The 56,870-nt window shown below is 54.9% G+C and carries 55 protein-coding genes (2 of these 55 cut by a window edge); 34 read left to right on the forward strand and 21 right to left on the reverse strand.

All coding sequences use genetic code 11. From position 1 onward, the window contains the following. Positions 1 to 783, reverse strand: the 5' portion of a protein-coding gene (locus H1D41_RS00565; RefSeq protein ID WP_228847082.1) for a GlxA family transcriptional regulator. Its footprint begins 219 nt before the window's first position; the window shows 783 of its 1,002 coding nt (coding positions 1–783); its start codon is at positions 781 to 783; its stop codon lies off the left edge, out of view. 182 nt (positions 784 to 965) lie between these two features. On the opposite strand from H1D41_RS00565, the gene H1D41_RS00570 reads away from it, so the two are divergent. Then, the gene (locus H1D41_RS00570; protein WP_228847083.1) at positions 966 to 2,336 is read left to right on the forward strand and encodes a class II 3-deoxy-7-phosphoheptulonate synthase; all 1,371 of its coding nucleotides are present in this window, start codon (positions 966 to 968) and stop codon (positions 2,334 to 2,336) included. 114 nt (positions 2,337 to 2,450) lie between these two features. Here H1D41_RS00570 and H1D41_RS00575 read toward each other — a convergent pair whose 3' ends face one another. Then, complete coding sequence (locus tag H1D41_RS00575) at positions 2,451 to 3,176, reverse strand: PAS domain-containing protein (protein ID WP_228847084.1); 726 nt, start codon at positions 3,174 to 3,176, stop codon at positions 2,451 to 2,453. 159 nt (positions 3,177 to 3,335) lie between these two features. Here H1D41_RS00575 and H1D41_RS00580 point away from each other — a divergent pair, with 159 nt between their 5' ends. From H1D41_RS00580 to H1D41_RS00590, 3 genes are read left to right on the forward strand one after another with little or no spacing between them, the layout of a single operon-like run. Further along, positions 3,336 to 4,214, forward strand: coding sequence for a YicC/YloC family endoribonuclease (locus H1D41_RS00580; protein ID WP_228847085.1), 879 nt, complete (start codon positions 3,336 to 3,338; stop codon positions 4,212 to 4,214). A 3-nt stretch (positions 4,215 to 4,217) separates the two neighbouring features. Next, positions 4,218 to 4,865, forward strand: a complete 648-nt coding sequence (gene gmk, locus H1D41_RS00585) for a guanylate kinase (RefSeq protein ID WP_228847086.1) — start codon at positions 4,218 to 4,220, stop codon at positions 4,863 to 4,865. Then, positions 4,862 to 5,389: a gamma carbonic anhydrase family protein gene (locus H1D41_RS00590; protein WP_228847087.1), complete on the forward strand. Its 528-nt coding sequence runs from the start codon at positions 4,862 to 4,864 to the stop codon at positions 5,387 to 5,389. The genes gmk and H1D41_RS00590 overlap by 4 nt, the downstream gene beginning before the upstream one ends. 53 nt (positions 5,390 to 5,442) lie before the next feature. Here the strand turns inward: H1D41_RS00590 and H1D41_RS00595 are convergent, their stop codons facing one another. Next, positions 5,443 to 5,793, reverse strand: a complete 351-nt coding sequence (locus tag H1D41_RS00595) for a hypothetical protein (protein ID WP_228847088.1) — start codon at positions 5,791 to 5,793, stop codon at positions 5,443 to 5,445. Positions 5,794 to 6,094: 301 nt separating this feature from the next. On the opposite strand from H1D41_RS00595, the gene H1D41_RS00600 reads away from it, so the two are divergent. The 7 genes from H1D41_RS00600 to phoB all read left to right on the forward strand — a co-directional run bounded on the left by H1D41_RS00600 (position 6,095) and on the right by phoB (position 13,626). After that, on the forward strand, positions 6,095 to 7,150 hold the full coding sequence (locus H1D41_RS00600) for an ATP-binding protein (RefSeq protein WP_228847089.1): 1,056 nt from the start codon (positions 6,095 to 6,097) through the stop codon (positions 7,148 to 7,150). 290 nt (positions 7,151 to 7,440) lie between these two features. Next, a complete protein-coding gene (locus H1D41_RS00605; protein ID WP_228847090.1) occupies positions 7,441 to 8,487 on the forward strand; it encodes a substrate-binding domain-containing protein in 1,047 nt (348 codons plus the stop codon). Positions 8,488 to 8,571: 84 nt separating this feature from the next. After that, on the forward strand, positions 8,572 to 10,053 hold the full coding sequence (gene pstC, locus H1D41_RS00610; RefSeq protein ID WP_228847091.1) for a phosphate ABC transporter permease subunit PstC: 1,482 nt from the start codon (positions 8,572 to 8,574) through the stop codon (positions 10,051 to 10,053). Further along, positions 10,050 to 11,372, forward strand: coding sequence for a phosphate ABC transporter permease PstA (pstA, locus tag H1D41_RS00615; RefSeq protein ID WP_228847092.1), 1,323 nt, complete (start codon positions 10,050 to 10,052; stop codon positions 11,370 to 11,372). The genes pstC and pstA overlap by 4 nt, the downstream gene beginning before the upstream one ends. Positions 11,373 to 11,391: 19 nt before the next feature. Further along, positions 11,392 to 12,189, forward strand: a complete 798-nt coding sequence (gene pstB / locus H1D41_RS00620; RefSeq protein ID WP_228847093.1) for a phosphate ABC transporter ATP-binding protein PstB — start codon at positions 11,392 to 11,394, stop codon at positions 12,187 to 12,189. A gap of 24 nt (positions 12,190 to 12,213) precedes the next feature. Beyond that, on the forward strand, positions 12,214 to 12,924 hold the full coding sequence (phoU, locus tag H1D41_RS00625) for a phosphate signaling complex protein PhoU (protein WP_228847094.1): 711 nt from the start codon (positions 12,214 to 12,216) through the stop codon (positions 12,922 to 12,924). 12 nt (positions 12,925 to 12,936) lie between these two features. Further along, positions 12,937 to 13,626 (forward strand): phosphate regulon transcriptional regulator PhoB, encoded by a 690-nt coding sequence (phoB, locus tag H1D41_RS00630; protein ID WP_228847095.1) that lies wholly within the window; start codon positions 12,937 to 12,939, stop codon positions 13,624 to 13,626. 77 nt (positions 13,627 to 13,703) lie between these two features. On the opposite strand, the gene H1D41_RS00635 is transcribed toward phoB, so the two are convergent. Continuing rightward, positions 13,704 to 14,375, reverse strand: coding sequence for a M50 family metallopeptidase (locus H1D41_RS00635; RefSeq protein ID WP_228847096.1), 672 nt, complete (start codon positions 14,373 to 14,375; stop codon positions 13,704 to 13,706). Between the two features lie 78 nt (positions 14,376 to 14,453). On the opposite strand from H1D41_RS00635, the gene H1D41_RS00640 reads away from it, so the two are divergent. From H1D41_RS00640 to H1D41_RS00655, 4 genes are all read left to right on the forward strand, one after another. Beyond that, on the forward strand, positions 14,454 to 15,242 hold the full coding sequence (locus H1D41_RS00640; RefSeq protein ID WP_228847097.1) for an HpcH/HpaI aldolase family protein: 789 nt from the start codon (positions 14,454 to 14,456) through the stop codon (positions 15,240 to 15,242). Positions 15,243 to 15,248: 6 nt separating this feature from the next. Beyond that, complete coding sequence (locus H1D41_RS00645) at positions 15,249 to 15,662, forward strand: hypothetical protein (RefSeq protein ID WP_228847098.1); 414 nt, start codon at positions 15,249 to 15,251, stop codon at positions 15,660 to 15,662. Between the two features lie 71 nt (positions 15,663 to 15,733). Further along, positions 15,734 to 17,188, forward strand: coding sequence for an IMP dehydrogenase (gene guaB, locus H1D41_RS00650; protein WP_228847099.1), 1,455 nt, complete (start codon positions 15,734 to 15,736; stop codon positions 17,186 to 17,188). A 156-nt stretch (positions 17,189 to 17,344) separates the two neighbouring features. Continuing rightward, positions 17,345 to 17,938 (forward strand): hypothetical protein, encoded by a 594-nt coding sequence (locus H1D41_RS00655; RefSeq protein WP_228847100.1) that lies wholly within the window; start codon positions 17,345 to 17,347, stop codon positions 17,936 to 17,938. An 8-nt stretch (positions 17,939 to 17,946) separates the two neighbouring features. Here H1D41_RS00655 and arsJ read toward each other — a convergent pair whose 3' ends face one another. From arsJ to guaA, 7 genes are all read right to left on the reverse strand, one after another. Next, complete coding sequence (gene arsJ, locus H1D41_RS00660; protein ID WP_394355370.1) at positions 17,947 to 19,167, reverse strand: organoarsenical effux MFS transporter ArsJ; 1,221 nt, start codon at positions 19,165 to 19,167, stop codon at positions 17,947 to 17,949. Between the two features lie 20 nt (positions 19,168 to 19,187). Further along, on the reverse strand, positions 19,188 to 20,189 hold the full coding sequence (locus H1D41_RS00665; RefSeq protein WP_228847102.1) for an ArsJ-associated glyceraldehyde-3-phosphate dehydrogenase: 1,002 nt from the start codon (positions 20,187 to 20,189) through the stop codon (positions 19,188 to 19,190). Positions 20,190 to 20,344: 155 nt separating this feature from the next. Further along, positions 20,345 to 21,415: a hypothetical protein gene (locus H1D41_RS00670; RefSeq protein ID WP_228847103.1), complete on the reverse strand. Its 1,071-nt coding sequence runs from the start codon at positions 21,413 to 21,415 to the stop codon at positions 20,345 to 20,347. Between the two features lie 122 nt (positions 21,416 to 21,537). Beyond that, entirely contained in the window at positions 21,538 to 22,419 is an 882-nt protein-coding gene (locus tag H1D41_RS00675) for a DMT family transporter (RefSeq protein WP_228847104.1), read from the reverse strand. 36 nt (positions 22,420 to 22,455) lie between these two features. Further along, positions 22,456 to 23,127, reverse strand: coding sequence for a YdcF family protein (locus tag H1D41_RS00680; RefSeq protein ID WP_228847105.1), 672 nt, complete (start codon positions 23,125 to 23,127; stop codon positions 22,456 to 22,458). Then, positions 23,124 to 23,405: a putative quinol monooxygenase gene (locus H1D41_RS00685; protein ID WP_228847106.1), complete on the reverse strand. Its 282-nt coding sequence runs from the start codon at positions 23,403 to 23,405 to the stop codon at positions 23,124 to 23,126. The genes H1D41_RS00680 and H1D41_RS00685 overlap by 4 nt, the downstream gene beginning before the upstream one ends. Positions 23,406 to 23,453: 48 nt before the next feature. Beyond that, complete coding sequence (gene guaA, locus H1D41_RS00690; RefSeq protein ID WP_228847107.1) at positions 23,454 to 25,010, reverse strand: glutamine-hydrolyzing GMP synthase; 1,557 nt, start codon at positions 25,008 to 25,010, stop codon at positions 23,454 to 23,456. Positions 25,011 to 25,222: 212 nt separating this feature from the next. On the opposite strand from guaA, the gene H1D41_RS00695 reads away from it, so the two are divergent. Together H1D41_RS00695 and H1D41_RS00700 are read left to right on the forward strand one after the other, a co-directional pair. Then, positions 25,223 to 26,224 carry a Hint domain-containing protein gene (locus tag H1D41_RS00695; protein ID WP_228847108.1) on the forward strand — a complete coding sequence of 334 codons (1,002 nt, stop codon included), beginning with the start codon at positions 25,223 to 25,225 and terminating at the stop codon, positions 26,222 to 26,224. Positions 26,225 to 26,348: 124 nt separating this feature from the next. Beyond that, positions 26,349 to 27,890 (forward strand): trimethylamine methyltransferase family protein, encoded by a 1,542-nt coding sequence (locus tag H1D41_RS00700; protein WP_228847109.1) that lies wholly within the window; start codon positions 26,349 to 26,351, stop codon positions 27,888 to 27,890. A gap of 5 nt (positions 27,891 to 27,895) precedes the next feature. On the opposite strand, the gene H1D41_RS00705 is transcribed toward H1D41_RS00700, so the two are convergent. Continuing rightward, positions 27,896 to 28,192 (reverse strand): DUF6477 family protein, encoded by a 297-nt coding sequence (locus H1D41_RS00705; RefSeq protein WP_228847110.1) that lies wholly within the window; start codon positions 28,190 to 28,192, stop codon positions 27,896 to 27,898. Positions 28,193 to 28,407: 215 nt separating this feature from the next. Here H1D41_RS00705 and H1D41_RS00710 point away from each other — a divergent pair, with 215 nt between their 5' ends. Then, the gene (locus H1D41_RS00710; protein WP_228847111.1) at positions 28,408 to 29,580 is read left to right on the forward strand and encodes a DUF6456 domain-containing protein; all 1,173 of its coding nucleotides are present in this window, start codon (positions 28,408 to 28,410) and stop codon (positions 29,578 to 29,580) included. 49 nt (positions 29,581 to 29,629) lie between these two features. On the opposite strand, the gene H1D41_RS00715 is transcribed toward H1D41_RS00710, so the two are convergent. Next, positions 29,630 to 30,163 (reverse strand): peroxiredoxin, encoded by a 534-nt coding sequence (locus H1D41_RS00715; protein WP_228847112.1) that lies wholly within the window; start codon positions 30,161 to 30,163, stop codon positions 29,630 to 29,632. 185 nt (positions 30,164 to 30,348) lie between these two features. Here H1D41_RS00715 and lipA point away from each other — a divergent pair, with 185 nt between their 5' ends. Both lipA and H1D41_RS00725 read left to right on the forward strand, forming a co-directional pair. Further along, positions 30,349 to 31,299, forward strand: a complete 951-nt coding sequence (lipA, locus tag H1D41_RS00720; RefSeq protein WP_228847113.1) for a lipoyl synthase — start codon at positions 30,349 to 30,351, stop codon at positions 31,297 to 31,299. 172 nt (positions 31,300 to 31,471) lie between these two features. Further along, the gene (locus H1D41_RS00725; RefSeq protein ID WP_228847114.1) at positions 31,472 to 32,401 is read left to right on the forward strand and encodes a hypothetical protein; all 930 of its coding nucleotides are present in this window, start codon (positions 31,472 to 31,474) and stop codon (positions 32,399 to 32,401) included. 71 nt (positions 32,402 to 32,472) lie between these two features. Here H1D41_RS00725 and hpt read toward each other — a convergent pair whose 3' ends face one another. Continuing rightward, on the reverse strand, positions 32,473 to 32,979 hold the full coding sequence (gene hpt, locus H1D41_RS00730) for a hypoxanthine phosphoribosyltransferase (protein ID WP_107496195.1): 507 nt from the start codon (positions 32,977 to 32,979) through the stop codon (positions 32,473 to 32,475). A gap of 206 nt (positions 32,980 to 33,185) precedes the next feature. Here hpt and H1D41_RS00735 point away from each other — a divergent pair, with 206 nt between their 5' ends. From H1D41_RS00735 to H1D41_RS00755, 5 genes are all read left to right on the forward strand, one after another. Beyond that, the gene (locus H1D41_RS00735; protein WP_228847115.1) at positions 33,186 to 33,635 is read left to right on the forward strand and encodes a type II toxin-antitoxin system RatA family toxin; all 450 of its coding nucleotides are present in this window, start codon (positions 33,186 to 33,188) and stop codon (positions 33,633 to 33,635) included. A 49-nt stretch (positions 33,636 to 33,684) separates the two neighbouring features. After that, a complete protein-coding gene (modA, locus tag H1D41_RS00740) occupies positions 33,685 to 34,428 on the forward strand; it encodes a molybdate ABC transporter substrate-binding protein (protein ID WP_228847116.1) in 744 nt (247 codons plus the stop codon). Next, a complete protein-coding gene (modB, locus tag H1D41_RS00745; protein WP_228847117.1) occupies positions 34,425 to 35,099 on the forward strand; it encodes a molybdate ABC transporter permease subunit in 675 nt (224 codons plus the stop codon). The genes modA and modB overlap by 4 nt, the downstream gene beginning before the upstream one ends. After that, the gene (locus H1D41_RS18440; protein ID WP_394355371.1) at positions 35,099 to 36,073 is read left to right on the forward strand and encodes an ATP-binding cassette domain-containing protein; all 975 of its coding nucleotides are present in this window, start codon (positions 35,099 to 35,101) and stop codon (positions 36,071 to 36,073) included. Before modB ends, H1D41_RS18440 begins: the two co-directional genes overlap by 1 nt. 672 nt (positions 36,074 to 36,745) lie before the next feature. Further along, positions 36,746 to 37,861 carry a Hint domain-containing protein gene (locus H1D41_RS00755; RefSeq protein ID WP_228847118.1) on the forward strand — a complete coding sequence of 372 codons (1,116 nt, stop codon included), beginning with the start codon at positions 36,746 to 36,748 and terminating at the stop codon, positions 37,859 to 37,861. 55 nt (positions 37,862 to 37,916) lie between these two features. Here H1D41_RS00755 and H1D41_RS00760 read toward each other — a convergent pair whose 3' ends face one another. After that, positions 37,917 to 40,331 carry a GcvT family protein gene (locus H1D41_RS00760; protein ID WP_228847119.1) on the reverse strand — a complete coding sequence of 805 codons (2,415 nt, stop codon included), beginning with the start codon at positions 40,329 to 40,331 and terminating at the stop codon, positions 37,917 to 37,919. Between the two features lie 81 nt (positions 40,332 to 40,412). On the opposite strand from H1D41_RS00760, the gene H1D41_RS18360 reads away from it, so the two are divergent. After that, on the forward strand, positions 40,413 to 41,102 hold the full coding sequence (locus tag H1D41_RS18360; protein WP_228847120.1) for a YceI family protein: 690 nt from the start codon (positions 40,413 to 40,415) through the stop codon (positions 41,100 to 41,102). An 80-nt stretch (positions 41,103 to 41,182) separates the two neighbouring features. On the opposite strand, the gene H1D41_RS00770 is transcribed toward H1D41_RS18360, so the two are convergent. Continuing rightward, positions 41,183 to 42,718, reverse strand: a complete 1,536-nt coding sequence (locus H1D41_RS00770; protein ID WP_228847121.1) for a trimethylamine methyltransferase family protein — start codon at positions 42,716 to 42,718, stop codon at positions 41,183 to 41,185. A 164-nt stretch (positions 42,719 to 42,882) separates the two neighbouring features. Between H1D41_RS00770 and H1D41_RS00775 the strand changes: the two genes are divergently transcribed. Continuing rightward, positions 42,883 to 43,113, forward strand: a complete 231-nt coding sequence (locus tag H1D41_RS00775; protein ID WP_228847122.1) for a hypothetical protein — start codon at positions 42,883 to 42,885, stop codon at positions 43,111 to 43,113. A gap of 240 nt (positions 43,114 to 43,353) precedes the next feature. Here the strand turns inward: H1D41_RS00775 and H1D41_RS00780 are convergent, their stop codons facing one another. The 3 genes from H1D41_RS00780 to H1D41_RS00790 are packed head-to-tail and all read right to left on the reverse strand — an operon-like array spanning position 43,354 to position 46,446. Then, positions 43,354 to 44,163, reverse strand: coding sequence for an isocitrate lyase/PEP mutase family protein (locus H1D41_RS00780; RefSeq protein WP_228847123.1), 810 nt, complete (start codon positions 44,161 to 44,163; stop codon positions 43,354 to 43,356). Then, positions 44,160 to 45,221 (reverse strand): bifunctional transcriptional activator/DNA repair enzyme AdaA, encoded by a 1,062-nt coding sequence (locus H1D41_RS00785; protein ID WP_228847124.1) that lies wholly within the window; start codon positions 45,219 to 45,221, stop codon positions 44,160 to 44,162. Before H1D41_RS00785 ends, H1D41_RS00780 begins: the two co-directional genes overlap by 4 nt. Before the next feature lie 55 nt (positions 45,222 to 45,276). After that, positions 45,277 to 46,446: a pyridoxal phosphate-dependent aminotransferase gene (locus H1D41_RS00790; RefSeq protein ID WP_228847125.1), complete on the reverse strand. Its 1,170-nt coding sequence runs from the start codon at positions 46,444 to 46,446 to the stop codon at positions 45,277 to 45,279. Positions 46,447 to 46,762: 316 nt separating this feature from the next. Here H1D41_RS00790 and cysS point away from each other — a divergent pair, with 316 nt between their 5' ends. From cysS to H1D41_RS00805, 3 genes are all read left to right on the forward strand, one after another. Further along, complete coding sequence (gene cysS / locus H1D41_RS00795) at positions 46,763 to 48,169, forward strand: cysteine--tRNA ligase (RefSeq protein WP_228847126.1); 1,407 nt, start codon at positions 46,763 to 46,765, stop codon at positions 48,167 to 48,169. Between the two features lie 123 nt (positions 48,170 to 48,292). Beyond that, positions 48,293 to 49,915 carry a citramalate synthase gene (cimA, locus tag H1D41_RS00800; RefSeq protein WP_228847127.1) on the forward strand — a complete coding sequence of 541 codons (1,623 nt, stop codon included), beginning with the start codon at positions 48,293 to 48,295 and terminating at the stop codon, positions 49,913 to 49,915. After that, positions 49,912 to 50,691 (forward strand): squalene/phytoene synthase family protein, encoded by a 780-nt coding sequence (locus H1D41_RS00805; protein ID WP_228847128.1) that lies wholly within the window; start codon positions 49,912 to 49,914, stop codon positions 50,689 to 50,691. Before cimA ends, H1D41_RS00805 begins: the two co-directional genes overlap by 4 nt. Positions 50,692 to 50,753: 62 nt before the next feature. Here H1D41_RS00805 and H1D41_RS00810 read toward each other — a convergent pair whose 3' ends face one another. Further along, positions 50,754 to 51,986, reverse strand: coding sequence for an MFS transporter (locus H1D41_RS00810; RefSeq protein WP_107495921.1), 1,233 nt, complete (start codon positions 51,984 to 51,986; stop codon positions 50,754 to 50,756). 102 nt (positions 51,987 to 52,088) lie between these two features. Between H1D41_RS00810 and H1D41_RS00815 the strand changes: the two genes are divergently transcribed. The 3 genes from H1D41_RS00815 (at position 52,089) to H1D41_RS00825 (ending at position 54,177) form a co-directional block, all read left to right on the forward strand. Next, on the forward strand, positions 52,089 to 52,721 hold the full coding sequence (locus H1D41_RS00815) for a DNA-3-methyladenine glycosylase family protein (protein ID WP_228847129.1): 633 nt from the start codon (positions 52,089 to 52,091) through the stop codon (positions 52,719 to 52,721). An 8-nt stretch (positions 52,722 to 52,729) separates the two neighbouring features. Continuing rightward, positions 52,730 to 53,398 carry an alpha/beta hydrolase gene (locus H1D41_RS00820; protein ID WP_228847130.1) on the forward strand — a complete coding sequence of 223 codons (669 nt, stop codon included), beginning with the start codon at positions 52,730 to 52,732 and terminating at the stop codon, positions 53,396 to 53,398. Positions 53,399 to 53,586: 188 nt separating this feature from the next. Continuing rightward, positions 53,587 to 54,177, forward strand: coding sequence for an HNH endonuclease (locus tag H1D41_RS00825; protein ID WP_228847131.1), 591 nt, complete (start codon positions 53,587 to 53,589; stop codon positions 54,175 to 54,177). 95 nt (positions 54,178 to 54,272) lie between these two features. Here H1D41_RS00825 and H1D41_RS00830 read toward each other — a convergent pair whose 3' ends face one another. Beyond that, positions 54,273 to 55,223, reverse strand: coding sequence for a radical SAM protein (locus H1D41_RS00830; protein ID WP_228847132.1), 951 nt, complete (start codon positions 55,221 to 55,223; stop codon positions 54,273 to 54,275). Between the two features lie 212 nt (positions 55,224 to 55,435). On the opposite strand from H1D41_RS00830, the gene zwf reads away from it, so the two are divergent. Beyond that, on the forward strand, positions 55,436 to 56,870 hold the 5' portion of the coding sequence (zwf, locus tag H1D41_RS00835) for a glucose-6-phosphate dehydrogenase (protein WP_107495926.1). The gene runs 17 nt beyond the window's last position; only the first 1,435 of its 1,452 coding nucleotides appear in the window; it begins with the start codon at positions 55,436 to 55,438; its stop codon lies off the right edge, out of view.

The raw sequence follows: 56,870 nt of genomic DNA on the forward strand, positions 1-56,870 counted from the left end.
CAGACGTTCCAGCTGTCGGGTGGACATGCCCACGTCTTTCGCCAGAACAGAAGGGCTGATCGGTTCTTCAATGTTCTGTTCCATCATCTGAATGACAGCAGAGAGTTTCGGATGACGTACACCGATACGGGACGGCACGGACAGGCGTTGCGTGTCCTGGTCGGTCCGGATGGACGAATAGATCAGCTGATCCGCCACGGCGTTCGCCAGATCTTCCCCGTGATCAGACGCAATGATTTTCAGCATCAGATCAATAGAAGAGGTGCCGCCAGCAGTGGTATAGCGGTTGCCATCCATGACAAAAACAGATTTGGTCAGCTCAACCTCGTCAAATTCCTCGGAAAAACTGTCCTGGTTTTCCCAATGAATCGTGGCCTTTTTACCGTCAAGCAACCCGGCGCGCGCCATTACGTAACCCGCGGTGCAAAGCCCTGCCATGATGGCACCACGACGCGCTTCGCGACGGACCCAGTTCAGCAGACGTTTTGTGGTTGCTGCCTGTACATCAATGCCGCCGCAGAGAAACATCACGTCATCACGCAGCATTTCTTCCAGATCACCATCGAGATTAAACTCGGCCCCGGCCGAGCAGGAAACCTTTTCCCCACCTTCGCCGATCAATGTCCAGGTGTAGATTGGCCGGTTGGCCATACGGTTGGCAATGCGCAGAGATTCGACAGCTGCGGCAAAGCCGAGCAGCGAAAAATTCTCCAGCAAAACAAAGACAAACCTGCGGGTCTTTGCGTCTGCATCAACCTCAACTGTCTGGGGTATCTCTGCCATGGGCTTCCCTTTGTGTTAACCATTTCACGGAAGCAGTATTCTGCGCCCGCCGCAAGACGTTTCAGCCCTCTCCTGAAACGATAATGCCAAATTTGCGCTCTGCCTGCAAATTCAGCGGTTGGCAAGCCCCCATTTAGGCTTTTATAGAGGAGGTCTTAATAAAAATTGCGGGAGCAAAAGCAATGACACGGCAATGGCAAAAATCTGACTGGCGCAACAAGCCCCGGGTTCAGATGCCGGATTATCCGGACCAGGAGGCACTGAACGCTGTGGAGGCACAGCTTGGCGTGTATCCGCCGCTGGTTTTTGCCGGTGAAGCCCGCAAACTGAAAAACGCACTGGCAGATGTATCGCGCGGCGATGCGTTCCTGCTGCAGGGCGGCGATTGTGCGGAAAGCTTTGCGGAATTCTCGGCAGACATGATCCGTGACACATTCAAAGTGATGCTGCAGATGGCGATGGTCCTGACCTGGGGTGCGAAAGTGCCTGTGGTTAAGGTGGGTCGTCTGGCGGGTCAGTTCGCGAAACCACGTTCTGCGCCTATGGAAACTGTGGATGGTGTTGAACTGCCGTCTTTCCGTGGTGACATCGTGAATGAACTGGACTTCACACCGGCGGCACGTATTCCGAACCCGTCAAAGATGCTGCAGGCTTACACACAGTCTGCTGCAACGCTGAACCTTGTGCGTGCGTTCAGCCAGGGTGGGTATGCGGATGTGCACCAGGTGCATTCCTGGACCCAGAGCTTTGTTGAGGGTGAAAACGCTGCGCGTTACCGTGATATGGCGGATCGCATTCAGGATACGCTGGACTTCATGAAGGCCGCAGGCGTGGACAGCGATCGTGCACATACGCTGCAGACCGTTGATTTCTACACATCCCACGAAGCACTGCTGCTGGAATATGAAGAAGCGCTCTGTCGTATCGATTCTACATCCGGCAAGCCTGTGGCTGGTTCCGGCCACCTGATCTGGATTGGTGATCGTACCCGTCAGCCGGACGGTGCCCATGTGGAATTCTGCCGTGGTGTGCAGAACCCGATTGGCCTGAAATGTGGCCCTTCCATGGATGTCGAAGACCTGAAAGTTCTGATGAACAAGCTGAACCCGGAAAACGAAGCCGGCCGTCTGACCCTGATCGCGCGCTTTGGGGCCGGTTCTGTGGGGGAACACCTGCCACGTCTTGTAAAAGCTGTGCAGGAAGAGGGTGCAAATGTTGTCTGGTCCTGTGACCCGATGCATGGCAACACCATCAAATCTGCCTCCGGCTTCAAGACCCGTCCGTTTGAAAGCGTGATGCGTGAAGTGCAGGAATTCTTCAACATCCACAAAGCCGAGGGCACAATCCCGGGCGGCGTGCATTTTGAGATGACCGGCAAAGATGTGACCGAATGCACCGGTGGTGTCCGCGCTGTGACCGATGAAGATCTGTCCAGCCGCTATCACACCGCCTGTGATCCACGTCTGAATGCGTCACAATCTCTGGAACTGGCCTTCCTGATCGCGGAAGAACTGTCTGCGAACCGTAAGGCGTTGCAGGCAAAAGCAAGCTAAGTCTTCTGAGACCTGAACAAAAGAAAACCGCAGCACTTTCAGAGTGTTGCGGTTTTCTATTTTGCACCTTCTTATCTGCCCGATGGTCTGGTGCCTGCGTGAATATTTAAGTCATCACTGATCGTTATCGGTTACCAGCCTCAGGTAGGATGCCGTTTTTGACGGCGCGCCTGTAAAGGCCTGGCTGTTTTCTGCAAATCCCGGCTGCTTTTGTGCGTCATCTGTCTGGAAAACCACTTCAGGCTTCTCAGGTGTGGGTTGTGGGGCAGGGCGACGGGTGATTTCTGGTGCCTTGACCTGAATTGGGCGGCTCTGGATGTCTGAGACATCAAAGCGGCGCGGTGTGCGGCCGGTTTGCCCCTGTGCCACAAGGCAGCCCAGAATACGGGACACATCACCAAGATCGCTTTTCAGGGGCAGAAGCAGCATCCGCGCCGTCAGATCGGGTTTGCCAAACCCTTTTTCCCCTGTCAGGTGAATTTCGGCTGTTTCCGGGCCCTGAAACACATCTTCCAGCGCCGCAGTTACCTTTTTGCGGCTGTCCGGGGTAAAGAATGACGTCAGGGGCATCCCGCGCACTTCCATCCCGATCAGATCGACCAGATGAAGACCTGCAAGACGGAACCGCGCAAGGCCCGGGGCGATGCGTTCCAGAATGAAAGCATGTTCCAGAACGCCCTCGATGCCACGGGGATCTACATCCGTGCGCAAAGGCACAACCCGGCCATGCCGCAGACCTTCCCAATAGGCCTCAACCTGTTTCAGAGCCGACCAGGTCATTTGCCCTCTGTAATCTGAAAGCGTGACAACTTCGTTATTCCCATCGTTGTTCTGTGTCATCGGCCTGTTCCGTCTGATGCGCTGAGGCCGGTCGTTGGCCCCGGAAGATTGTTTACAGGGCTGTGTTCTGTTAACCCTGCCAGCAGAATGGTTACTGGTATGTTAATATCGCATAGTTTTACGAAAAATGGTGGGAAACCTTAGGAAATGGTTAACTCGATGACAGGCTTTGCTTCCGGCCAGGGGGCATCAGATGGGTTCAGCTGGACGTGGGAATTGCGTTCTGTAAATGCACGCGGGCTTGATCTGCGCCTGCGGGTGCCGGATTGGCTGCCGGGCCTGGAACAGAAGTTGCGCGCGACGGTCGGGGATGCGCTGACGCGTGGTGCAGTGACCCTGAACCTGCGCCTGTCACGTGAAGAAAATACCGGCCAGGTACAGCTTGATACCAGGGCGCTGCAGGCCGCTCTGAAAAGCCTGTCAGGCATTGAACTGGAAGCACGCGCCGTCGGGGTTGCGCTGGCGACACCCACCGCGATGGACCTGATGAAGTTGCCGGGCATTGTGCAGGCCGCTGCGGATGTGGCAGAACCAGCTGTTCTTGCCGCGGCTGTGCAGGCCGATTTTGTGCCGGTGCTGGCGGATTTCCTTGCGATGCGGGCGCATGAGGGCGCAGCACTGGAACAGATCATTTCCGGTCAGCTGAAAGAGATCGAAACTCTGGTCACAACCGCACAACAACAGGCCAAAGATCGTCTGCCGCAAATGGAAACTGCGTTGCGGGACAATCTGAACCGGGTGCTGGCGAACAGTGATGGTCTGGATGAGGCCCGCCTTGCCCAGGAAATCGCGGTTCTGGTGGTGAAATCAGATGTGACAGAGGAAATTGATCGCCTGATGACCCATGTCAAAGCCGCCCGCGCACTTCTGGCCGCAAATGGGCCTTGTGGACGCAAGTTCGATTTTCTGATGCAGGAATTCAACCGCGAGGCCAATACGCTTTGTTCCAAAAGCCAGGACAGCGCATTGACCGCGACAGGGCTTGACCTGAAGGCTGTGATTGATCAGATGCGCGAACAAATTCAGAATGTGGAGTAAACCATGAATACGGATCAACGCCGGGGCCTTCTGATTATCCTGTCATCGCCATCAGGTGCCGGGAAATCAACGCTGTCCAAACGTCTGCGGGCCTGGGATCCGGATATCCGTTTCTCGGTCTCTGCCACCACACGCGACCCGCGCCCGGGCGAAGTGAACGGTGAAGATTACCACTTTATGACAGAAGCCACGTTCAAACGTGATGTGGCCGATGGCATGATGCTGGAACACGCGCATGTCTTCGGGAACTTCTATGGCTCGCCACGCCGTCCTGTGATGTCGGCGATTGAAGACGGGCATGATGTGCTGTTTGATGTCGACTGGCAGGGCGAACAGCAAATCCGCAATACGGATCTTGGCAAACACGCCCTTTCGATCTTCCTGCTGCCCCCCTCTATTGCTGAATTGCGCGCCCGTCTGGAAGGACGCGGTCAGGACAGCGAAGAGGTCATCGAAAAGCGCATGCGCAAAAGCTGGGATGAAATCAGCCGCTGGTCGAACTATGACTATGTGCTTGTGAACGATGATCTGGACGCAACAGAACAACGCCTGCTGACGATTGTTGCATCCGAACGTCTGCGCCGGGAACAACAGCCTGCTGTTGTGGAACATGTACGGATGTTGCAAGCCGAATTTGAGGGAATGTCATGACGATTTATGCACTGGATGGCGTGACGCCAGAGATTGCGGATGATGTTTTTGTCGCCGCTGACGCGAATATCATCGGTAAAATCTGCCTGCAGGCCGGATCATCTGTCTGGTTCGGATCAACCCTGCGTGGCGATAATGAACTGATTGATCTGGGCGCGGGCAGCAATATTCAGGAAAACTGTGTGTTGCACACAGATATGGGCTTTCCTCTGGTGATTGGGGCCGGCTGCACCATTGGTCACAAAGCCATGTTGCACGGCTGCACCATTGGGGAAAACAGCCTGATCGGTATGGGTGCGACTGTGCTGAACGGGGCGAAGATCGGTAAAAACTGCCTGATCGGGGCGGGGGCACTGATCACCGAAGGCAAAGAGATCCCGGATGGATCGCTTGTCATGGGGGCGCCGGGTAAAATCGTGCGGGAGCTGAATGACCAGGCAATTGAAGGCCTGAAAGCCTCAGCACTTGGGTATCAGGCAAATGCACAGCGCTTTCTTGCGGAGCTTAAGCCTGTCGAAGGCTAAACGAAATCTGAGGGTGCAGGATTCCGGCGCCTTTACAGACCATTGGCGTCAGGTCAGACGACACGCAATTCCGGTGCACGGTTGAGTTCCACCAGTTCACAATCAACATCCGGCGCACGATAGCACAGTTCACGCGTGACCATGGCCTGATCCGGAAGTTTCGGCGCCAGCACACGAAACGCGCCGCAATACCGAAAGGTTTGCAGGCGATCTGCAAGATCAAGCGCGTCAAACCCAACGGACGTCAAAGGAGAAAGAATCATATCAGGTCGATGCATGAGCAGGGTTTCCGCTGAAAAAGCCGCATAGTCGACAAACACGAGAGATTTGTCCTGAGGAAGAGAGTGCCCTCGTGCTAACCAGTTGTTCACATCACCGATCACTAAAATAACAGTGTTAGTCATTACTGCCGAACATCCTTTTGATGCAGGGTTCCCGAAAACTACCGACTCACTCATGACTGTTTCATTGCATTAAAACCCGGTCTTTGACCCGATTGTCAAAAAAAAACCTGTGGGGCGTATCATGAATGTACGATTTTTTTCGTAGCCCCCGGAAAACGACATGAAACTGAAACAATGCGTCTATATTTTTGTTATTGTTCTGTATGGCTTCGGGATGGTTTGTTTGCTTGCAGATTGCTCGCGAATATGCGCTGGATTTTCGTGAATTCCGTCGATGAGAATAATCAGGAAAATACCGGATATGACGATACCAGATCTGACTGACCTTCTGAATGGTCTCCCTTTGCCAGTTGTGCTGGTTGATAAGAATGAACGCATCAGTCAGGTGAACGGTCTGGCGTCCTCCATGTTGGGGGCTGAGATTCTGGGGCGTCATTTCATAACAGGTCTGCGTCAGCCCGGGCTTCTGGATGCGATTGAACAGGTTTTCGTATCGCACAGCACAAAGCGAACCCGCTATCAGGGGCGTGAAGGGGATCAGGATGTGACATGGGATGTCACCTGTGCCGCTTTTCGCGACACAGGCGGGCAGTTCGCCGGGGTGATGATCAGTTTTACCGATGTCAGCGATCTGGAAAATGCCGTGGCGATGCGACGTGATTTTGTTGCCAATGTCAGCCATGAACTACGCACGCCGCTGACAGCGCTGTCCGGTTTTATTGAAACACTGAATGGTGCAGCAAAAGATGATCCGGCTGCGCGGGCACGTTTTCTGGGGATCATGGAAAATGAAGCCAGCCGGATGAATCGCCTGGTTGGGGATCTGCTTTCGCTTTCACGTGTCGAAAGTGATGAACGTATGCGCCCGACGGATGAGGTCGGGATCGGCGCGCTGCTGCGGTCTGTGACACAGGTCCTGAAACCACTGGCAACGGATCAGAACTGTGATCTGTTGCTGAATCTGCCTGAAAGCGACGTTATTCTGACGGGCGACCGGGACCAGTTACAGCAGGTCTTTACCAATCTGATCGAAAATGCGCTGAAATACGGCGGAAGGAACAAATCCGTAAGTATTACGACAGAGATGTTCGACAATGATCCTCTGCTGCGTGCGCCGACAATCCGGATCCTGGTGCAAGATCAGGGCGAAGGCATTGCTGCGGAACATATACCGCGCCTGACGGAACGGTTTTACCGGATCGACGGGCATCGCTCGCGTGAGATGGGGGGCACGGGGCTGGGTCTTGCGATTGTAAAGCATATTATCAACCGCCACCGTGGGCGTTTACGTATTGAAAGCGCGCCGGGTCAGGGCAGCTGTTTTACGGTGATCCTGCGTCGGGAAAAACAGGCCTGATCCCTTTAGGTAAAGTCTTTAACCTGTTGTCACATATGGTCCTGCGCAGATGGATGTGGCCCGCGAAATGATTCTGAAATTGTGTGGTTTGGCGGTCCTGCTGTGCGGGAAACAGAAGTTTTACCCTGGAAAAACCACCGACAACCCGAAAACTTGTCTGTTTTTTCGCTTCCGGGGCCGTGTGTCATGAAGTTGTTACAAAAGATACACAAAAGCATAGTCAGTCACGTCTAATCGTCATCGCGAGTTCCCGAGAGGGGCCCATTCATGTCATCCAGGAGTTGACCACTATGACATTCATGAAACTGACCGCTTCCGCAGTTGCTATTGCTGCCGTATCCGCAACCGCTGCTTCCGCACGCGACCAGATCCAGGTTGCCGGTTCTTCCACCGTTCTGCCTTATGCTTCCATCGTTGCCGAAGCATTTGGTGAAAACTTTGACTTCCCGACACCTGTTGTTGAATCCGGTGGCTCATCTGCTGGTCTGAAGCGTTTCTGCGAAGGTGTTGGCGAAAACACTATCGACATCGCAAACGCATCCCGCGGCATCAAAGACAGCGAAATCGCAACCTGCGCTGAAAACGGTGTGACTGACATCGTAGAAGTCCGCATCGGTTATGATGGCATCGTGTTTGCCTCCGACATCAACGGCAACAGCTTTGAATTCCAGCCACGTGACTGGTACCTGGCCTTGTCCGAAAAAGTTGTTGTAGACGGCGCACTGATCGACAACCCATACACCATGTGGAACGAAGTAAACCCGGATCTGCCTGCACAGGCTATTCAGGCGTTTGTTCCGGGCACCAAGCACGGCACACGTGAAGTGTTCGAAGACAACGTGATCCTGGCCGGTTGTGAAGCTGTGGGTGATTTTGAGGTTTACCTGGCTGCTGCCGAAGGCGACACTGAGAAAGCCCGCAAGAAAGCCGCTGAAAAAGCCTGTATCTCTCTGCGTACAGACGGTCGTTCTGTTGACGTAGATGGGGACTACACAGAAACTCTGGCCCGTCTGATCTCTTCCCCGGAAGGCATCGGTGTTTTTGGTCTGGCATTCTATGAAAACAACACATCCCTTCTGCAGGTTGCTCCAATGGGCGGCGTTGAGCCTTCCACCGAAACCATTGCAACCGGCGAATACCCTGTGTCCCGTCCGCTGTACTTCTACATCAAAGAAGCCCACATCGGTGTGATCCCGGGTCTGCAGGAATATGCATCCTTCTTCGTATCTGATGAAATTGCTGGCCCGGATGGCCCGCTGTCCGAATACGGTCTGGTTGCTGATCCAGAGCTGGCTGACACTCAGGCAACCGTTGCTGCTGCTGGCGCAAATAACTAAGCCCGCACGGTAACGCCAAAATATCACCGGTTCCCGATTGTGCGGGGGCCGGTTTCCCTTCCCTCAGATTTCCGGCTGCTGCTTATGCCTCTTCTCTGGATCCTTATCCTGGTGCTTGCCATCGCGACTGTCGGCTACTTTGCCGCGCGCACACGGGCAATGGCCACCGCAGGCGGCGACAGCCGTATTCTGCATTCCCTCCCGAATTATTACGGAATGAACGCTGTGCTTTCCGCGCTTGTGCCGTCTCTGGCGGTTCTGGCGCTCTGGCTGATTGTGCAGCCGATGTATCTGCAGAGCCATGTTGCCGGGATGATCCCGGATCATGTGATTGCTGAAGGCAGTTCACGCGACCTGATTATGTCAGATGTGCGCCGGATTGCGTCAGGCCTGAACATCGCAGTAGAGCAGGGCGCAATGAGCGCAAATGAAGCATCCGGCCTGCGGTCTGAGCTGACCAACGTACGCGAACGCCTGGCCGAAGTCGGCGTTGCCCTTGGATCAGACGTGCAGCCCGAAGTTCTGGCCGCCGCGCAGGAATACCGCAGCATCGCGAAAAGCGGTTCATTCTTCATGCTGATCGTTGTGCTCGCGCTGGCCGTGTTGGGGGCGGTTTACGCCTGGAAACGCAGCCATAAAGATTTCCGCGCCCGCAATATTGTGGAAAAAGCCGTGCTTGGCCTGCTGATTGCTGCGGCCTCCATCGCGATCCTGACCACGCTTGGCATTGTCATGTCGATGCTGATGGAAACCATGAATTTCTTCAGCCAGTATGAAGCGACAAGTTTCTTCTTCGGCATCAAATGGGCCCCGGATTTTCGCGGTGACTCTGCACTTGGTATTCTGCCGCTTCTCTGGGGTACGCTTTATATCTCGCTGATCGCGTTGCTGGTGGCGGTGCCTGTCGGCCTGTTCGCCGCGATCTATATGTCTGAATATGCCGGGCCAAAGCTGCGGGCCGTTGCCAAACCCCTGATCGAGATCCTCGCCGGTATCCCAACCATCGTTTACGGCCTGTTTGCCCTGCTGACCGTTGGCCCACTGCTGCGCGACTACTTTGCCAAACCAACCGGTCTTGGTGAAAGTGCAGATTCTGTCCTGACCGCCGGGCTTGTCATGGGGATTATGCTTATTCCTTTCGTAAGCTCCCTGTCAGACGACATCATCAACGCAGTGCCACAATCCATGCGTGATGGTTCCCTCGGGCTTGGCGCGACCAAATCCGAAACCATCCGCCAGGTGATTGTGCCTGCCGCACTGCCGGGGATCGTTGGTGCGGTTCTGCTGGCCACATCGCGGGCGATCGGGGAAACCATGATCGTTGTGATGGGGGCAGGGGCTGCGGCGGCGCAGCTTGATAAAGGTCTGGCTGAGGCGATCAATCCGCTGGAAGCCATGACCACCGTGACCACCCGTATCGTCAGCCAGCTGACCGGCGATACTGATTTTGCGGCCCCTGAAACACTGGTGGCCTTTGCACTGGGTCTGACACTGTTTGTCATCACCCTGGGCCTTAACGTGCTTGCGCTTTACATCGTGCGCAAATACCGGGAGCAATACGAATGAGCAACCATACCTCCCTTTATACGGTTTCGGACAACGTCCGTCGCCGGAATGCGGTTGAGAAACGCTTTCGCTTCTATGGGCTGACCGCCATCGCAATCGGGATTGTCGCGCTGATCGTGCTGCTGTCCTCTGTCCTGAGCAATGGATCCGGCGCCTTCCAGCAGACCTATGTCACGCTAAGTGTGCATCTGCCTGCGGATAAACTGGACAAACAGGGCAACCGCGACCCGGAAGAAATGAAATCTGTCTCAACCTTCGGATATTCCCCGCTGATCCGCGATGCGGTTGTGGCACGCGCGGATGAACTGGGCTGGGTCATGCCTGAGGGTATGAAGCCGAAAGATATGGGCGCGCTTATCTCGAAGGAAGCGGCGGCACAGCTGAGGAATTTCGTGCTGGCAAATCCCGAAGTTGTTGGCACAACGATTGAGATCGAGATGCTCGCAAATGGCCGTGTTGATGGCTATATGAAAGGCCGCGTGGATCGTGAATTTGCCCTGCTCGACAGCAATATCGACGTGGAACAGCTTGATCTGGTTGATCTTCTGATTGAAGGCGGCAATCTTGAGAAACGCTTTAACTGGGCCTTCCTGACCTCGCCTGATGCATCCGGTCAGCGCCCCGAAGCTGCCGGTCTTGGTGTCGCGATCCTGGGGTCTGCCTATATGATGCTGGTCGTGCTTTTCCTTGCGCTGCCCATCGGTGTGGCTGCCTCGATCTATCTGGAAGAATTCGCGCCCACCAACAAATGGACCGACCTGATTGAGGTGAATATCTCTAACCTTGCGGCGGTGCCTTCCATCGTCTTTGGTATCCTGGGTCTTGCGATCTTCATCAACTTTGCCGGTCTGCCGCAATCTGCGCCCATCGTGGGCGGACTTGTCCTGACGCTAATGACCCTGCCGACGATCATTATTGCAACGCGGGCCTCACTGAAATCTGTACCGCCAAGCATCCGTGACGCAGCACTTGGGGTCGGGGCATCCAAAATGCAGGCGGTGTTCCATCATGTTCTGCCTCTGGCCGCACCCGGCATCCTGACCGGTACGATCATTGGTCTGGCGCAGGCGCTTGGTGAAACTGCACCGCTGCTGTTGATCGGCATGGTGGCCTTTGTGAAGGAATACCCGAGCATGCCACCTGAGGGTTTCTTTGATCCGGCCTCGGCCCTGCCTGTGCAGGTCTTTAACTGGACCCAGCGAGCAGATGCGGGCTTTGTCGAACGGGCATCTGGTGCGATCATCGTGCTGCTGGTCTTCCTGATTATTATGAACGCCGTCGCCGTACTGCTGCGCCGCCGGTTTGAGCGCCGTTGGTAAACGCGCAGGAGCTGATACAATGAATGATATGCGAATTGCAGAAAGGGCCACATCCGTGACCGAGAGCAAAATTTCAGCAAAAGGTGTTCAGGTCTACTATGGCGACACCCATGCGATCAAAGACGTTGATGTTGAAATCGACGACAAAACCGTCACCGCCTTCATCGGCCCGTCTGGCTGCGGCAAGTCTACTTTCCTGCGCACGCTGAACCGGATGAATGACACAATCGACATCTGCCGCGTGCAAGGTGACATTCTGCTGGATGGTGAAAACATCTATGATCCGAAGGTGGATCCGGTGCAATTGCGGGCGAAAGTCGGCATGGTGTTTCAGAAACCAAACCCGTTCCCAAAGTCGATCTATGACAACGTGGCTTACGGCCCGCGCATCCATGGTCTGGCTAAGAACAAAGCGGATCTGGATGACATCGTTGAAAAATCCCTGCGCCGTGGTGCGATCTGGGATGAGGTGAAAGACCGCCTGGATGCGCCGGGCACTGGTCTGTCCGGTGGTCAGCAACAGCGTCTGTGTATTGCACGTGCGGTTGCAACGGAACCGGAAGTTCTTCTGATGGATGAACCCTGTTCTGCGCTGGATCCGATTGCGACGGCACAGGTCGAAGAACTGATTGATGATCTGCGTACGAAATTCAGCGTCGTCATTGTAACCCACTCGATGCAGCAGGCGGCGCGTGTGTCTCAGAAAACCGCATTCTTCCACCTGGGCAACCTGGTTGAATTTGGCGAAACCGGCCAGATCTTCACCAATCCGATCGACCCGCGCACCGAAGCTTATATTACCGGCCGGATTGGCTGATCCTGTCCCCGGAGGGAAATAGATATGCAAGATCAACATATTACCAGCGCTTATGACCGCGACCTTGAAACCATTCAGGCGCTGATCATGAAAATGGGGGGGCTTGTCGAAGTCGGAATCTCCGATAGTGCCCGTGCGCTTGATACGAAAGACCTTGAGCTGGCGGATAAAGTCCGCGCGGCGGATAAGGCGATTGATGCGCTGGAAGAACAGGTGAATGAAGAAACCGCTCGTGTGATCGCTCTGCGCGCGCCCATGGGGACTGACCTGCGCACGGTTCTGTCTGTGATGAAAATTGCGGGCAACCTCGAACGTGTCGGTGATTACGCCAAGAACCTTGCCAAACGTACCGCTGTTCTTGTGCATATGCCTGAGATTGATGGCGCAAATGGCGCGATCCGTCGTATGGCAAAAGAAGTTGAGCTGATGCTCAAGGATGCGCTGGATGCCTATATTCAACGCGACGCGGATAAGGCTCTTGATGTGCGGGCCCGCGATCATGATGTGGATCAGATGTATAACGCATTGTTCCGCGAATTTCTGACTTTCATGATGGAAGATCCGCGCAACATTACTGCCTGTATGCATCTGCATTTCATTGCGAAAAACATTGAACGAATGGGGGATCATGTGACCTCCATCGCGGAACAGGTGATCTATCTTGTAAATGGTGAACTGCCGGACGATCCACGCGAAAAAGGCAGCTATGTAAACACAACCGCGGATACAAAGTAACGGAGAAGAGCGATGTCTGCCGGACAGCCTTCAGTTCTGATTGTCGAAGACGAACCTTCCCAGCGGGAGGTTCTGGCCTATAACTTTGAAGCGGAAGGGTTTTCTGTCCGCACTGCCGGGGATGGGGAAGAAGGGTTGCTTCTGATTTCTGAAGAAGCGCCCGATCTGATCATGCTGGATTGGATGATGCCGGGGGTTTCCGGGATTGAGATCTGTCGTCGCCTGAAAGCGCGCAGTGAAACCCGCAATATCCCGGTGATCATGCTGTCTGCACGATCTGAAGACGTGGATAAGGTGCGTGGCCTTGAAACGGGGGCAGATGACTATGTCGTCAAACCCTATTCCATCGCGGAACTTATGGCACGGGTGCGCAACCAGTTGCGCCGGTCACGTCCTGCGACGGTGGGTGAGAAATTGTCTTTTGAAGATATCACCTTAGATGCGGAAACCCATAAAGTGTACAGGGGTGAAACCGCCATAAAGCTTGGCCCGACGGAATATCGTCTGCTGTCCACATTCATGGAGAAACCTGGTCGCGTCTGGTCGCGTGAACAGCTGCTGGACCGGGTCTGGGGGCGTGATATTTACGTCGATACACGCACGGTGGATGTTCATATCGGACGTCTGCGCAAGGCCCTGATGAAATCCGGCGGAGAGGATCCTTTGCGGACCGTGCGCGGGGCGGGATATGCCCTGGGCTAAGCCTGATTTCACCATGCACAACGCATGCACATCCTATGCACATGTTATGCATATCGGGCGTGCGTTGCGTTAAGGTTTCAGCGCAGTGTCAGATTGCTGTTTCCACGCAGCCCATGGCGCAAAGTGGCCAGAATGATCAGGACTGAAATGATAAACCAGAGGCCTCCCCAGAAGATGGTGGGGCCTCCGATGCTTTCTGCAATATTGCGCGCGTCTGAAACGCCATCAGAGCGGCGGATCGTATCATCCCAGATGTCCCAGGGCACATAGAGCATGCTGGCGATACCAATCACGCGCAGGGTGAAGTCACAGACGGAATGGGCGGCAAATCGCGCCATCAGTAACAGAACCGTTGCAACGCCGAGGGTGAAGGCAATCGCAAAGCCGCTGCGCAGCCAGAACAGAAATACCAGCACCATCAGAATGCCCAGCGCGGCGACTGCATGGCGGTCAAACTTTGTGCGCAGGGCAATCGCGAACAAAACAATGCCCCAGAGCAGGGATCCGAGATAGCCCGCGCTGGAAATCAGGAACCCATTGCCGCCATAGCTGATCACATGACCGCCCTGCATCGGGCTGATTTCAAATTCCCCGACCCGTCCGCCGGTCAGGATCACCACCACCGCGTGGGAGAGTTCATGAAAGAACACAACGAGGATTTTCAGCGGCACCAGCCAGGGCGTGTTCCAGAAAATCACGATCAGCAGGGCAATCAGCAGCAATTGCCAGTGGTTTTGTATCGTCTTCATCTGCGCCCCGTTTTCTCTGTTTGAAATCATGCTGTTTCTGTGCTGATCTTTCCCGGAACATATCAGCGGAGCCGCGTCATGAAAACCAGAGAGAACCAGTTGAAGAAACGCCTGCTGGCGGGCGATGTGACCTGCGGGCTCTGGATGGGGGGCGGTAGCCCGACGCTTGCTGAGATCGCGGCGCGGGCCGGGTTTGACTGGTGCCTGATTGACGGCGAACACAACCCCAACGCCGATGACATGGCGCTTGCGCAATTACAGGCCATGGATGGCGGCGATGCAGAGGCTGTGATGCGGGTTGTTTCCGGCGAAGACTGGCTGATCAAACGGGCGCTGGATATTGGCGCGCAGGCGCTTGTGGTGCCCATGGTGCACACAGTTGACGATGCAGCGAGGGTCGCTGCCGCCTGTCGCTATCCTGGCTGGGCAGACGGACAGGGCACACGGGGCATGGGCGCCTATCAGGCGCGCGCCTCTGCCTATGGCGCTTATGGGAATTACGTGGCTGAAGCCAATGATCAGGTCTTCTGCTTTGTTCAGGCCGAAAGCCGCGCAGCACTTGAGAATATCGATGCGATTACTGCAACGCCTGGCGTTGACGGTGTCTTTATCGGCCCTGCCGATCTGTCTGCTGATATGGGATATCCAGGCAACCCCGGCGCGCCTGAGGTTAGGGACGCAATTGCGCATATCTGCGCCCGGGTTCAGGCGGCGGGTAAACCTCTGGGCACGGTGACCTTTGATGTCGGCCAGACCGGCGCTTTGCGTGATCAGGGCTTTCAGTTCATCGGTGTGGGCGGAGATCTTGCGCTCTTTTCCGCCGCTGCGCGGGAGACGGCGAGAGTGGCGAAGAGACAGGTCGGCTGATCCTATGTGGCATTCAATATATTCTGCACTGTATTTGTTGTTTCTTGCGCTGATGGTCTTAGTCGGCGTGTTCTGGGAGAGCATTTCTCTCTCGGGTTTGCGGCGCAGAGTGCTGAAGGAGCCTTCTATTGTCGCGACCTTTTGAGTTCCGGTAGTGATGACGGCGCGATGGTTTTTATCTTTAAAATTATGGCGGTGCCGTTCACCTTGCGCTTTCTGCTTTTCGGGGAGCGACCTTATGTCATAGAAGTAGGCGTGTTTGCTCTCAGTGTTGCTTTGGTTATCGGGGCAATGTTCCTGGCGTCTTTGGATTGCGCGCAGGTTTTCTATACGGCGTTTGTTCTACCAGATGTGTTGCTGGCGGTTGCGCTTGTAAGCCTTGCGGGGGCAGTTTGGTCGATTTATCGGCATTGGGTGTAATACTCTCTTTCCATACCATCAAATCCATGTAATAGGGACGCGTCAAACGAAGCAACCCTGGAGACACCCCCATGGAGATTCGCGAGGCACTCACCTTCGACGATGTTCTACTTGTACCGGCCGCATCAAATGTGCTGCCGTCTACGGCTGATACCTCTACTTTTGTTACGCCGACGATCCGGTTGAACATCCCGCTTTTGTCCAGTGCGATGGATACGGTGACCGAAGCCCGCATGGCGATCGCCATGGCCCAGGCTGGCGGCATGGGGGTTATTCACAAGAACCTTGATGCGGATGAACAGGCCCGTCAGGTGCGCCGTGTGAAGCGGTTTGAAAGTGGGATTGTGTACAACCCGATCACCCTGACTGCGGATCAGACGCTTGCGGATGCGAAAGCCCTGCAGGAACGTTATCGCGTGACAGGTTTCCCGGTTGTGGACGGTGAAGGCCGGGTTGTTGGTATTGTGACCAACCGGGATATGCGCTTTGCCTCTGATGATGCGACACCTGTGTCTGTGATGATGACCACGGATAACCTTGCGATGTTGCAGGAACCTGCGGATCTGGATGAGGCGAAAAGCCTGATGAAGGCGCGCCGGATCGAAAAGCTGCTGGTTGTGGATGAAGCGGGCAAGCTGACAGGTCTTCTGACCCTGAAGGATACGGAACAGGCGGTTCTGAACCCGGACGCGTGTAAGGACGATCTGGGACGTCTGCGGGTGGCGGCGGCATCATCCGTGGGGGACAGCGGTTTTGCCCGCACAGAGGCGCTGATTGACGCCGGTGCGGATATCGTTGTGATTGATACAGCACATGGTCACCATGAAGGTGTGATTGAGGCTGTGAAGCGTGCCAAGGCCATTGCTGGAGCTACACAGATCGTGGCGGGCAATGTTGCCACGGGTGATGCGGTACGTGTGCTGATTGATGCGGGTGCGGATGGTGTGAAAGTGGGCATTGGCCCGGGTTCTATCTGTACCACACGCATGGTGGCCGGTGTGGGCGTGCCCCAGCTGACCGCGATTATGGATGCGGCGAAAGTTGGTCGTGAAGCCGGTATTCCGATTATCGCTGATGGTGGTATCAAATTCTCTGGCGATTTCGCAAAGGCGATTGCGGCTGGTGCGTCCTGTGCCATGGTTGGTTCTATGATTGCAGGCACCGATGAAAGCCCCGGCGAGGTGATCCTGTATCAGGGCCGGTCCTTCAAGTCCTACCGTGGTATGGGCAGCCTTGGCGCCATGGCGCGTGGTTCTGCCGATCGGTATTTCCAGAAAGATGCCGCCAGCGACAAACTGGTGCCGGAAGGCATTGAAGGCCAGGTGCCCTACAAAGGCCCGGCTGGCACGGTGGTGCATCAGCTTGTGGGCGGTCTGCGGGCTGCGATGGGTTATACCGGCTGTGCGACGGTTGCAGAGATGCGGACCAACTGTAACTTCGTGAAAATCACCGGTGCAGGCCTGAAAGAAAGCCACGTGCATGACGTGCAGATCACACGGGAAGCGCCGAACTACCGGATTGGGTAACTTCGGTTCACGCTGCCTGCGACAAATACGGGAATACCGGAAAACTGGAAAACCAGTTTTCCGGTATTCTGGTTTTGGAGTTACTGATATGCTTGGATATTGCTGAAGTAGACAGGTCTTTTTATCAGTTCCATGTCTGTAGAAATGGAGAGTGCTTTGGAACCTGAACGCCTGACACCGTCTGAAGCCGCGTTGATGGTCGAACTGTGCCGTTATCATGCGCAGATACTTTATATCTCGCAGGATGGCCTGTATGGTCCCCCGCACATACCCGAAAGCGAGGTTGTACCTGCCGGAACCGTTTTGTTCGACCATTTTGTCAGTTCTGCAGAATTGTTGGCGTCTGTATTGATAGAAAGCGGTTTTGCGCAAAGCGGAGGAATGGGTTCCGGGACCTGCAAGTTGCTGATGTCCAGTGATCAGTTCCGGTTTCCCGAAAGTGATGTGTTCCCCCGCCAGAATGTTTCCCATCTTGGGAGTGCATTTTACGGTGTGTTTAATATGTATAAAGACAGCGAACGCCTGGGACACCCGACGACATTAAAACGCATTTTCGATCTGTTATCTGCCACAGGCCTCACTGAGGAACGATACGGTTGTGTTGAATGGTGCGAAAAAGCACTGGATTGGGCATCTCGACCACGCCACTTAGCCAAGTGGCTCAGGCCAGACGATGAATATTTGTGGAATATCGATACGTTGGATTGCTACCTGGAGGAGGCAAAGCTGTTGTGGCAGATTGATACCTGATTCAAGACCTACTTCAACCTCCCAGCCCCCAGCGAACTCACAAGCAACAGAACTGCCGCAGTGCCAAGGCATGCGGGGAGGCCTCCGATCTGGTAGCTGACGCCGGACAGGACCGTGCCCAGAAGGCGACCGGCGGCGTTGGCCATGTAGTAGAACCCCACATCCATCGTCACGCGATCCCCAGTGGTGAAGGCGAGGATCAGGTAGGAATGCAGGCTTGAGTTCACCGCAAACAGCGCCCCAAAGATCAACAGACCAACGACCAGCAGCGTGGTCAGCCAGGCGGCGGGCATATCGACCAGCCAGACGGTCAGGGCAAGTGTGGCAGGTACAAGGGCCAGCATCAGAACCCAGCGTTGGGCGAGGTTGGTGAGATCAGAGGACGTGCGGGTTGAGGCGCGCAAAAGCTTTGGGGCACTGGCCTGAACGCCGCCGTACAGGATCACCCAGATCGCCATGAAGCTGCCCACAAGGAAGAAAGCGGCCCGTGCGCCTTCATGCGTGCCGTCAGACAGGACGGAATGGAAGTAAACCGGGATCCCGACCACAAACCAGACGTCACGGGCGCCGAACAGAAAGACCCGGGCGAAGCTCAGCCAGTTGATATTGCGATTTTTGGAAAAGACTTCGGAAAACTTCGCGTCTTTACGCCCGGCGGGCAGACCCGCAGGCATTTTCCAGATGATTGCGATCAGGATCAGAGCCAGTACGCCTGCCATGCCCCAGATCGCCGCGTAATAGCCCCAAAGCGCCAGCATGGCCGCGCCCAGAAGAAAGCCCAGGCCTTTGACCGCGTTTTTAGAACCGGTGAGCATGGCGACCCAGCGAAACAGTCCGTCGCCCTCGGCCGGAGCAAGCAGTTTGACTGCGGATTTCGACGACATTTTCGCAAGGTCCTTGGCGACACCAGATGCGCCCTGGACCAGCATGACGAAGATGACAGAGAATACCATCGCCCATTCAGGGTTCAGTTGTGCCAGCGCGATCAATGCGCATATCTGGATGAATAACCCTATATAAAGCGTTGATGTCAGTCCAAAACGTGCCGCAAGCCATCCGGCGGACAGGTTGGTGACGATGCCGGCGATCTCGTAGAAAACAAACAGAAAGGCCAGTTTGACCGGGGAAAATCCCAGACTGTGAAAGTGCAGAAGCACCAGCATACGCAGGGCGCCGTCAGAGAGCATAAAGGCCCAATAGGCGGCGGTGACGGCGACATAGGCCGCCATGCTATTTTCCCGCGCTGAAGTCATGACAGGCTGGCCCCAACCAAACGGGCCACATCCACCAGACGATGCGCATAGCCCCATTCATTGTCATACCAGGCGTAGATTTTCAGCTGGGTGCCATTCACAACCATGGTGGACGGCGCATCAACAATCGTGGAACGCGGATCATTGGTGTAATCGCAGGACACTAGCGGACGTTCCTCATAGCCCAGAATGCCTTTCAGCTGGCCTTCGGATGCAGTTTTGAAAGCGGCGTTGACCTCTTCTGCGGTGGTCTCGCGTTCAAGCTCAAACACCATATCGGTGAGGGAGGCATTCAGCAGCGGCACACGCACCGCATGACCGTTCAGCTTGCCGGTCAGTTGTGGAAAGATCTGAGTGATGGCCTTGGCGGAACCAGTGGTTGTCGGGATCAGCGAATTCAGTGCCGAACGGGCGCGACGCAGATCTTTTGCGGGGCGATCAACGATGGTTTGGGTGTTGGTGACATCATGGATCGTGGTCATAGACCCATGGCGAATGCCGAATTCTTCCAGAACAACTTTCACAACCGGCGCAAGGCAATTTGTTGTGCAACTTGCTGCGGTTACAATGCGATGTTGATCTGCATTGTAGATGTCGTCATTCACGCCAAAAACGATATTTGCGGCTTCATCCTCTTTTACCGGGGCTGACACAACGACTTTCTTCACGCCGGCATCAAAATAGGGCTGTAACTTTTCTGCCGTCTTAAAAGCGCCGGTGCATTCAATCACCACATCGACGCCGTCCAGCGACAGATCTGTCAGATTACGTGTCGTGGTGACGGGGATATTCACGCCGTTGATGGTGATGCTTGTGTCGTCGCTGGAAAATTCCGCATCCCAACGGCCGTGCACCGTGTCAAATTCCAGCAGATGCGCATGCATCGCCGGATCCCCCACGGCGTCATTGATAAACGCGACTTTCACGCCGCTTTCCAGTAGCGGGCGCAGGGCCAGTTTTCCCATACGGCCAAGGCCATTGATTGCGTAGGTGGTCATCGGGCATCTCCGGAATATGGATATCAGACTCAGCCTAAGCTGACTTCAAAATCCATATATCAGGAATTAATGATTAATAAAGTAATAGTTTTGTAACACAAAGAAAAACCCGGGACGCTGGCCCCGGGTTTTGTTGTTTTAACTGCGTGAAGGGATCAGAAGCTCCAGCCGACTTTCACACCAGCGCCCCAGGCGGAGTTGTCAGTGAAGGGTACATTCAGCGCGGATGCAGTCGCGTCCCCGAGTTCAACATAGCGCACACCCATGGAAACTTTTGTGTTTCCTTCTGTCCAGGTGGCACCAAGGCCCAGGCTTCTGTATCCGGATGTCGGGCCAAGCGTTGACCCAGTGCCGTCACCGCTTTCATAACCGATCGAAGCCGCAACAGACCAGTTTTCGTTCAGACGACGGCCAATACCCAGATTGTAGGAAATGGTTGTCTGATCGAAATCAATATAGTTACCACCACCTGGGGTGGTCAGTTCGACGCCTTCCCAGTCGGCCCAGCGAATGCTGCCAAAAAGAAGCGTGTCCTGTGCAATACCTGTCTGGAAATCAAGGTTCACACTCTGAGGGAAATCGACATCAAACGCGGTCGCAACCGGAGCGGCAATGGGGTTGCCTGAACCATCGATCTGGATCTCGCGCCCGGTAAAGCTGTTCTTAATACCTGAGAAATAGGTCAGCGCAACGCGCAGCGCAATTTCCGGTTTTTCGTACGCAACACCTACGACGCCAGCAAAAGCAAGATCTGCATCAGCTTCGAGGAAGGTAGGCTGCAGAGGCGTATTGCTTGGCCGCGAAACAATTGACCCACCGGCAGATTGTGCGCGCAGGCCACCATGAACAGAGAACCCGCCATCCATCTTATAGCGGCCGAGGAACATGAAGCCATTGCTGCTTACATCTGCACGGCCACCCTGGAATGCGCCGTCGTTGTATTGAATTTCTGCACCGATGGGCTGCTCATAGATAAAAGCCAGGCTTACCCGTTCGTTTACGTCCATTTTGACGCCAACACCAAGCTGCTGATAAGAACTTGTCGCATCAGACATACCGCCTGCAACGGAAGAAACGCTTGGGCTTACGTTGCCAAAGCTCAGTTCAACATAGTTACCTTCTTCGAAAAGAATGCCGATTGCATGGTTTGAACGATCAATTCCGCCTGCGACTGCCCCAGAAGCGGTCAGCGCCAGAAGGGCAGCTGTGCTCATCAGTTTGTTCATTTTTTCATCCCTGTGTCATCTTTTTGTGATTAAGCAAAGTTTTGCCGATGAAACACATTGGGTCAATTCTTAACCCCACGTAAGGCAGATTGACGCAGGTTGCGTTACAAAATCCCCACATTTCAGAGATTTTTCCGGGATTCTGTCAGAATATTCAAATAGTTCGCCCCGAAAATAACGAATGCGCCGATAATGGCGGTCCACTCCAGGGCTTCGTCATAAAGAATAATTCCGACCACAACGATGATGGGCAGGCGGGCAAAGTCGATCGGCGATACGATCATGGCAGGTGCAACCGTCAGTGCACGGGCGATGCAGAAATGGGCCAGCAAACCGCAGATTCCCACTAGGATCAGCCAGGGCGCTGTATCTGACGCGGGCAGGGTGATTTCGCCGTCATACCCCGCGGTGATCAGGCCAAAGACTGTTTGTGTCACAACCAGCCAGAACATGATCTTGGTGATGCTGTCGTGTCGGGTCATCTGTTTGGTCAGGATATGTGTGATCGCAAAGCCAATGGCGGCAAATGCCGCCGCGACAAGGCCGGGCGACAGGGTTGCCGTATCGGGGCGGGCCACCAGAAGGATGCCGCAAAACCCCAGAAGAACCGCAAACAGGCGGACAGATGTCAGCTTTTCCCCAAGACACAAAGTGGCAAAGATCATCACCCAGACCGGCACCGTGAATTCCAGCGCAAAGACCTGCGCCAGCGGGATCAGGGGCAGGGCAAAAAACCAAAGGTTCTGGCCCGTGAAATGCGCGAGGTTTCGGAAGATGTGGCGGCTGAAGTGGTGGGTATTGACCTGGTTCAGCGTGCCGGCATAGCCGCCAATCGACAACACGATGATTACCCCAATGACAGACCGCCAGAGCATCAGTTCAAACGTGTCCAGATCACTTGCCAGTTCGCGCCCGGCGATGGCCATCAGCGTGAAGGAGATGATCGAACCTGACATCCACATGGCGGCGGTCAGAATGGCGGGGCGTTGGGGCGTTTGCGTCATGGGGGGACAATGGCGCAAATCAGGCGGGCTGCAAGCTTATTTCAGCCAATCATCGCGGTTTTCTGCCCCCATGATCCCGCTTGCTTGCCAGGCAGCTGCACGGAGTGCGTTGAAACCTGTCGCCAGGACTTCGCGCCAGACCATTGCGCCTTCTGGCCAATTCAGGCTCGGGCTGGTGGACCGGAAGGGTTCGGAATTCGAAAGGGCGATATCAAAACTGCGCCCATCGTTCAGCGCGGCCCAATGCAAAGAGGCCCAGACACGGGGCAGGTGGAAGCCTTCTGATACTGCGATGATACGGCCATTCTGGGGCAGGTCAGGCAGCGAAAACAAGGCGTTCTGCAATGTGGAGAGAGAGCGTGTCTCGCTTGTTATTACATCGTGTGTTACGCCCATCCGCACCGCAAGCGCACGCATCTGATCACCTGCAGACGGGCCACTATCGCGCGCCATGCCGCCGGACATATGTAGGCGTGGCGCAGCGCCTTGTTGGTATAGGATTACGCCTTTTTCAACACGCAGGATTGTCGATGCGTGCAAAGTGCCATCGGCGTCCATGCCCGCCCCAAACACCATGATGACGTCAGCGGTGGCGAACTCCTCCGGCTCTGTCAGATCCTGGAGGAAAGCAAAGGAGGGAATGAAAATGAGAAGGGTAACAAATGTAAAAACAACAAGTGCCAGAAAACGGCGGAACAGTTTAATCAACCGGGGACCTCTGTGATTTCATAGTCGCGGGGAATGCCTGCGGTGATCTCTGCCCAGGGGGACGCTTTGGTGCGGGTCTGATGGGCGTCGAAAGCGGCCTGGTCTGTGAAGGTTTCAGCCACATCAAAACGCCCGGGAATGTCAGGGTTTTCAGTGACCTCAAAGGAAATACAACCAGGTTCCTGGTGGGTCAGGCGGATGTGGTCAATAAGGCCCGCGCGCACGGCATCCAGTCGGTCATCTGGCACAAGAATGTACCCGTTCAGCTGAATTTTCATGGCGCGGATCCTCTTATTTATGTCTTCCGGGCGGATGGCCCGGAAGGATTACTCCCACTCAATCGTGCCCGGAGGTTTCGATGTGATGTCATAGGTCACGCGGTTGATGCCTTCGACTTCATTGATGATCCGCGTTGCGGTCTCACCGAGGAATTCATGGCTGAACGGATAGTAATCCGCTGTCATACCGTCGACAGACGTCACCGCGCGCAGGGCGCAGGCATAGTCATAGGTGCGGCCATCGCCCATCACGCCAACAGTTTTCACCGGCAAGATCGCAACAAAAGCCTGCCAGATATCATCATACAGACCATGTTTACGGATCTGGTCGATGTAAACGGCGTCAGCTTTGCGCAGGATTTCCAGCTTTGGACGGGTAATTTCACCCGGGCAGCGGATCGCAAGGCCTGGTCCGGGGAACGGGTGGCGACCGATGAAAGAGGCCGGAAGACCAAGTTCACGGCCCAGCGCACGGACTTCGTCTTTGAACAGCTCACGCAGAGGTTCGACCAGTTTCAGGCCCATTTTCTCAGGCAGGCCGCCCACATTGTGGTGCGATTTGATGGTGACACTTGGGCCGCCAGAGAAGCTAACGGATTCAATCACGTCAGGGTACAGCGTGCCCTGGGCGAGGAATTCAGCGCCTTCAATCGTGTCCGCGTGTTTCTGGAACACGTCAATGAACAGCTTGCCGATGATTTTGCGTTTGGTTTCCGGGTCAGATTGCCCGTCAAGTTCGCCCAGGAACAATTCCTGTTCATCCGCGTGGATCAGCTGCATGTTGTAATTGTCGCGGAACATGGCGACAACTTCTTCGGATTCACCTTGGCGCAACAACCCGTGATCCACAAACACACAGGTCAGCTGATCGCCGATCGCTTCGTGGATCAGAACCGCCGCAACGGAACTATCAACGCCACCGGACAGGCCACAGATGACGTTCTTATCGCCAACCTGTTCGCGGATTTTGTCGATCATCTGCTGACGATAGGCACCCATTGTCCAGTCACCAGAGAAACCCGCAAGTTTCACAAAGTTTTCGTACAGTTTCGCACCGCGTGGAGTGTGGTGCACTTCGGGGTGGAACTGCACCGCGTAGAAATGACGCGACGCATCCGCGGTGATCGCATAAGGCGCGTTTGGCGATGTGCCGTAAACGTCAAAACCCGGTGCGATTTCAGAGACATGATCGCCGTGGCTCATCCAGACCTGTTCGTCACCATCGGTGAACCAGCCGTCCAGAATGTCCAGGGAATTTTCCGGTGTCACAAAGGCGCGGCCGAATTCGGCTGTGCCGTGACCACTTTCAACTTTGCCGGCCAGCTGATGCATCATCACCTGTTGGCCATAGCAGATGCCCAGGATCGGAACACCGTAGTCAAAGATTTCCTGCGGCGCACGCGGGGACCCTTCACGGGTCACACTGTCCGGGCCGCCAGAGAAGATGATGGCTTTCGGGGCAAATTCCTTCACAAACGCCATGGTGACGTTCTGATAAGGATGAATTTCGCAGTAAACTCCGAGCTCACGCAGGCGGCGCGCGATAAGCTGCGTAACCTGGCTGCCGAAGTCGATGATCAGGAGATTTTCATGGTGCTGTGTCATGAGGATGCTGTAAATTGTGTGCCCCTCTGACGCAAGCGACAAAAGAGATTTTAACAGGTTTCGAATGTGACGATTGCAGCTCTGGGGCGCGCGGATTCGCAATTTTGTGAATATTAAGTTGATTTGGTTTCTTGAATATGCCTTAAACTTGCCTGAATGAGGCGAGATAAAGACTGAGTTATAAAACTCGGCGGTAAAGCAGGCCAAAACAAATGCAAACGATAACCCTATATCGGCTTAACGCCGATCCTGCGGGGGTGTCCAATCTGAATGTGTTGCAGTCGTTCACTGTAACAATAACGGATAACGACCCCATAATAGAAGGTAATGACGTCTCTGGGGCGCAGCTTGACCTGTCTTCCGTGCCGAATATCAGTAATTCAACTAATTTTCAGGTTTTTGAAACCTATTCCGGTATGTCCGGAGGGAACCCGGTAACCTTCACGCTGGTTCAGTGGAATCCCGTTCCTTATATCTTTGTTGTATCAGGGTCCGTGTCTGTTGGTCAGCCGATTACCGGTACCGGTTTCGGAATTGGACCCGCAGCAACACCTGTAGATTACTCGGATCTGCCGGATTTTGTCTGCTTTACCGCTGGCACGCGAATTGAAACGCCTGGTGGTTTGCGACTGATTGAGGATCTGAAGGCCGGTGACAGGGTGGTTCTGGCAAATGGAACATGCCGTCCGATCAGTTGGGTTGGTCGCCGGAAACTGTCACGCGATGATCTGAAGGTTGCCCCTCATTTACGTCCGATCCGTTTTAAAGCCGGATCAATGGGGGCAGGACGCCCCTCACGTGATGTCTGGCTGTCGCCGCAACATCGCGTGGCAGTGACCGCAGTCGGGCTTGATATGATTATCGACGCGCCAATGATGCTGGCATCGGCCAAATCCCTGGTGAATGGAACGGATGTGCTGCAGCAAAGAGGCAATAAGCCTGTGGAATATATCCATATCATGTTCGACCGGCATGAGGTCGTGAATGTGGACGGCCTGATGTGCGAAACCCTGTTCCCTGGGGAAACCACGTTAGATTCCATGTCTGAAAAAAGTCGCGGGGAACTTTTCGAACTTTTTCCAGCGCTGGAATTTGATCCCGGTTCCTATGGGGCAACGGTGCTGCCCGTCATGAAGCCATATGAAACCCGTGTGATGCATTCAGCGTTACGGGCGCCGCAAAAGGCCGAGATGCAGCAGATTTCGCTGCACTGAAAACAATCGTTGCGTCGTAAACCGGGGGAAATGTCGCTTTCGCCTGCCAGAGGCCGTATTTTCCCTTATTCCCGTCAGTTTCCCGGTTTAAACATAGCGCAAACGACATTTCGGGAGAGTATCCATGGCAGAAGCAGGACGCAGACGTGCACGTGGGGGCGGCGGTGCAGCCCGTCGCGCAGAACGCACAGCGATTCACATTGAAACCGCTAAGTTCATTGAACGTAAGATTCCCAATCTGGAAATCCTCAATGAAGAAGCGCTGTCTATCATCGAGGAAAACGCAGAAACCGTTCTGGCGGAAGTGGGCGTTAACTTTGTTGAATGTCCTGAGGCTCTGGAACTCTGGCGTGAAGCGGGTGCGGAAATTGATGGCGAACGCGTACGCATTCCCCGTGGTCTGTGCCGTGAGCTGATCAAAACAGCGCCGTCCAGCTATACCCAGCACGCCCGTAATCCAGAGAAATCCGTTGAAATCGGCGGAAACAGCCTGGTGCTGGCACCTGTATATGGCCCGCCCTTCGTGCGTGATGCTGACGGTGGCCGCCGTTACGCGACCATGGATGACTTCAACAAATTCGTGAAACTGGGCTATATGTCCAAATACCTGCACCATTCCGGTGGTACAGTCTGCGAACCAACAGATGTTGCGGTGAACAAACGTCACCTTGATATGCTACATGCGCATATGACTCTGTCTGACAAGCCTTACATGGGTTCCGTGACAGAACCATCCCGCGCGGCGGATTCTGTTGAGATGTCCAAGATCTTGTTTGGTGAGGAATTTGTCGATCAGAACGCGGTTATGACATCGCTGATCAACATTAACTCTCCGCTGACCTTTGACCCGATCATGGTTGGTGCGCTGGATGTTTACGCGAAAGCCGGGCAGGGCTGCATCATTTCTCCGTTCATCGTGGGTGGCGCGATGGCACCTGTATCTGTTGCCGGTACGCTGACACAGGTTCTGGCCGAGGTTCTGGCCGGTATTGCTTACAGTCAGCTTGTGCGCAAAGGCGCACCGGTGATCTTCGGCTGCTTTGTGACCTCGATCGACATGAACTCTGGCGCGCCGACATTCGGCACACCTGAAGCATCCCAGATCCTTTACGGTGCTGGTCAGCTGGCCCGTCGGTATGGTCTGCCATTCCGTTCCGGTGGTGGCCTTTGTGCTTCCAAACTGCCTGATGCCCAGGCAGCCTATGAAACCGCACACACACATAACGCAGCGCTGCTGGGTGGTGTGAACTTCATGCTGCATTCCTGTGGCTGGCTGGAAGGTGGCCTTGTGTCTTCCTTTGAGAAATTCGTCATGGATGCGGATCAGCTGGGTGTTCTGCACCGTCTGGCCGAAGGCATTGATATGTCTGAAAACGGTCAGGCGATGGACGCGATCCGTGAAGTTGGGCCAGGTGGTCACTATCTGGGATGTGAGCACACCCAAGCGAACTTCAAAACCGCGTTCTGGAAAACAGATCTTCTGGATTATAAGCCGTTTGAAACCTGGCATGAGGAAGGCGCGCGCGATACTGTGACGCTTGCCAAAGCCCGTGTTGAAAAGCTGCTGAACGACTATCAGCAACCTGCCATGGATCCGGCGATCCGTGAGGCGCTGGATGAATACGTCGCACGCAAAAAGGCAGCTGAGCCCGACGCATTCGTCTGAACCTTTTAGCTTTTGCTTTGCTTCCGGGCGCGTAAAAGCTGAATTTCCGCCATCAGGGCGACCAGAACTTCTATATGACGGGCGATGCTGTAGGTGGCATCGCCCGTTTTACGTTTCTCATCCATATCGCCTTCAATGTTTACCAGCTGTGTGACAGCACGCCCCGGGCCAGGCAGGCGTATATCCGCAATCAGACGGGTCAGGTCGCGTTCGCGGCTGTAACCGGACAGGCCGAAGCGGGCAGCACGGATAAGAAGGCGCGGACGGCGCAGTGTGTTCAGAAGTGTCATAAGATCAGTCATTGGCATCCCCATTGATGAGCAGTTGTTTGACGCTAACTCAACCATAACGGGTGTTGCGTGGCTGCGAATTCACCGTTCGATGGGTTCTGAAACTGTTTAGAATTGATGAACACAATGGATCGAACCTGAAATATTAACCAACAAGTAACGGATGCAATCTTAAGTTGAGGCTGGTTAACGCACCGGTGCGGCTGTCAGAAGGGGGCAAAGCAGGAATGGTCAGATCAACAGAAACAGGTACGCCTGATGTTGCTGAACTTCCTGGCTGGGTTCCCGGTGCGGCGAAGAACTATCTTCTGCACACGGAAACCGGTCTTCCGATCCGCGCTCTGGCCCGTGAAAACGGCTGTCATGCCTCGACCATCCTGCGCCAGGTGCGTCGTTTTGAAAACCTTCGGGACGATGTTCTGATTGATGAGGCGCTGTGTCAGCTGAGCCAGAAATATTTTCAGGTATCCCGCTCTTCTGCTGAGCATTCTAAAAAGGATATCGCGACCATGAAACTTCCCACCTCAAAAGCTGCGCAACTGCGTGAACAAGCCCCAGACGTCAGCCGGGGTGCACTTGTGCGCCAGGAAAAAGAAGAACGCAATGCGCTGACGCGTATGGCGGAAAGTGGTGCAATCCTTGTGGTGGCCGGCGATCTTGAGAAGGCTGTTGTTGTGCGCAATCTTAGCGGGGGGAAATCTGTGCGCACCGCGGTGATTGACCGGGAAACCGCAAGTTCGCTTGCGCTGAAAGACTGGATCAATTGCACGGGCAAGGGCAAGATCACACAGTATAAGATCACAGGTGCCGGGCGGTCTGCGCTGAAGCGGATGATTTCAGGCGATCCGGGGCAGCCTGGTTTTAATGATATGCAGGCGGCCTTTGGGGATCAGCACCGGATCTGGGGTGAAAAACAGCTGGCCAGCGGGTGTGAAGACGAAAAACCGCGCCGGATGCGCTATAATATCGCGGAAAGCCCGCTGGCAGGTCTGGCGCGGCGTCGGGACAAAAGCGGCAAGCCCTTTCTGACGGACGATCTTGTGCATGTGGGCGAACGTCTGCGCGAGGATTTTGAACTGGCGCAGATGGGGCCACGTGTGGCGCAGAACTGGGAACGGTTCCTGACAGGGGGCGGCCGTGGCAGTTTTGCAGCGGACAGCGGTGTCGGTCATGGCCCGGATGAAGCGCGCCGCCGGGTGTCTGGCGCGCTGGAACATCTGGGACCGGGCCTGGGCGATGTGGTTCTGCGGTGCTGTTGTTATCTGGAAGGTATGGAGGCCGCGGAAAAACGCATGGGCTGGTCCGCGCGGTCCGGTAAAATCGTGTTGCGGATCGCGTTGCAACGGCTGAAACGTTATTATGATGAAACCCACGGAAAATTCGGCCCGATGATCGGATAAATAAAAGGCCCGCACACTGGCGGGCCTTTTCTATTGAATGAACAAAAGCTTATGCGCTTTCTTTCAGCCAGTTCAGAACAGTTTCAGGGGAGGATTCACCATATGGATCTTCGCCGTGGTTGTCGGCAAGGCCTGGCTCTTCGAACCATGCTTCTACAACGCCGTCGTTGATGACAGCGGCATAACGCCAGGAGCGCATGCCAAAGCCCAGGTTGCTTTTCTCAACCAGCATGCCCATTTTGCGGGTGAATTCGCCACAGCCGTCAGGAATGACGTCAACATTTGCGATCTTCTGGTCCTGCGCCCATTTGTTCATCACAAAGCTGTCGTTCACGGACATGCAGTAGATGCCGTCGATGCCCTGTGCCTGGAAATCAGCAAAGCCGTTTTCATAGCCTGGCAGCTGGTAAGTAGAGCAGGTCGGGGTGAATGCACCTGGCAGGGAGAACAGCACAACGCGCTTACCTTTAAAGTAGTCAGCGGTGGTTTTGTCTTCCCAGCGGAACGGGTTGTCGCCGCCAATGGCTTCGTCACGTACGCGGGTTTTGAAGGTCACTTCTGGCAGTTGTTGTCCGGATTTCATCGGAAACTCCTATGTAATTGTTAAGGTCTGGCGAGAGCTGACCATATGTTTCGCGAAGCTACTTAAAACGATTCTAAGTGTCGTTCAATCGCCTCTGTGCCGCAGGGGGTTAATCTTTGCGCGGCCTCTGGTAAATCTGGCAGATCTTCGCTACCTGTTAGGGAAGCCCTGTAAGGATGCCAGATATGCGTGATCTCAAAATTCCGGCCGAACGCCACCCCGAAAAAGCCAAAAACCCCGACAGTGTGCGGTTGAAAAAGCCGGATTGGATCCGGGTCAAAGCACCGGGTGGCAAAGGCTATGCGGATACCCATAAGATCATGCGTGACAATGGCCTGGTGACCGTTTGTGAAGAAGCAGGCTGCCCCAACGTTGGTGAATGCTGGTCGCAGGGTCATGCCACTATGATGATCATGGGTGAGGTCTGCACGCGGGCCTGTACCTTCTGTAATATTGCGACAGGCAAACCACCAGAGGCACTGGATGTGTTTGAACCCGGGCGCGTGGCGTCTGCGGTGAAAAAGCTTGGCCTGAACCATGTGGTGATTACATCCGTGGACCGGGATGATGTGAAAGATGGGGGTGCCGAACATTTCGCCCAGACCATCCGGGCGGTGCGCCAGCAATCGCCAAGCACTACCATCGAAATTCTGACGCCGGATTTCATCCGCTGTGCGCCCGAAGCACTGGAAGTCGTTGTCGCGGCCAAACCCGATGTGTTTAACCACAACCTGGAAACCGTGCCTGGCCTGTATCCCGAGGTACGCCCTGGCGCGCGCTATTTCCATTCCCTGCGTCTGTTGCAGCGGGTGAAGGAACTGGACCCATCCATGTTCACCAAATCCGGCATTATGGTTGGTCTGGGCGAAGGCCGTCAGGCGGTTTTGCAGGTCATGGAAGACATGCGCGCAGCTGACATTGATTTTCTGACTATCGGTCAATACCTGCAGCCAACGCCAAAGCATCACGCGGTCGATCGTTTCGTGACCCCGGAAGAGTTCAAATCCTATGAAACTGCAGCTTATGGCAAAGGGTTCCTGATGGTGTCCGCCACACCGCTGACCCGGTCCAGCTATCACGCCGGTGATGATTTTGCGCAATTGCGTACTGCACGTCTGGAAAAACTGGGGCTGTAATCCCGACAGCTGAAAAATTACATCATGCAAAATCGCAGGACCTTCCTGCGATTTTTTTATGCTATATTAAAATAGCGAAATACCCTATAATCCCGCCATTAATTTAAAGAGTTCTCTTGTTTGTTACTTCTGTCTTCAGGGCATCCTGATCAAATTAAATAGAGGAATGAACATGCAAAAAATTATTGCATCAGCGTTGGTGATCGCAGGGGTAATCCCTTCGGCCAGTTTCGCACAAAGCCTGCCAGCAGGTTTCGAAATGTCGGGCTACATTGAATATTCGGATCTCAACGGCGACGGATTTGATGAAAACTTCGGCCGCATGGACGCAAATTTTGCCCATCATAATCTGATCGGGAATTTCGGTGTCTCACTTGGTATTGACGCGTTGCACGTCGACGGGAATACCCGCTCCGAACTCTATCCGGCGATAACATACAGCTTCGGCGATCACATGATTTCTGCGGGTATGACCCGAAGCGTACTGGACAATGGGTATCTGCCAGAGCGTCAGATCCTGGGAAGTAGCCTGTTTGACCTGCAGTTGCCCGGTATTGGCGGCAGCTATATGAAACAGGTATTGCTCCAGTCCGGGGCAGGCGCAGACAATATTGGCCTGCGTTGGGATGGTGCCTTTGGTAATACAAAGGTTGGTGTATCCTACAACAGTCTCTCAACTTCGGGATCGCCCTCAGTTGATGCGTTTGCGGTCGCTGTGCGTCACAGTATGCCTGGTCTGTCCAGCACAGGTGAGCTGGATGCTTTTGCCGGTTTTGAGCGTATTGATGCCTCCGGTTCAGCTGTGGATGTCTGGACCATCGGGGTCGAAGGGCAGATCAATAAGTTCGGCTATGGTGTGAGCTTTGGTGATACAGACTTTTTCTCCGGCAACCATGTGCGCGGCTGGGTGGATTATGACATCACAGATCGCCTTGAGGTCAGTGCCGAAGTTCTGTCTCTGAATGATGGTTCAGGCAGCACTGTGTACAGCCTGGGTGCATCATATGAAATCTGGAACGGTTTCGTTGCTGAGGCCAACTACATCGATGATGATGATGGCAACACCAGCACGACCGAAATTTCTGTGCGCTACGAATTCTGATTTGCGCCAATTGAAACGCAAAAGCCGGCGGTGTGATCCCGCCGGCTTTTTTGTATCAGGGTTTTATTGTTTCAGACGAAACGGACTTTACCGATATAGCCCAGGTTCCGGTTGCGTTGGGCATAGTCGATGCCATAGCCGACAACAAATTCATCCGGGATTTCAAAGCCGGTCCAGTCTGCTTTAATCTCAACTTCGCGACGTGACGGTTTGTCCAGCAGGGCGATTGTGCGCAGTTTTTGGGGTTTGCGGGTTTTCAGAAGCGCCGTCACATGTTTCAGGGTAAAGCCTGTGTCAACGATGTCCTCCACCAGCAGCACATCACGCCCGCCGATTTCACCACGCAGGTCTTTCAGAATGCGCACCTCGCGGGAGCTTTCCATGCCGTCGCCATAAGAAGACGCCTCAAGGAAATCCACCTCTACCGGCAGGTCCAGTTCGCGCACCAGATCCGCAATAAAAACAAAGGATCCGCGCAGCAGACCAACCACCACCAGTTTATCCGTGTCGCTGAATTCCTCTTTAATTTCACAGGCCAGATCTTCGATCCGGGCAGCGATGGATTTGGCAGAGATCATCTGATCGATGACATATTCAGGGCCTGGCTTGCTCACAGGGTGTCCTTCCGGGGTGCTGGCGTTAATGTCCGCTGCTTCGTAAACAGTGAGGCGGGCAGGGGTCAAGCGTTCTCCCTGATCATCTGGTCAAAGACGCCGGATAACAACAGTGCGATTGCGTCGATTTTGCCCTGGCATATTTTCAGGCAGCGCATTAAATACGCGCCATGCCAAAGCACAGTGATACAAGAAACCTGCCTTACACCGCGCAACAGATGTATGATCTGGTGGCGGATGTCGGGTCTTATCCGAAATTCCTGCCCTGGTGTTCCGCCGCGCGCATCCGGTCACGCAAACCCATTACTGGCGAAAACGCCGAGGTGATGGAAGCGGATCTGGTGATTTCCTTTAAGGTGTTCCGGGAACGCTTTGGCAGCCGCGTGCATCTCTGGCCGGATCGTGACCGCATAGAGATGGAATATCTCGACGGGCCGTTCAAATACCTGAAATCCTGGTGGCAGTTTACCGATCTGGATCAGGGCGGCTGCAAGGTTGAATTCTTTGTGGATTTTGAATTCAAAAACATGGTTTTGCAGAAACTGATTGGCGTGGTCTTTAATGAGGCCATGCAGCGTATTGTACGCGCCTATGAACTCCGTGCGGCAGAGCTTTATTAATCCGTTGGACCGGCTTGCATTCACGTCAGCAGCGGTGCTTTATGCCACTATGAAACACAGCTTTCAGATGACACGCCGCCTGCTTTTGGCGCTGCCTTTGCTTATGGCAGCAGGGTCCGCCATGGCGGAAGAACGGGCTTTGCGTGTGGCTGTGGCATCGAATTTCCTTAACGCCGCCCGGGGGCTGTCAGAACTGCATGAACTGAGGACCGGGCAGCGCGTGATCCTGATCAATGGGTCTTCCGGCACGCTGTTCGCCCAGATCGCCAATGGTGCGCCGGTGGATCTGTTTCTGTCCGCCGATCATGAGCGCCCGCAACGACTTACTGATCTGGGACTGGCCCCGGAACCACAGGCTTACGCCCAGGGCGAACTTGTGCTTCTGCACCGTGCATGGGGTGGCCTTGATGACCTTGCGGATCAGCGCATCGCCATCGCCGACCCGGATGTTGCACCCTATGGGCAGGCAGCATTGCGCGTTCTTGAGGTTCTGAACATCACGCCTGAAACGGCTGGTCTTGTCTCTGGTGCCAATGTTTCCGCCGCTGCGGGGCTCTTTGCGTCCGGTAACGTGGATTTTGCCCTGGTCTCCCGCTCTGTTGCGAAAGAGGTTAAGGGATTGCACCCTGACTCTGTGCTCACGACATTGCCTGCACCTGAAAACGAAGTTCTGCAATTTGCCGCGCTGATCTCACCAGACGCGCAGGCTTTTCTGGACCTGATCCTGTCTGATGAGGGCACGTTCCTTCTTAAACTCAATGGCTATCAGCCGGTGCAGGAGGCCACGGAATGAATGTGGCATTCTCTGAGGTCTGGCCCGCGATTTCCCTGACCCTGCGGCTGGCCTTTTTCAGCACGCTGATCCTGATGGTGATCGCAACGCCGCTGGCCTGGTGGCTGACGGTGACGCGCCTGCGCATCCGGCCGCTGGTTGAGGCCATCGTCACCCTGCCACTGGTTCTGCCGCCAACCGTCATCGGGTTCTACCTGCTGGTGTTCATGAACCCGACGGCACCATTGGGGCGCGGCTGGGTCGCGCTGACAGGGGAAACTCTGGCCTTTTCATTCTCAGGCCTTTTGCTGGCCTCTGTGATTTATTCCCTGCCTTTCGCCGTACAGCCCCTGCGCACGGCTTTTCAGACCGTGGGTCTTGCCCCACGCGAAGTCGCAACCACCCTGGGCGCATCCCCTTTGCGGGCCTTTGTATCTGTCGTGCTGCCCCTGTCAAAACGCGGGTTTATCTCAGCTGCGGTCCTTAGTTTTGCGCATACCCTGGGGGAGTTTGGCATTGTCCTCATGGTCGGCGGCAATATCCCCGGCGAAACCCGTGTCATTTCGATTGAGATCTTCAACCGTGTTGAAACGCTGGATTACAGCGGTGCGTATCTTCTGTCCTTTGGTCTGCTGATTGCCTCTTTCCTTGCGCTGACTCTGACCTATTTTCTGGGACGAGAGCGGCGCTGATGGATATGTTGAACGTCGATATTCGCCTCAGCCGGGCAGGGTTTGATCTGCAGATGGCCTGCGACATTCCCCTTACTGGCATCACAGCCTTGGTCGGCCGCAGTGCCAGCGGGAAATCAAGCCTGCTGCGCGCGATTGCCGGGCTGGATCCTTGTGAGGGGACAATCCGGTTTCGCGGGCAGGACTGGCAAGACGGGCGCAGGCAAAAAGTCATCGCCCGTAAGCGTCGCATCGGCTTTGTATTTCAGGACATCCGGCTGTTTGACCATATGTCCGTGCGCGAAAACATCACCTATGCGCAACGCTGGGGGCATGGCGAAACGATGGCTGGCCTGGCGATGCAGGAAATCCTTGATATCCTGGACCTGGTCCCGCTTATGGATCGCCCGGCCACGGTGCTGTCTGGTGGTGAACGTCAGCGTGTTGCTCTGGCCCGCGCTCTTGCGGCCAGACCCGAATTGCTTTTGCTGGATGAACCCCTGACAGGCCTGGATCCGCAGCAGAAAGACCGACTGATCCCCAGAATGCAGAAGGTGCTTGCACAGACGGGTTGCCCGGCGCTTTTTGTCAGTCACGACAAAGGCGAAGTCGCACGCCTGGCTGACCGCAGCTTCCAGGTGAATGCAGGCCGTATTTCCGGCCCGGTAGATGCGCTGCCCTGGCTGAAAGGCTATGTGCGCAAGAATGCTGAAGGGCAGGAACGCACCATTTCACAGCAGCCACAGGCTGGGGCGGATCCGGCTGTGGTCTTCCGGCTGCTGCCTGAACATATCCTGCTTACGATGAATGATCCCGGGCAACACAATGCAGATTTTTCTGCGCCAGTCCGGATTGCGGGTGAGAATGCGCAAAACACGCGGCTGGTTTTCGCGGATGGCCAGGAGATATCTGTAAGCCGTGAGGTGATGAACGGGGTGACTGTCGGGGCTGGAAGCACAATCTGGCTTACAGCTGGTCGGGTTGCAATTGGTTAATATTCCAATTTGATTCGTTTTGAAAAGGGTAATTGTTTATAAAATCAACATCGTTACCGCTGTTATTCCTATTGTTGCGTGATTGTTCACAATGAATGTGTTGGTGGTTCCGCCCTGAACCTGTATTTTACGGCAGGTCCTGCGTCAGATTGCCCTGAACAATTTGAATTGTTTTTGATGTGCAGCCTGGTTGGAAATGTAAGGCCTGAAATTGCGGATCTGATCTGAGGTGATTTACTAAAATACCTTAATTACAAAGGTTTAAGGTTGCTCGATGTGACGGGAAGTGCCCATGACTTTGAAGGTGTCTGCAGAACCTTCAGATGCCGGACATTAAACAAATTACCGGCAATCTGTATCGGTACCACAAAAATCGGTTTTGTTTTTTTTTCTTTGTTTTTCGTCTCTTAACCCTCAGTATGTATTCATTCGATTTGAATGCGATCAGTTGCCCCGGGGGATTGGGGGCATATTTTAATATTCTGATTGTATTTAGGTTTGTACGGTAAGGCCGGTTCGTATCGTTTGAAGGTATGCAGTTCTGATGTGTTCTCGGAAGTGCAGGTAGGGCCTCTCTCTTAATTGTTTAACGTAATCTGCGCGGAAAAACCTGCGCTTAACCAATTGCGATCTGTCGTATTTTTAACAGTGAGCAAGAACAGGGTATACGGAATGGCCGATTTTACGCTCGATTTCAGCGATACAGGCGCTGACGGGTCGACAACTTATACAGACGGAACAGACAGCGTTGATGTCACTGTATCCACGCCAACAAATGCTGGCCGCTCATTTTCTCTGAACGGGGATGCCTTAAAAAGCTCATCTGTTCAGGAACCCACATCAGCATTGATTACATTTGGTGAGAATGTTTCTGATGTCAGTTTTGAAATATTTGACGTGGATGCCGGGGCCGGGGCCTGGGATGATCAGATAACCGTGATCGCACGGGATGCTTTCGGCAACATCGTTCCGGTGACTTTTTCTGATCTGACGGCAAATCACGTTGTGTCCGGAAACAGCGTTGAAGCCGAAGGAAATGTCAGCCCGGGGGTCGAAGGTTCAGGGGCGCCGGATACGATCACCGTGACAATTCCCGGCCCGATCATGAGCATTGAGATCATTCATGACAATGGCGACGACTATTTCCGCGCAGGCGTTATTGGTGTTGGCCCGATTGATTTCGAATTTGAGTCCGTTATTCCCTGTTTCACCCCTGGCACGCTTATCTGCACGCTTTCCGGGGAAGTTCCGGTTGAAACCCTGAAGGTCGGAGATCAGGTGATCACACGTGACAATGGCGTACAGGAAATCCGCTGGATCGGATCGAAGACGCTGTGTGGGAAAAAGATTTCGGAACGTATGCAGCTGCGCCCTGTTGAAATCCAGGCGGGTAGCCTGGGCAAGGGCCTGCCGCAAAGGGATATGCTGTTAAGCCCAAATCATCGGGTTCTGATTTCGAATGAAGTCACAGCGCTGTACTTTGAAGAACACGAAGTTCTTGCGTCCTGCAAACATCTTGTGGGTCGTAAAGGCGTCAGCCGTGTCACCCCGGATGAGGTTACCTATATTCATTTTATGTTTGATCAGCACGAAATTGTTCTGGCGGATGGGATCTGGACAGAAAGTTTCCAGCCCGGGGACTACACGTTAAGAGGTATTGATAACGCGCAGCGTCGGGAACTTTTTGAACTCTTTCCTGAACTGCAATCGGGGGATACTGCGGATGTCTATCCCGCCGCCCGCAAGGTTCTGAAAAAACACGAAGCAGTGCTGATTTCCCGCTGCTGACACAATGTCTTAAAACAGTTGAAAAGGGCACCCGCTGTGGGTGCCCTTTATCGTTTTAGCCGCGCATCCGTGCGCCATCTGCGTCAAACAGTGGGGTGACGATCTGGCGGGCTTTGCGCATATGACCCAGGATCTCGATCTCGGCCTCATTGCCTTCACCGGCCAGATCAGTGGGGATCAGGGCCATAGCGATGGATTTCTGCGCATAATGGCTGTAGCCGCCGGATGTGCAGAACCCCTGAACTTCGCCATTGATCCAGACCGGTTCATACGCATGTACGTCGCAATCGGTGGCATCCACTTCAAAGGCTACAAGCGTACGGGCAGACCCTTCGGCTTTTTCCTTTTCAGCTGCGGCACGCCCGATGAAATCATCTGGTTTCTTAAAGCTAATGAACCGGTCAAGCCCGGTTTCACCGGCAGTGTAATCAGGTGAAAATTCAGACAGCCAGGAGCCAAAGAATTTATCCAGACGCAGCGACATCATCGCCCGCATGCCGAACGGTTTCATGCCGTGTTTCTGGCCTTCATTCCACAGGGTATTCCACAGCGCGCGCTGGTTCATCGTGTCTGTATAGATCTCATACCCCAGATCACCGGTATAGCTGACACGCTGCACAATGCATGAAGACATGCCGATAGTGATTTGTTTTACATCGAGGAATTTGAACGCATCCGCAGACACATCCGCCCGTGTCACAGCTTCCAGAACCTTGCGGGCATTCGGTCCTGCAATCTGGAAACCTGTGCGACGGTCAGAGATGTTTTCGACGGTCACGCCATCTTCTTCGTGCTGTTCAAACCACCGTGTATGGAAATCCTGCGCGCCATAAGATGCGGTCAGCTGGAAATGATCTTCCGCAAGGCAAGACATGGTGAAATCACCAATCAGACGCCCGGAATTGGCCAGCATCGGTGTCAGGGACAGACGGCCAATTTTAGGCACGCGACCCGCCATGATTTTGTTCAGCCAGGCACGGGCATTCGGGCCCTTTACATCGTATTTGCCAAAGTTCTGAACTTCATTGATTCCAACAGCCTCACGCACAGCCTTCACCTCACGCGCGGTGGCGTCAAAGGCGTTTGAACGGCGGAAAGACGGGGTTTCATAGCGAGGCTCGTCACCTTCAGCGAAGTAATTCGCGACCTCAAGCCCGTTTTGCTGCCCATATACCGCACCCATTTCCTTCTGGATGTCATACATCGGCGTTGTGTTCATGGGACGCGCGGCGGGCAATTCCTCATTCGGATAAACCACAGAGAAACGGTTCTGATAGTTCTCAATCACCTTCGGCAGGGTATAACCGGGGGTGATCCATTTGCCAAAACGCGCCACATCCATGGCGAAAACATCGCGTTCCGGTTCACCTTCGATCATCCATTGCGCCAGGGTCAGGCCAACGCCGCCGCCCTGGCTGAAACCAGCCATGACACCACAGGCAGACCAGTAGTTCTTCTTGCCCGGCACAGGCCCGACCAGCGGGTTGCCATCCGGCGCAAAAGTAAACGGCCCGTGGATCACAGATTTAACACCAACCTCGGCAAGGGCCGGGAAGCGTTTGTAGGCGAATTCGATGGAATCCTCAATTTTATCAAAGTCATCCGGCAAAAGTTCATGGCCAAATTTCCACGGTGTGCCATCCACAGCCCAGGGGCGGCAGGGTTGTTCATAAAACCCGATACACAGCCCACGCCCTTCCTGGCGCAGATAGCTTTCGCCCGCCGGATCCATAACATGCGGATGTTCTTTATCCGCCTCATAGATCATTGGTATATCATCGGTGACGATATACTGGTGTTCCATCGGGTGCAGCGGCAGGTAAACCCCGGCCATCTCACCAACTTCACGCGCCCAGAGACCGCCCGCATTAACGATATGTTCCGCAATCACGGTGCCCTTGTCGGTGACAACTTCCCAGGTGCCATCCGGCAGCTGGTTGGTTTCTTTCACCATACAATGGGTTTCAATCTCGGCCCCGCCCATTTTCGCAGCGCGTGCATAGGCATGTGTCGTGCCGGATGGGTCAAGGTGGCCATCCAGTGGATCATACAGCCCGCCAAGAATACCTTCGACGTTGGTGGCAGGGGCGATTTTAGCGATTTCTTCCGGTGACAGAATTTCCGTATCCAGGCCCATATGGCGGTGCTTGGCGCGTTCCGCCTTCAGCATATCCATACGTTCCTGGGTGTCGGCAATGGTCACACCGCCCACATGGTGCAGCCCGCAGGACATGCCGGTGATTTCTTCCAGCTCTTTGTAAAGACGGATGGTATAGCCCTGCAAAGCGGCCATATTGGTGTCGCCGTTAATCGTGTGGAAACCACCCGCAGCATGCCAGGTTGAACCGGATGTCAGTTCCGAACGTTCCAGCAGCAACACATCGGACCAACCAAGTTTGGTCAGGTGGTACAGCACCGAACAGCCAACCACTCCGCCACCAATCACACATACTCTGGTATGAGTTTTCATCACGAACCTCCCGTAAATTTTCTGAACTTACCTGCACTTTGACGCGGAATCAGAAGGTAGCATGTAAAAAAACGCCAAAATGTGTCGCTTTTATCTGACGGTATGCATCGCAATTCGGGCACGGTTTTGTGTGTTGCGATTGTTGATCGCCGGGCGACATACTGCGATATGATTTATACTCTCAGAAAAAAAGCCTGTTCTGCCGCGCGTGTTGCGCGGTTACTGTCTTTCGCAGGAATGCTGTTCAGCCTTACAACGGTTCCCGGTGTCGCGGAAAATCAGCCCTATAGGATTGTCAGTTCCGGGCGCGCAGATTTTTCCTATCAGTTGGCCGGGCGGGAAATGCAGGGGTACATCCCCATACAATCCGCCGCTTTGCTGCTGGATCTGGATGCGCCGGAACAGGCCATTGTTCAGGTGAGTTTCGACGTATCACGGTCCCGGGCCGGAAATTTCCTGGCGACCTCTGCCCTGCGTGAACGGAAGGTTCTGGATACGGATGCCTATCCAACGGCGCGTTTCGAAAGCCGGCGGGTTCAGAAGGTGAATGAAGGGGTGCGGATGGAAGGTGACTTTATGTTGCGTGGGGTCATCCAGCCGCTTGAACTGACGGTGTCATTGCTGCGCGATGGTCGTAATTCCGGGGAAACCTCTGTTCTGAATATACGCGGAAGCTTTGACAGACGCGCTTTCGGGGCGACCGGGTACCCTGATCTGGTTGATCCCCTGATCGAGTTGGATTTCAATATTGAAATTGTACCGGTCACTTAAATAACCCTGTAAATAGAACCACCCGCTTCCGGATCGGAAGCGGGTGGTTCTTTGTGTAAGATTATTTGCGGATATCCCGCTTATCCGAGGTGGATTTTGAACTTTGCACGGATCTCCTGATCCAGAGCCGGATCCAGCGCGGCGCGGGACGGTTCTGACAGAATTTCTTCTTTCTTCTTCGTCGCCGCTTTCACAAGGTTCGGTTTGCCAACCTCAGCCCATTCTTTCGGGGACAGGCGTTCTGCGGTCTTCGGATAGACGTAATCGCTTTCCATTCGGGCCAGCGTGGCATCGGTGCCCAGGTAATGGCCAGGCCCGCCCAGGCAAACTTCACGCATCTGGTCCAGCGCCATGGTCACATCATCAACCTCAATCCCGCGCACACAACGCAGCGCATGGCCAATGATGTCATCGCCAAGGATCAGGCTTTCATGACAGAAGCCCAGCAGGGATGCATGCATACCCGCGGATTCATACACCATGTTCAGGCCTGACAGACCGCCCATCACATTAGACGCCATGGCTTCCCAACCCGCCTGCATGTCAGGTAGTTTTGCGTCGGTCATACCGGCAGGCGCACCCCCTGGCAGTCCGTAGAACTTATGCATCTGCGCACAAGCAGCGGTTTGCAAAGCCTGCTCGCCTGATCCGCCCGTCATCGCACCAGAGCGCAGATCAAGGCCGAAAGGCCATGTGCCCATGATTGCAGGCGCACCAGGTTTCACAGCGTTCACGTAAACAATACCAGCCAGACATTCTGCAACCGATTGCACCACAGCACCGGCAACGGTGGAAGGTGTCGTTGCACCGGCCATGCCCGCAGACAGCAACAGAACAGGCATGCCACCTTCAATGACTTTTTCCATGACTTCGCAGCTTTCAGTCGCGAATTTCATCGGAGGTACCACAAAACAGTTGGAGTTGGACACAAAGGGACGCGCGCGCCATTCTTCTTCGCCACCGGCAACCATATGCAGCATATCAAAGCCGCCATCGACATAGTCAGGTTCAGTGAAAGACACGCCAACGTGCTTGGTGGTGCCTGAAACTGTGGCGTAGATGGAGTTCATATCCATCTCGAAATTGTCCGGAATATCGCGGCAGACCATCGGGCGCTGTAGGAAGTGAATATTGTCCAGGCGATCGGCGATTTTGGCGGCATCGTGCAGATCCTGCACGCCGCAATCGCGATATTCTTCGGTTTCCACATCCACAAGGCTAACGGCGGCACCGGCAGTGCCAAAATGTACGCGGTGACCGTTCAGATGCATGTCATGCTTTGGGTCACGACCATACAGGGTGACGTCTTTGCAGGCTTTAGACAGAGCGTCTTCCACAACGGCGCGTGGGATACGGATGCGATCATCATCGCCAAGGATACAGCCAACACGCACCATGTGATCCACACCGGATTGCGGCGCATCTGCGAAACCAATGGTTTCAAGCGCCTCAATTGCGGCTTCGTGGATCATATTGATTTGTTCGTCGGAAAGAACTTTCAGGGTAGCGCTTTCCATGCCTGGGCGCACGGAGCGGGCTTCCATTGCGACTGGGGCTTCACGAAGGGCTTTACGGGCGGCGCGGCCACCGGAACGGCGGGAGGATTTTGCAGTCATGTTTTGTCTCGGTTTGATCGGTGGAAAGGGAAGGGTGAATTACACCACAACCGGGCGACCGCGTGCTGCGCGGCCCCGTTCTGCACCAATCGTGATCACGATCAGAGAGATTTTCCAGTCAAGACAATGGACCACGGCGGGCTCCGTATTGAATCAGTTGATCTATGAAAATTGCACTTAAATTTTCACGCCAGACCGCGCGTTTACGACAGGATGTCGCTTTCAGGAAATTTTCGTCTCTTTTTGGGGAATTTGGTTTCTGGCTACCGCTGGCAATACGCAAAAACCAGTTTTCCGGAATACCGGAAAACTGGTTTTCTAAACTTTTGAAGCTGTTGATTGTGCGGCAGCGCACGCTTGTGTCACGTTTTCTCAATCCATCACAGGCATCTTAATCCGCGTCATGACAAAGCAGGCCACCAGACCTGCACCAACGGAAACGTCCTGATTGGAGCGTAAAACACTCCAGGGACCGTGAAAAAGCTTTCTCACACAGGGGTGAAAACCCTGAATCGTGGGGTTCCGGATGGCGGCGCCGCCTTTTTATAAACGGCAATGATGATCCAGATGATGAGCAAATGAAAAACCGCACAGGCCGGGTAAGGCCCATGCGGTGGATTTTGCGTGTCTGCTGTTTACTTAAACATCAGATCCTCCACGGCATCGCCGGAAATGCTTTTGCCAAGCGCTGAAAAATCACCATTTTCCAGCATATCCATGCCAATATCACGGATCATACGATGGGTGGCACGGGCCAGTGCCGATCCAAGAGAGACCCGCGCAAGGCCCGCAGCGGCATACTCCGACAGTGGCAGTTTTGTGCAGGGACCAGCGGCCAGAGCATTCACCGGGATATTCACTGCGTCACAAATGCGCTTCAGATCCTGCGGGTTGGCGGGCGCGGGCGCATAAAGCCCATCGGCACCAGCAGCTTCAAAGGCCTGCAAACGGCGGATCGCTTCATCCATATCATATTGCCCTGTCAGAACGCCGTCGGCGCGGGCGACAAAGAAGAAATCACCGGGCAGGGCGCGGGCCGCAGATGCGGCGGCGCGGATGCGTTCCACCGCCAGATCAAAATCATATGGGGCCTCATCCGGCAGGGCGGTGTCTTCAATGCAAATCCCGGCCAGACCAATTTCCGCTGCCAGTCGCACGGTTTCGGCGCAGGTTTCGGGATCTTCGCCAAAGCCGTTTTCAAAATCACCAGACAGTGGAACATCCAGCACGGCAATCAGATCCTGCGCATGGGCCAACGCCTGGTCGCGGGTGATATGCCCCATATCGCGGGTGCCAAGCGCAAAGGCGAGCGCAGCGGAACTTGTCGCAATCGCCTTCGCGCCCATCCCCTGTAACATCAGGGCAGATCCCACATCCCAGGCATTGGCCAGAATAAACGGATTGCCCGGCTGATGCAGGGCGCGGAAGGTTTCAGCTTTGCTCATACTCGTGTCTCCGATGCGTATTTCTTTTCAATTTCAATCAGTTTTTCCTTACGCCAGATCCCACCGCCATAGCCGGTCAGGCTGCCGTCTGCCCCCATTACCCTATGACAGGGAATAAGGATTGCAATGGAGTTTGCGCCATTGGCACGGGCAACGGCGCGTGTCGCCTCTGGCCGGCCCAGATCCGTTGCAAGCGTGGAATAACTGCGGATTTCGCCTGCCGGTATCTTGCGCAATGCGTCCCAGATGTCTTTCTGAAAGGCTGTGCCATGGGGCGCAAGCGGGGTGCTGAACACGGCGGATTGCCCCTGGAAATACAGCTCAAGTTCTGTTTTGACCTGTTCAATCGGTGCGGGGCGTCCAAAGCCAATCCCGCCTGGGCAATCCTTCATCAGGCGTTTCAGCTCCGTGGGCAACGCCTTGCGGTCCGCAAATTCCAGAAGATGCAGGTGCCGCTTGTCCGCCACCGCGATCATCGGGCCAAGTTCTGTCTGGAACCAGTCCGCCTGCAACAGCGCGTCTTTACGAAACGCCCCTGGTGCAACGCCGGTCAGCCGCGCAAATGCATCACGAAATGCAGAGGGGGATTCAAATCCGGCTTCAAGCTGTGCGTCAATAACGCGACTGCCTTCAGCCATTGTAGTGAAACCCATGGCCAGACGCCGTTGCCGCGCCATCTCAAGGAAGGTCATACCAAAGACCCGTTTGAAATTGCGCCGCACAGTGGAGGGATCATATCCGATCTGCGCAATATCGCTTTCATACCAGCGCTTTGCCGGATCTTTCTCAAGCGCTTTCACCAGATCCGCAATTATCGGATCATCCGACAGAACACCCAGGGGATGACAGCGTTTACAGGGGCGAAAACCGGCTTCGATACATTCCGTGACCGAAGGCTTAAACGCACAGTTTTCAGGTTTGGGATCACGCGCCGGACAGCTCAGCCGACAGAAAATCCCGGTGGTGGAAACGCAAACCCAGGCCCGGCCATCCCAGGCTGGGTCGCGTTTTGTCAGGGCCTCGTAAAGCACCTTATGTTCAGGCAATTGAAACAACATATCGCCTTTCTATGGGCTTCCGGCGCGTGGGTGCGCCGGAAATCGGGCAGCACTGTTATTTTTCTGCCGCATATTTCAGAAGCCGCGCAAATGCGTCTTCGAACTGATCATCAGGGATGGTCATCGCAACCCGGATATGCCCGCTTGACGCAGCACCAAAGCTTTCGCCCGGCATGACAGCGATCAATTCCTGGTCCAGCAGGCCTTCGGCGAAATCTTCACCTGACAGGCCGGTCGCCCGGATATCCAGCATCAGATACATCGCACCACCCGCCGGGATCAGCTTAACCGCATTCTGACCTTTCATCAGGCGTTTGGCAATTTCACGACGACGGCGGAAGGGGGCTGCGACCTTTTCTTCAAAATCAACACCCTGTTCCAGCGCAAATTTCGCCGCATCCTGGATGAATCCGGCAACGCCATATGTGGTATGGGTGGCAAGGGTGATCAGGTTCGCAATCACACCTTCAGGGGCGCAGATCCAGCCACAACGTGACCCGGTCATTGCATGAGATTTCGACATAGAACCAATAACTAACGTGCGGTCCTTCATGTCGGGCAGGGCGCGGGGCGAGATATGTTCACCTTCCCAGATCTGCGTGTCGTATACTTCATCAGAGATCAGCCAGAGATCATGTTTCTTTGCAAAACCTGTGATGTTTTCCAGCGTCTCGCGGGAATAAACCACACCGGTCGGGTTGTTCGGGCTGTTGATCATCAGGGAATTAACCTGCGGCGTCAGGCCCGCTTCCAGATCGTCAACCTGGGGCTGGAAATCCAGGGATGAACGCGTCTGCACCGGCACCGGCACCGCACCAACACCGCGGATCGTTCCAGGGTAAGTTGCATAGTAAGGATCAATATACATCGCCGCATCGCCAGGATCACAAACGGCGGAATGGGCCGCGAAAAGCGCGCTTTGCCCGCCAGGCGTAATCAGGATGTTATCAATACTGGTCGGAACACCCGTGCGTTCCTCAATCCGCTTTGCCACGGTTTCCCGCAGCGCATCCGTGCCCGGCACCATCGCATAGCCTGTATGACCACCAGAGGCAGAGGCATGCATTTTGTCCAGGATAATCTGTTCCGTGCGATCGTCATGTTCACCAATCGTCAGCTCAAGCACAGGTTTCCCTGCCGCTTTCATGCGCCGCGCCTTGATGAAAATGCCCCAGCCATCGTCTCCGTCGCCGGTCAGCCCGGTGATACGTTTTGAGAGATCCATGTTCCGTCCCCGTGAATTGCGTTTTTGCCAGGCGACCATGGCGCGCCTGATTTGTCAAACGGGGAATAAATCGGTGTCACATCAAAATCTGTGATACTTGCGACATGAAGGCGCGATTTATCGCTGGACATATGCGCGAGCCGGGTTATGGTCGCCCTCATGGAAAAGAACATCTGCATTATCACCTGCATTATCCGCTGACATTGTCAGGCGGGCGTTCTTTGTCGTTTTCATCATGAAATGAAGTTGATATGTCCCGCCGCAAGGCCAGCGGCCAATTGGGCCGTTTTGCATTCATAAGGTGCTGTGAGGACATATGACCGAGATTAAGCTGCATAATACAAAGACCCGCAAGAAAGAGGTCTTTACGCCGATTGATGCTGAAAACGTGCGCATGTATCTCTGTGGGCCGACGGTCTATGACCGCGCCCACCTTGGCAACGCACGCCCTGTTGTGGTGTTTGACGTGCTGAACCGTCTGCTGCGCTATAAATACGGGCCGGACAATGTGACTTATGTGCGCAATTTCACCGATGTTGATGATAAGATCAATGCAACCGCCATGGCCCGGAAAGAGGCGGGCGCTGCGGGCACGCTGGAAGACCTGGTGCGGGAACGCAGTGATGAAACCATCGCCTGGTATCTGGAAGACATGGCAGCACTTGGCACAGATGAGCCAGATCACATGCCGCGTGCGACGGAATATATCGCGCAGATGGTCACAATGATTGAAGATCTGATTGCCAAGGGTCACGCCTATGCCGCCGAAGGCCATGTGCTTTTTGCGGTTGAAAGCTACAAGGAATACGGCGCGCTGTCTGGCCGTTCCGTTGATGATATGATTGCCGGTGCGCGTGTTGAGGTTGCACCTTACAAAAAGAACCCGATGGATTTCGTGCTGTGGAAGCCTTCCACAGATGAGCTGCCCGGTTGGGACAGCCCCTGGGGCCGGGGCCGTCCGGGCTGGCATATTGAATGTTCTGCCATGGCGGATGAATTGCTGGGCGCGAGTTTTGACATCCACGGCGGCGGCAACGATCTGCAATTCCCGCACCACGAGAATGAGATCGCCCAGAGCTGCTGCGCCAATCCTGATGCGGGTTTTGCGAATTTCTGGCTGCACAATGAGATGCTGCAGGTTGAAGGCAAGAAAATGTCGAAGAGCCTGGGCAATTTCTTCACTGTGCGCGACCTTCTGGATCAGGGCATTGCGGGCGAAGTCATTCGCTTTGTTTTCCTCAGTACCCATTATCGCAAGCCGATGGACTGGACTGAGGAAAAGGCACGCGAAGCAAAGGCTGAGCTTGAACGCTGGCGTGCATTTGCGGGAAGTATCGAGGAACCGATGGGCGGACCCCATGCAGAGGTGGTTTCAGCACTTACAGATGACCTGAACACTCATGGAGCAATCACCGTTCTGAGAAAACTATACAAATCAGGCGATGCCCACGTCTTCCGCAAATCTGCGGAACTTCTCGGACTTCTATTGCCAGGTGAAACGGCTGAATGGTTTGAAGGACAGGCAGAACCGGAAACAAGCGACCTGGTAGAGTACGCAATTGCACTACGTACGGAAGCAAAGCTTCAAAAGGATTTTGCTACTGCCGACAAAATGAGAGATTTGTTGATCAGTGCGGGAGTCGTTGTGAAAGACTCCAAAGAGAGCACAACTTGGGAACCAGGTCCTGACTTTGATCCGTCCAAACTCGAAGGCCTGAAGTGACCGTGCCTCAACACACAAAAGGCTGCCCCTGACCCTGGGTGGGGGTGAAGCCCCCTCCCGTGGGGAGGGTCGGGGGCTGCCTGACCTTCAGTCAGGCGTGACAAAAGAAAAAGAGAAGAGCCAATGACAAAAGAAAAGCTATTCCTCTACGACACAACCTTGCGCGACGGGCAGCAGACCCAGGGCGTGCAGTTTTCTACCGCTGAAAAGCTCCAGATTGCGCAGGCGCTGGATGATCTGGGCATTGATCATATTGAGGGCGGCTGGCCTGGCGCAAACCCGACCGACAGCGAATTTTTCGAAGCCGCGCCTAAATATAACGCCACATTCACCGCCTTTGGCATGACAAAGCGGGCAGGGCGATCGGCGGAAAATGACGATATTCTCGCCGCTGTTATGAACGCCGGAACGCCTGCGGTGTGTCTTGTAGGCAAGGCTTCTGCTTTTCACGTCACCGACGCGCTTGGCATCAGCAAAGAAGAAAACACCGAAAACGTCGCGGCATCAATCGCGCATATCGTGAAGAACGGGCGAGAGGCGCTGTTTGACGCGGAACATTTCTTTGACGGCTATAAATATGACGCTGATTACGCGTTGGAAAGTGTGTTGGCGGCTTACAGCGCTGGTGCCCGCTGGGTCGTGCTGTGCGACACAAACGGCGGCACGCTGCCCTCTGAAATCTATGCCATCGTCAAAGCCGTGATAGCGGCGGGCGTGCCGGGTGATCACCTGGCGATCCACACCCACAATGATACGGAAAACGCCGTTGCGGGCAGTCTTGCGGCGATTGATGCGGGCGCGCGTCAGGTGCAGGGTACGCTGAATGGTCTGGGTGAACGTTGCGGCAATGCGAACCTGACCACCATCATCCCAACGCTGCTGCTGAAGCCGGAATATGCGGAACGGTTTGATCTTGGTGTCAGCCTTGAAAGCCTGCAGGGGCTGACCAATCTCTCGCGTAGCCTCGATGAAATCCTCAACCGGGTGCCCGCGAAACAGGCGGCTTATGTCGGGGCCTCGGCCTTTGCGCATAAATCCGGCCTGCACGCCAGCGCGATCATGAAAAACCCCGCGACCTATGAACATGTGGATCCGGGCGCTGTCGGCAATGCGCGTGTGATCCCGATGTCAAACCAGGCCGGGCAAAGCAACCTGATCAAACGCCTGGGGGATGCGGGCTATACGGTTGAAAAGGGCGATCCGGCGCTGGCGCGTATTCTGGAACGTATCAAAGCACGCGAAACGGCGGGTTATTCCTACGACACGGCGCAGGCGAGTTTTGAGTTGATGGCGCTGGAAGAACTGGGCCAACTGCCGAAGTTCTTTGATGTGGAACGCTATCGTGTCACCATCGAGCGCCGCAAAAACGCCCGTGGTGAAATGGTGACCGTGTCTGAGGCTGTGGTTGTGGTGCAGATCGGCGCTGAACGCATGTTGTCCGTGTCTGAAAGCGTTGATGGAAACGGCAATGATCGTGGTCCGGTGAACGCGCTGTCCAATGCGCTGGCAAAAGATCTGGGTCCGTATCAGGCCAGCATTGACGACATGCGCCTGGTGGATTTCAAAGTGCGTATCACCCAGGGCGGCACAGAGGCCGTGACCCGCGTGATCATCGACAGTGAGGACAGCCAGGGCAATCGCTGGGCCACGGTTGGTGTCAGCCCGAACATCGTCGACGCAAGCTTTGAAGCCTTGCTCGAGGCGATCACATGGAAGCTTGTGCATGACAAGGTGCGTGCCGCGTGACTCTGCTGACCGAAGATATAAACGCCTGCGCCGGAGTGGTGCAAAAGGGCGATCCGGACCGGTTCCTTGCAGTGATGAGCATAAAGCCGGATCTGCGCGCGCCGCTTTTTGTGCTTTACGCTTTTAACCTTGAAATTGCCCGTGCGGCCTGGGCCAGTCAGGAACCAATGGTAGGGCAAATGCGGCTGCAGTTCTGGCGCGATATTGTGACCCAGGCGGATGAAAACGGGTCTGCACGCTATCACGAGGTTGGTCGACCTCTGGCCGTTCTGATCCGGGAAAAGCGCCTCGATACAGAGGCGCTTGACCAGATGATCACGGCCCGCTGGTGGGATCTGAACAAAGACGGGTTTGATGCTCCGGAAGCCTTTCGTGCGCAAATTGAGGCGACCGCTGGCAATCTTATGTGGCTCAGCGCCCAGGCGCTTGGGGCAGGGGAAACTGACAGATCGCTGGCGCAGACCTGGGGCTTTGCACAGGGGCTGGCCGCCTGGTTTCAGGCCGTGCCGGAACTTGAAAAACGCGGCTGCCGGCCACTTTATGATGGTCGCCCGGCAGCGATTTCAGGACTTGCCCGCGCCGCTTTGTCTGATCTGAGAAACACAAAACCACCGCGCGCACCCTGGACAATGGTCCTGCGCACGGCCTGGCAGGCAGAACCGCTTCTGAAACTGGCGGCAAAAGAACCACAGCGCGTGGCTGACGGGGCACTTGCCTTGTCAGAATTCCACAAAAAACGCCGTCTGTTCTTCAAGGCTCTGACCGGCCGTCCCTGATCTTATTCATCTTGCTGAAAATACTCTGGGGGATCCAAAGGGGGCTGGCCCCCTTTGCCCTTTTAAACAGAAGCTTCCTCAGGATCACGCAGCGCAAGCCACAACAGTGCGCCACCCGCCAGCATCAGGAAAGGCGCCATGGCCAGGTTCACCGCCTGCCAGCCCGCCTGGGCATCGCCACCGGAACAATTCATAAGCCCGCCAGAGGCAAGCGACGCCATGGTCACACAGCCGAAAACGATCATATCGTTCAGGCCCTGAACCCGGCCACGTTCCGCATCATCGTAAGCACCGGCCAGCATTGTGGTGGCACCGATGAAACCAAAGTTCCAGCCAATGCCCAACAGCACAAGCGCGATAAAGAAATTCGCCAGCGTCACACCGGTCAGGGCCACAACGCCCGCGCCCAGCAGGATCACAAGGCCTGTGGCGACAATATTGCGCGTACCGAAACGAGCGATCAGGTGACCTGTGAAAAAGCTTGGCACATACATGGCCAGCACGTGGGCGGACACGATATCTGCCTCTTCACCGTTCACAAAGCCACAGCCGACAACAGCCAGCGGGGTTGAGGTCATGACAAGGTTCATCAATGCGTAGGACACCATGGCGCAGATAATCGCAACAGCGATAACCGGATCTTTCAGCAGCTCCATCTTGCTGCGGCCCTTTGGGGCGTCCGCTGCCGGTGGTTTGGGTTTGGGGATGTCGAGCGCAAAGAACATCAGGGACCCGATCGCATTCACCGCAATCACACCCATATAGGTGCCTGCAAACAGAACCGGCATGGCTTCTTTTGTGACTTTCACAAGCTGCGGCCCGATGATCGCGGCCAAAAGGCCACCGGCCATGACCCAGGAAATCGCCTTTGGTCGGAATTCAGGGCTGGCCGTATCCGCCGCGGCAAAACGGTAAAACCCATGCGCCGACATATAGACACCGGTAAAAAGCGAGCCGAGGCAGAAAATCAGAAAGCTGCTTTCATAAAGCCCCCAAAGGCTGATCGCGCCGCCCATACCGCCAAAGACTGCGCCGGTGAAAAAGCCTGCTGCGCGGCCATATTTCTGCATCAGCGCGCTCATCGGTTGCGCCGCCAGCATGGACCCCAAAACGATCAATGTGATCGGGAGTGTTGCAAAACAGGGGTTTGACGCAAGCTGCTGTCCGGCAAGGCCACCCACGGTAAAGATCATCGGCATCTGTGCGCCAAGGAAAGCCTGGGCGGCAATCAGGATGAAAATATTACGTTTCACCTGTGGCGTGATCGGGGCGGGGCTGGCAGCTGCATCAGTCATAAGCGAAGGCGTAGCCTGTTCCCGTGCGCAGGAAAAGCGTATTCTGGTGCGTCATAATGAAATACAGTAATCATACCGGATGCAACGCGCGGGACAGGGCAGATGACACAGGCAGATCGTATTACATCGGATGAATGCGTGGTGCAGGCCGCGTCGCAACTTGTGGCGATGGTGCCGGAGTTTGCGAAGGTTCTGCCGCAGCTTTCACCCTTGCCTTTACGGCTGCGCGCGGATGGGTTTGGGGCGCTGGTAGATGCCATCATCGGTCAGCAGATTTCGACTGCGGCGGCAGCGGCGATCGCGGCGCGGATGAAGGCGGCAGATCTGGTGACACCTGTGCAGATTCTGGCAGCAAGTGATGAGGAATTGCGCGCAGCGGGGCAATCTGTGCAGAAGATCAAATATCTGCGGGCCCTGGCTGCGGCAGACCTGAACTATGAAGCCTTAAGGCGCGCCGACACGGCTGAGGTTCTCAAAACCTTAACCGCACTCCCCGGCATCGGCCCCTGGACGGCAGAGATTTACGCGATGTTTTCGCTGGGTCATGCAGATGTGTTTCCGGCCGGGGATCTGGCCCTGCAGGAGGCGGCGAAATTGCTGTTTGATCTGCCGGAACGGCCAAAACCCAAGGCGATGCGTCAGATGGCAGAGGCCTGGTCGCCCTTCAGATCAGTTGCAGCGCGCTTGCTTTGGGCCTACTACCGGGAACAGAAAAAACGCGAAGGCATCAGATAGGGGCGGATATGCGGGAACTTGAATTTAAGAAACGTGAGGCGCAAAGCGGCACAGCGAAAAATGTAGTGATTTTCCTGCATGGCTATGGGGCCGATGGCGCGGATCTTCTGGGCCTTGCAGACCCGCTGGCGCCACATATGCCAGACACTGCTTTTTATGCGCCGGATGCACCGGAACGCCCGGCAGCAATGCCCATGGGGCGGCAGTGGTTTTCCATTCCCTGGATTGACGGATCTTCCGAGGAAGAAAGTGCGGCGGGCCTTGAACGCGCCGCTGAAGATCTGAACGCGTTTCTGGATAAAGTGATCGCAGATGAAGGCATCACCGCATCTGAAGTGGTCCTTCTTGGCTTTTCCCAGGGCACCATGATGGCCCTGCATGTGGGGCCACGTCGTCAGTATAAACTGGCGGGGATTGTTGGATTCTCTGGCCGTCTTCTGGCCCCGGAACGCCTGGAAGCTGATTTTCAGACCCGTCCGCCGGTTCTGCTGATCCATGGCGATCAGGATGATGTGGTGCCACCCCAAAGCCTGAACGAAGCGGCTGAAGGCCTGCAGACCGCAGGTTTTGATGTTTATTCCCATATTATGAAGGGCACGGCCCATGGCATTGCACCGGATGGGCTGTCTGTTGCGCTGACCTTCATGCGTGAAATGCTGGGGCAGGGCGAAAACTGATTTCCCGTCATAAAACTGCGATCTGCGCGCGGTATTTCCGGATGTGAGATTTCTATATCATGGGGTTGTCAGAAATACCCCACAAGATATAGTCACATCAGGACGGGGCGGTGCACCCGCCCCGATAACCAGCCGGTTTCGGGTCACAGGCATATTGGCACGTACCGGCACATGGGCGGTAATGCGAAATGGACTGTGGGATACGGGAAAGAACATCTGATAATATCAACGGGTTGAGAACGCTGGTTCTCAACGCGAATATGCAGCCTTTAAGCTATGCGCCACTGTCGGTCTGGGACTGGCAGACGGCTTTTGTTGCGGTGCATCAGGAACGGGTTGTGCAGATCAAGACCTATGATGATGTCGAGGTACATTCTGCGACGGCCAGTTTCGAAGTCCCCGCCGTTGTCGCCCTGAAGAATTTTCACAAACGCAAACAGGTGGGGTTCACGCGCTATAACCTGTTTTTGCGCGATGAATTCCGCTGTCAGTATTGTGGTGAACGCTTTGCCGTAAAGGATCTGACCTTTGACCATGTGGTGCCGCGCAGTAAGGGCGGTGGATCAAACTGGCACAATATCGTGGCCTGTTGTTCGAAGGATAACCTGCGCAAGGCCAATCGTACGCCAAAACAGGCGGGGATGAAATTGCTGCGCGAACCTTATGAGCCCGATGTCTGGCAACTGGATGCCGCCGCACGCAGACAACCCCTGACGAAGACATCCCTGCACAACAGCTGGATGGATTTTCTGTATTGGGATACGGAACTGGAGGGTTAAGCCGAACAGCTTGCCCCGCCCAGGACGCAGAACTTGGCGCATGAACCTGTCAGGAAAGGCTCCGGTGGAGCGTTTCCAGGGTGAACGCATTGTGCTTATGCGCTACAGCTTGCGCCACCCAGAACGCAAAACTTGGCACAATGCGGATGGTTGAGGGCGACGTCTTTTTCGGCTTCTTCCAGGGTGTTTCCCATATCAAACCCTTCGGCATAGGGCAGCAGGGTGCAGGCAATGACAGATGCTTTCTGCCCCTTGCGTTTCACCACCATCCGGGAGGAGGCGCACATCACGTCTTTGGGGGATTTGTTCAGGATACCCCAGCAATCCACAGTGATTTCGGGCACATCCACACCTTCGTCCATTTCAGGGAAAAGCACGGTCATTCCTGGATTTTGCGCGTCGATCTTAAAGCTTTCCGATTCGTAAAGATCTGCGTAACCCTGACGCGACGCTGCATCATCTTCATTCCAGAGCTGGCGACCGGCAGCAGCCATGCGCGCACCAATGGATGACAGCCAGCGCATGCCTTCAAGTGATTTCTCAAAGCTACCCGCGCCGCGCATCTTGTCATGATTTTCGGCAGACCAGTGGTCAAGGGAAATGCGGAACGTCAGCTTGTCGCCAAATTCCTTTACCAGGGCTTCGATGCCGGCCTTCACAGATTTACGCATCATCGGGCGCATGGCGTTTGTCAGAACCAACACCTCATAGCCTCGTTCCAGGGCCGCGCGGCACATGTCGTTGAATTCGGGGTTCATATAGGGTTCACCCCCGGTGAAGCCGATTTCACCAACGCCCCAGTTGCGGGCTTTTAGCTGATCCAGGTAATCGCGCACCTCATCCGCGGTCAGATAGACCAGGGCATCATTGGTGGGGGAGCTGAGAATATAACAGTTCACACATTCAATGTTGCAAAGCGTCCCGGTGTTAAACCAAAGCGTCTGCGGATCGGACAGGGGCACGGTTGCGCGGATCTCGCCCTTGGCGGTGATCTTCGGGTCCTGAAATTTGTCGGTTGCCTGCGCAGCAGATGCCTGATCTTTCATGGTGCCTTATCCTTTTGTTAAGTCGTGTTTACACGGTCAGACATCCGCCGAAAAGTGCCACAAAGTGACCCCACGCCATTGTGAAGGCGGGCGAACCTGTTAGACTTGCGCAGAGTCATGCAGATGCTGGCGGAAACTGTTGCAATGTTTGCGCTAACATTTATGGTGTGACCGGGTAATTTCACTCGATTTTAAGGAATACAGAGGTCAGAATGGTTTCACGCGTCATCCCGGTTGAGGTTTTTGATCTGGTGATCTTCGGCGGTACAGGTGATCTGGCCCGGCGTAAGATTCTGCCAGGGCTTTATCGTCGTTTCCTGGCCGGGCAACTGCCGGAGGGCATGCGCATTATTGGTGCTGCGCGGACGGATTTTGATGATGCGGGCTACCGCAGCTTTGTGAATGACGCGATTTGCGAATTCGTGAAACCATCAAAGCACGACAAAGAACGCATCAAAGAGTTCGTTGAAAACATTCACTATCTTGCGGTGGATGCCATGGGGGAAAGCGGGTGGACAGAACTGGCCGCCCTGATGCGCCCTGGTGTGATCCGGGCGTTCTATTTCTCAGTTGCGCCGCGTCTGTTCGGGCCGCTGGCGGAACGTCTGCATGAATATGAAATCGCGGATGCAGACAGCCGGATTGTGGTCGAAAAACCCTTTGGCCGTGATCTGGAAACGGCGAAGGCGCTGAACGGCGTGCTGGCGGAAAGCTTTGACGAACATCAGATCTACCGGATTGACCATTATCTGGGCAAGGAAACCGTGCAGAACCTGATGGCGGTGCGTTTTGGCAATGTGCTGTTTGAACCGCTGTGGAACAGCCAATATGTCGATCACATCCAGATCACCGTGGCCGAAAGCGTGGGGGTCGGCGGGCGCGGGTCTTATTACGATAAATCCGGCGCGATCCGCGATATGGTGCAAAACCACCTGATGCAGCTGCTGTGTCTGATCGCGATGGAACCGCCCAGTGATTTTGAACCGGACGCGGTGCGTGATGAAAAACTGAAAGTGATCCGGGCGCTTGATCCGGTGGATCAGGCGGACATCGTGCGCGGGCAGTATCGTGGCGATGATGATGTTGCATCCTATCTTGAAGATGCCGAAAATGAGGACAGCACCACCGAAAGTTTCATCGCGATGAAACTGGGCATTTCCAACTGGCGCTGGAAGGGCACACCGATTTATCTGCGCACTGGCAAGCGTTTGCGGGATCGGACCAGCGAAATCGCCGTTGTGTTCAAAGATCCGCCGCATTCAATCTTCGGCCCGCAGGAAGGACGACGCGGCAATGTGCTGGTCATCCGTTTGCAACCGAATGAAGGCATGAACCTGCGCGTGACCATCAAAGAACCGGGCCCGGGCGGTATGCGCCTGATTGAAGTGCCTCTGGACATGAGTTTTGCCGAGGCCCTGGCTGACGGTGATGACATCCCGGATGCGTATGAACGCCTGATCATGGATGTGATGCGGGGCAATCAGACGCTGTTTATGCGCGGGGACGAAGTTGAGGCCGCCTGGGCCTGGACTGACCCGATTATCGAGGCCTGGGAAAAGGCCCGCACCAAACCTGTACCTTATGACGCGGGCAGTTCCGGGCCGGATGACAGCCTGATGTTGCTGCACCGTGACGGACGCCGCTGGA

This window comes from Halocynthiibacter styelae (genome assembly GCF_016123485.1).
GTDB classification, from domain to species: Bacteria; Pseudomonadota; Alphaproteobacteria; order Rhodobacterales; family Rhodobacteraceae; genus Halocynthiibacter; species Halocynthiibacter styelae.

Coding starts and splice junctions, on each gene's coding strand:
- H1D41_RS00570 (WP_228847083.1), top strand. CDS start 966: ATGACACGGCAATGGCAAAAATCTGACTGGCGCAACAAGCCCCGGGTT.
- H1D41_RS00575 (WP_228847084.1), bottom strand. CDS start 3,176: ATGACACAGAACAACGATGGGAATAACGAAGTTGTCACGCTTTCAGAT.
- H1D41_RS00580 (WP_228847085.1), top strand. CDS start 3,336: ATGACAGGCTTTGCTTCCGGCCAGGGGGCATCAGATGGGTTCAGCTGG.
- gmk (WP_228847086.1), top strand. CDS start 4,218: ATGAATACGGATCAACGCCGGGGCCTTCTGATTATCCTGTCATCGCCA.
- H1D41_RS00590 (WP_228847087.1), top strand. CDS start 4,862: ATGACGATTTATGCACTGGATGGCGTGACGCCAGAGATTGCGGATGAT.
- H1D41_RS00595 (WP_228847088.1), bottom strand. CDS start 5,793: ATGACTAACACTGTTATTTTAGTGATCGGTGATGTGAACAACTGGTTA.
- H1D41_RS00600 (WP_228847089.1), top strand. CDS start 6,095: ATGACGATACCAGATCTGACTGACCTTCTGAATGGTCTCCCTTTGCCA.
- H1D41_RS00605 (WP_228847090.1), top strand. CDS start 7,441: ATGACATTCATGAAACTGACCGCTTCCGCAGTTGCTATTGCTGCCGTA.
- pstC (WP_228847091.1), top strand. CDS start 8,572: ATGCCTCTTCTCTGGATCCTTATCCTGGTGCTTGCCATCGCGACTGTC.
- pstA (WP_228847092.1), top strand. CDS start 10,050: ATGAGCAACCATACCTCCCTTTATACGGTTTCGGACAACGTCCGTCGC.
- pstB (WP_228847093.1), top strand. CDS start 11,392: ATGAATGATATGCGAATTGCAGAAAGGGCCACATCCGTGACCGAGAGC.
- phoU (WP_228847094.1), top strand. CDS start 12,214: ATGCAAGATCAACATATTACCAGCGCTTATGACCGCGACCTTGAAACC.
- phoB (WP_228847095.1), top strand. CDS start 12,937: ATGTCTGCCGGACAGCCTTCAGTTCTGATTGTCGAAGACGAACCTTCC.
- H1D41_RS00635 (WP_228847096.1), bottom strand. CDS start 14,375: ATGAAGACGATACAAAACCACTGGCAATTGCTGCTGATTGCCCTGCTG.
- H1D41_RS00640 (WP_228847097.1), top strand. CDS start 14,454: ATGAAAACCAGAGAGAACCAGTTGAAGAAACGCCTGCTGGCGGGCGAT.
- guaB (WP_228847099.1), top strand. CDS start 15,734: ATGGAGATTCGCGAGGCACTCACCTTCGACGATGTTCTACTTGTACCG.
- arsJ (WP_394355370.1), bottom strand. CDS start 19,167: ATGGCGGCCTATGTCGCCGTCACCGCCGCCTATTGGGCCTTTATGCTC.
- H1D41_RS00665 (WP_228847102.1), bottom strand. CDS start 20,189: ATGACCACCTACGCAATCAATGGCCTTGGCCGTATGGGAAAACTGGCC.
- H1D41_RS00670 (WP_228847103.1), bottom strand. CDS start 21,415: ATGAACAAACTGATGAGCACAGCTGCCCTTCTGGCGCTGACCGCTTCT.
- H1D41_RS00675 (WP_228847104.1), bottom strand. CDS start 22,419: ATGACGCAAACGCCCCAACGCCCCGCCATTCTGACCGCCGCCATGTGG.
- H1D41_RS00685 (WP_228847106.1), bottom strand. CDS start 23,405: ATGAAAATTCAGCTGAACGGGTACATTCTTGTGCCAGATGACCGACTG.
- guaA (WP_228847107.1), bottom strand. CDS start 25,010: ATGACACAGCACCATGAAAATCTCCTGATCATCGACTTCGGCAGCCAG.
- H1D41_RS00695 (WP_228847108.1), top strand. CDS start 25,223: ATGCAAACGATAACCCTATATCGGCTTAACGCCGATCCTGCGGGGGTG.
- H1D41_RS00700 (WP_228847109.1), top strand. CDS start 26,349: ATGGCAGAAGCAGGACGCAGACGTGCACGTGGGGGCGGCGGTGCAGCC.
- H1D41_RS00705 (WP_228847110.1), bottom strand. CDS start 28,192: ATGACTGATCTTATGACACTTCTGAACACACTGCGCCGTCCGCGCCTT.
- H1D41_RS00710 (WP_228847111.1), top strand. CDS start 28,408: ATGGTCAGATCAACAGAAACAGGTACGCCTGATGTTGCTGAACTTCCT.
- H1D41_RS00715 (WP_228847112.1), bottom strand. CDS start 30,163: ATGAAATCCGGACAACAACTGCCAGAAGTGACCTTCAAAACCCGCGTA.
- lipA (WP_228847113.1), top strand. CDS start 30,349: ATGCGTGATCTCAAAATTCCGGCCGAACGCCACCCCGAAAAAGCCAAA.
- H1D41_RS00725 (WP_228847114.1), top strand. CDS start 31,472: ATGCAAAAAATTATTGCATCAGCGTTGGTGATCGCAGGGGTAATCCCT.
- hpt (WP_107496195.1), bottom strand. CDS start 32,979: ATGATCTCTGCCAAATCCATCGCTGCCCGGATCGAAGATCTGGCCTGT.
- H1D41_RS00735 (WP_228847115.1), top strand. CDS start 33,186: ATGCCAAAGCACAGTGATACAAGAAACCTGCCTTACACCGCGCAACAG.
- modA (WP_228847116.1), top strand. CDS start 33,685: ATGAAACACAGCTTTCAGATGACACGCCGCCTGCTTTTGGCGCTGCCT.
- modB (WP_228847117.1), top strand. CDS start 34,425: ATGAATGTGGCATTCTCTGAGGTCTGGCCCGCGATTTCCCTGACCCTG.
- H1D41_RS18440 (WP_394355371.1), top strand. CDS start 35,099: ATGGATATGTTGAACGTCGATATTCGCCTCAGCCGGGCAGGGTTTGAT.
- H1D41_RS00755 (WP_228847118.1), top strand. CDS start 36,746: ATGGCCGATTTTACGCTCGATTTCAGCGATACAGGCGCTGACGGGTCG.
- H1D41_RS00760 (WP_228847119.1), bottom strand. CDS start 40,331: ATGAAAACTCATACCAGAGTATGTGTGATTGGTGGCGGAGTGGTTGGC.
- H1D41_RS00770 (WP_228847121.1), bottom strand. CDS start 42,718: ATGACTGCAAAATCCTCCCGCCGTTCCGGTGGCCGCGCCGCCCGTAAA.
- H1D41_RS00775 (WP_228847122.1), top strand. CDS start 42,883: ATGAAAATTGCACTTAAATTTTCACGCCAGACCGCGCGTTTACGACAG.
- H1D41_RS00780 (WP_228847123.1), bottom strand. CDS start 44,163: ATGAGCAAAGCTGAAACCTTCCGCGCCCTGCATCAGCCGGGCAATCCG.
- H1D41_RS00785 (WP_228847124.1), bottom strand. CDS start 45,221: ATGTTGTTTCAATTGCCTGAACATAAGGTGCTTTACGAGGCCCTGACA.
- H1D41_RS00790 (WP_228847125.1), bottom strand. CDS start 46,446: ATGGATCTCTCAAAACGTATCACCGGGCTGACCGGCGACGGAGACGAT.
- cysS (WP_228847126.1), top strand. CDS start 46,763: ATGACCGAGATTAAGCTGCATAATACAAAGACCCGCAAGAAAGAGGTC.
- cimA (WP_228847127.1), top strand. CDS start 48,293: ATGACAAAAGAAAAGCTATTCCTCTACGACACAACCTTGCGCGACGGG.
- H1D41_RS00810 (WP_107495921.1), bottom strand. CDS start 51,986: ATGACTGATGCAGCTGCCAGCCCCGCCCCGATCACGCCACAGGTGAAA.
- H1D41_RS00815 (WP_228847129.1), top strand. CDS start 52,089: ATGACACAGGCAGATCGTATTACATCGGATGAATGCGTGGTGCAGGCC.
- H1D41_RS00820 (WP_228847130.1), top strand. CDS start 52,730: ATGCGGGAACTTGAATTTAAGAAACGTGAGGCGCAAAGCGGCACAGCG.
- H1D41_RS00825 (WP_228847131.1), top strand. CDS start 53,587: ATGGACTGTGGGATACGGGAAAGAACATCTGATAATATCAACGGGTTG.
- H1D41_RS00830 (WP_228847132.1), bottom strand. CDS start 55,223: ATGAAAGATCAGGCATCTGCTGCGCAGGCAACCGACAAATTTCAGGAC.